This window comes from Chryseobacterium nakagawai (genome assembly GCF_900637665.1).
Taxonomy (GTDB): Bacteria; Bacteroidota; Bacteroidia; order Flavobacteriales; family Weeksellaceae; genus Chryseobacterium; species Chryseobacterium nakagawai.
This window is the reverse complement of the sequence record NZ_LR134386.1, coordinates 807069-864739: the sequence shown is the minus strand read 5'-3', so window position 1 is coordinate 864739 and position 57671 is coordinate 807069. Positions and strand designations below refer to the sequence as shown.

Sequence of the window (57671 nt, the reverse complement as noted above, 5' to 3'; positions counted from 1 at the left end):
TTTGGTTGAAATCTTTGCTTTGATATTGGACTGTCCAAAATGGGTCAGTTTTAAAACCAGCTCCTGATCGTCATTTTTAAATTCTTCTCCCAATGTGAAAGGAAGTTGAGAGGCATCTGCTGTTCTTACAATCTGCCCTTCTTTTTCACTCCTCATCACTCCCTTGCGTAAAACTTCTTTGGTAGCAGGAGCATTGTTAATAATTGAATCTTTCTTTACCAGGGCTATAGAATCTGCTTTATAGGCAGATTCCGGCATTTCAGTTACAATTGTTGAATCCTTTTGAGATACATCTGTCACAGCAGGATCTTTTTTACATGAAATAATAATCAATGGAATTAACAATAAGCTTTTTTTCATAATAATTAAATTTAAGGATGTGCATACAGAAGGATATTGTTAACGCTTACCTATCTTTTCATAAAGTCTTTAGCTCTATTTTCAACACAATCCTGGTTAATCAGTCCTTTTTAAATGCTAAAATTGTTCCAAATCTTTTTAACGAACTGTATTTTCAGGTCCCAAAAGCTTTTCATTATTGTTTCTAATCAGCTTAAAAGTGAAATACATAAAATTGAGCATAATTCCCATTAAAAGGGTTACGCCCCAGGTTTTTATATATTCGAGTGGATAGATCAACCGTACAACAATATCATTAAATAATCCAAAAGGATTGTTCAGAACATCCCAACTGTTCCATCTTAGGAATCTTCCCAGATATACTCCAAAACTGCTCATAAAAAGAAAGAGGACAACAATACCATTGATAATTCTTTGTTTACTATAGCTGGATAAGAGTTTTTCAATATCATTAAGACTTAAAAAACCACAGATCAGCCCCGTCCAGGCATAAGAAAGTATTACGATCAAATCATACCAGATCGGAATCGTATTTCTTGCTTTCAAATGAAACAAATCAGTTAGTATATAGGGTGAATTGGGAAAAAATAGAATCCAGACTATAATAATTACGGCAATGGATATTTTACTTTTAATATTAAATGTCAATATAAAAGTACTCAGAAACAAAGGGATCCATGCCAGGAACAGGTTCCAGTTCAGAAAGAAAAACACCTTCGTCTCACTAATATAATACCTGAAAAGAGAAAGACTGAAACAGAACAAGGCCATAAGTACCAACAGTGTATTCATTTTAAATCTCGGAGACTTTATTAAATTCTTCATCGTGTGCTTTTTATTATTTAATGGTTTGATAATAAATGATCTTGGAAAGAAATGATTTCGATTTTTCTATTTTAATTTTATTCTGAAGATCTTTTTTAAGCTTTAGATTATTTTTTTCATCTGCATATTTCATCAGACTTTCTTCATTAAAATTAACCGATGCGGAATGGTAATTTAAATCAAAGTTTTTACGGGTAATATTCTGAGAAGTAATAAAACCACCCCAATTGATGTAGCTGCACATCAGAATCGTTCCATAAAAGTACCAAGCCATTTTATTAAACAGGAATGCGTTTCTTTTTTGTTTTTGGATTTTAATAAAGGTTAAAGCCAATCCTACCAGAGATAAAAGAAGGAAAGCAAAAACACCTAATCTTTTATAGGTAAAAGCATAGTTGACAATATATTCGTAGTTTTTGACAGCAGCAGAGAGGATAAGTATTGCATTTAAAATAATCCAGACTTTTGCTAAAATTTTCAGCATTTTTGCTTTAGGATCAAAATTGAAACCAGATTTAAAGTAAAACATAATGACCAGAATAGCCATCACAATAGACATAATCACTGCATTGACACGCTCATGGGTTTCTTCCGAAAGCTGAACCGGTGTTTTTGAAACTTCATAAAACTGTTCATAATTATAGGTAATAATAAAGAATACCAACAAAATATTCAGACAAAAGAAGGATATTACGCCACTCGTTCTTTCTGCTGCCAGATCAAGAAACGAATAGGTTGATTTAGGAATCTGAGCACTTTTCTGAAAATCATTATCCAAAAAATGATGGTTTTTATAGATCAGTTTTTCAACTGCAAAATTCCAGAAGTTAAAGGCAATAAAAAAGCCTAAAACGGAAAGACAGAAAACCTGCCAAAGATTGAGATCCAGTTCATAATCTGTAAAAAGCGCTGCAAAATGATCACTTCCTGCGGCATAAATTCCAAAGAAAATGGAAATAAAAACTAACGGAATGAACACAAAGGCCATCATTTTCTGCCACATTCCCGGAACATTTCTTTGAGGCAGCCATTTATCGAGCATAAAGATTCTACAAATTGAGGTACAGCAGTTGATAATACAAACCGGAATCAGAAAAAGGATCTTCATCTTCCTGTTTCTTGATTTGTAAGCCAGCAAAAGGAGAGAACTTGCGACAGCCAGAAATGACGCAAAGTCTCCATACCACGCAAATGCAATCCCCGAAAGTATACTTGTTCCTGTAAGAATGTAAAATGTTCCGATTTTGTTTTTTTGAGGTGTTTTAAAGAAATTCAGAATGGCATAGAGAACACCAAGGATTCCAAAATTCAGACCCATGTCCTGATCATAAAATAGAATGACAAATAAGGCTGTTGTTAGAAATATATAGTGATGTGTTTTCATAAGATTAAAGATTTAAATTTGGATTGAGAAATCTGTAACTAGAAATAGAGCTGTATTAACAAAAATTGATGACTATCAGAAGATATATAAAAGCAATAGGAATATTAGCCATCAGGAGAAACATAGAGTTTCTGAAGGCGTTTTTTTCAGATACTTCCGTTAAGTAGTCAATAAGCTCCAACAGGAAAATTATTACATTTACAATGATAGCAGCAATCACATAAATAAACCCTAGCATCAAAAGAAAGTCCCATCTTGTTATCAGCATAAGGATAAGTAGGAAGGTCCCTGAAAGGAAAGAAATAATAAATGTATATTTTCCGGTATAGCTGAACTTTATATTTTTCATATCAATAGTTTTAATGTAAAACAAGGGGCTCTTTTTGTTGGATAAAGTCTTTCAGATGATCAAAATTCTGCCAGAGTAAACCTTCGAAGTCCCATTTGTGAAAAGCTTTCATTGTCTGTCCTTTCCTATAAGCTTTGACATATATTTTGATATATTCCGGAAGAATAAGCGTTCCCAGTACAATAGCCGCCAGCAAATGGGCATTGAGCTTTCCGTTTCCCAGTAAAAGGTATTGCATGGCAATTTCATCCTCGAAATTGGTTCCACAGCCAGTGATTAGATGATGGACATCATGGTTTTCCATTTTGGGAATCATTGAAAACCCATGTTTATGGTAGAACTCCCCTAATTTTCTTCCCAACGAATCTTCCTTGAATTCCAACAGTTGTCTTTCACTGAACTGCCATTGCCTTTTTTTCTTTTTAAAGTACTTTCTGTATAACTTTTGAGTTTTATCGTACACAAAAAGCAGAAATTGAACGCGTATTTTTTTCATAGTATATATATTTAAAAAAAGATTCTATCTTAATTGGGTATAAAAGCTACCAATGTCCATCAGAAAATAGATAAAGGCCAATAATACTATACAGAGCTGCAATTGGAATATTGATGGAAAGAATACCGATTGCTTTTACGTAAATTCTTAATCTGGACCTGTTGACAAGTCCACCAATCAAAAAAGTTATTACAAATAATAAATTGATTGGAGTAGCAAAAAGAAGCAGTAGGTAGCCTGCGACTGCAAATGATTCATTCTTGAATAATCCTCCTAAAAGGCAAATGCTTCCGATGGTAAGGCATATTCCAAATATTGATTTACTTAGATTGATAATTTCCCGATCTTTCATAATGTATAATAATTAGTTTATTTTAAAACAAAGAACTTTGAATTACAAAGTAAAAATTCAAAAAAATATAAGACTATCGTCCCAATAATTTTTCAAGAGCATCCAGATGATCTGTAAAGGCTTGCCTCCCACTTTGTGTAACACGGTAAGAGGTCTTGGGCTTCTTCCCCACAAATTCTTTTTTCACTTCAATATATCCCACTTTTTCAAGAGCATTACTGTGACTGGCAAGATTTCCGTCAGTAATCTCTAACAATCCTTTCATTTCAGAGAAATCAACCCAGTCGTTCACCATAAGAACAGACATAATACCCAATCTTACACGGCTTTCGAATTCTTTATTAAGTTGACTTATTTTGATCATAATCGATAATAGGTTGCAGATATAGGCCCCTTCGTATGAAGATATACAACCTAAAAAGCTGCAAAATTAATTTTTATTTATATTTCTTATGCATGATAAGTCCGTAAACTATATGCAGAATGCCGAAGCCAACAGACCAGAAAAATAACCCCCAGCCCAGAAAAAACAGGGAAAATAATCCGAGGATTACTTCACAATATCCCAGGTATTTTACATCGGGCAAAGTAAATCTTTCTGCACTTATCAGGCCCAACCCATAGAAAATCAAAGTAGTAGGAGCTACCCACACTACTAGATGATGATAAATAAGAGCGGCACAAAAGATTCCACCAGCTGCTAACGGGATTGCAAAGGTAGTTAAAAGTCGCTTAGTAGTGCCGTCCCAGATCTTTAATCCTTTCTTTTTACTTTTATTGGCGGTAAAAATATAACCACTAAGAACAGCAACGACCAGAACGACTAATCCAGTAATAACTAATTCCTGTACCAATGCCGGTGTAAAACTAAGTCTACTACCATTAATGTATTCCATCTTTTTACTTTCCATAGCAAAATAAGCATATCCGGCACCTAAAAGTGCTGCCACACCTGCCACTACTCCAGAGAGTCCACTTAATGAAATAAATCTGGAAGACCGCTCCATCATGGAACGGATATGAGACAAATCTTCGTGATAGTTTTTTGAATTCATAAAAAGAACTTTGAATTACAAAGTTATAAATTATTTTCAATCTTCAAAATATTTTTTTGAAAATAATGCCAGGAAAATTTGAAGCCGGAGAATAGAAATTGAAAGCTATGAAAATTATAATGGCTAACAGTTCCTCCTATTCTTACCTTTTGCTTATTGAGACATTCAATATTACTAAAAGGAACTTTCAATATTTTCCAACCAACAAAAAAACCGTTGAATTTATCAACGGCAGGTATTTTTTTAACAGATGAAAACTATTTTGCTCTCAATCTTTCTTTAATAGCTTCAATATTCTTCTTAGCAGAATCTTCTAAAATAAGGCTTGCACTCATATGAATTCTTGCTGGCATCAGTTCATTAAAATGATCTGTTCCTTCCCAGGAAACTTTTTTGATTAATGCTAAAGCATCACTACTCCTTGATGCTAATGTCTGTAAAAATTTTTCCAGTTTTTCATCCATTTCCTGAATATTGTTTGAAACAGAATGATATACATTATGTTGTTCTGCCCATTCTGCTGACCTGAAATCAGCATCAATAGCCATTGCTGAGAATTGTGATTTTCCGATTTTTCTTTCTACATAAGGACCAATTACAAAAGGACCAATTCCTAAATTGATCTCTGTAAGTGCCAGAGCTGAATCTTTTGTTGCAAAACAATAATCAGCACCACAGGCAATTCCTACTCCACCGCCCGTTGTTTTTCCCTGCACTCTTACTACAACAATCTTTCCACAGTTTCTCATCGCATTCAGTACTTTAGCAAAACCTCCGAAAAATTTCGTGGAAGTTTCAAGCTCTTCAATAGACAAAAGCTCATCAAAGCTTGCTCCTGCACAGAATGCTTTCTCACCTTCACTTTTTACTACAATAGCTTTTACTTCATCTTTAGCTCCTTCATCTAAGATGGTCTGGGCCAGTTTCTCTAAAATTGCTCCCGGAAGGGAATTACTTTTTGGGGTTCCGAAAGTAATTTCGGCAATATTATTCTTGATTTCTGATGCGACGAATTCGTTCATTTTAATTTTTATTGGATTCTTACAAAAATACTAAATACAGTGCTTTTGGGGAAACTTAAAACAAACAAATTCATCTTATTTTTTAAAGCAGAAACTAAAAAAAGGGAGCCGAAAGTTACTATTGAACAAATAATTATTGATTACTCTATCTTAAAATACTCAATTCTATTTTTAAGTACAAATAATATCCCTTTACGTAGAAATACGGAGTCTTCAATTTGGTATTTTCTACTCTAGTACTGCCTTTTTATTAGTTGTTCCTTTGGGTAATAAAATAAATCACTTAACGGCGGAATCTGAAAAGCCATCAACAGAGTAAGACAATTAAAGGCTAAAAAAATATACCATGGAAGAGTACATTGGAATCGTTAAATTATTTGCAGGAAATTTTGCACCAAGAGGTTGGATGTTTTGTGACGGAAGCATATTACCTATTTCAAGAAATTCAGCATTATTCTCTATTTTAGGAACCACGTATGGCGGAGACGGAATTACCACATTTGCCCTTCCCAACTTAAAGGGAAGAATGGCTTTAGGAGCCGGAAATGTAAATGCCAATGAATATTATCCACTGGGAGTAGTGGCAGGAACTACTCAAAACACATTATTGGCTTCAAACCTTCCAAGTGTTGGAACAGGCTTTCAATTTAAAGTAGCCAATAAAAATGCAAATACATCTACTCCAACAGCTACCACCTCTATTGCTATTACAGGAACACAGGTAGGAAGAGATTTCAATGCAGTTACAAGTTTTGTCAATAATGATCCTGATACTGCTATTAACAACAAAAGTATTGCTTTCGTTGGCCAAAATTTACCCATGAATAATATGCCGCCTTATCTGGGATTAAATTATATCATTTGTGTGGAAGGCATTTACCCTCCACGAAATTAATACATATCATAACCTAATACTTAAAACAAAGATCATGAAAAGCACTACTATTTTTACAATTTGTAGTCTGCTCATTTCAATTTTTTCATTCGGGCAGACCAGCACAGAACAATTTGAGACGGAGTCAAACGGAAGTACAAGCTTCACCGATAATGGGGTTATTTTTAATATCATCTCCCATGTAAGTGTTTTTGATATCCAAGCTAACTTTCCGGGGACAGGCTGGAGTGGAACAGCCAATGATAACCGTTACATTGATAATTCCAATAATCAAGAGTCTCCACCATCCTTCAGTATTAGAACGACTTCTAATTTATTTAAAGTAAACAGATTCTGGATGTATCTCTCGGCATTGAATCTTGATCTTAATGTAACAGGCTCCCTTACGATAACTGGAAAATTGAGTGGGGTAACAAAATTTACCCAAACAAAAACCAACGGATTTGCAACAAGTTTAGGAGCGACCAACGGTTATACCTTAATAGATATGACCAACTTAAATGGCCAGAATTACTCAAACATCGTTATTGACGAACTGCGTATCACAGCAAACGGAGGGTTTAGATATGTAGCTTTAGATGCCTTTACATGGGTAAAAGACAGCAATATTGTATTAGGAACCTCAGAAACTAAAAGCACTCAAAAAAACCTGACTCTTTACCCTAACCCAACCAATGGGCCACTTTCTATCAGTTCTGATAAAAATTCAGAGGCTAAAATCTATAGTATTGACGGTAAAGTGCTGAAAACGGTTCAGGTTCAAAAAGGTCCCAATGAAATCAGTATTTCAGAACTTCCAAAAGGAGTTTACTTTATCAAAACAGCTACTGAGTCTACTAAAGTTATTAAAAACTAATATTTAAAAAGTTTCATATCCGATCTTGTTCCCACAAAGATTCTAATTCATGAAAGACAAAATCCCTCGATTATATTGAGGGATTTGTTTTTTATCTCGTCCACTTGTGAAGGTGTTCTATTCTCCCATTTCTTTTTAAAAGGGCTTCAAATCTTAGTTTTAATAGGATTTTGCGTCCTTCAATGGTTCTTGTAAAAATCAACTCTGATGTTCCAACTGCTTTATTCCATGTTTTAGTAAAAAATTCTGCACTTTTTTTATTTTTTGCAAAAATTTCAGGTACCGGAAAATACTGTTCTTTCTTCAAAAGAAAGGATCTTTTTTTATGTCTCATGACATACCTCGGATTATCTATGGGAGAAACCATTTCCTGTAAAGTCTGGATAAACTGCGTATTCTCATATTGGCTACCTCCTTTTAGATAGCAGAATGCACCTTCCTTGCCATTAGATGAACTTATAATGCTCAACTGTTCCAAAGAGGTTCTTATCACTCTCTCATTAACCAGGCTATATAACACCACCTCCGCAATTGCTCCTAGTTGATTTCCTATATCTCTGTATCTCCAGTATTGTTTTGCGGATATATATAACTTTCTTCCATATACCACGAAACCTGCCAATCCAAATAAGGAAGCAAACAATGAAAAGGTTTTTACAGAATCAATCGCCTGAAAATTCCTAAAGATTCCCAATAGAAGATTCTGCCAGAATAATAATACAGAAGAAGCCATCACCTTAACCATATTACTGGACATTTCACCAATATAATTCATCTTCACATCCTTCATAGCAGTCATATTGATGGTAGGAACTTGTATTTCTTCTACTAAAATATTTCCAAGATTAAGAGCTTTTCTCCAACGGTTGATAAGGTTCTCTCTATCTTGAGCCAAAACAAAAAATGTCTGGTTAATTTCCCCAATTCCCTCATTATTCTCTATGGTCTTAGTGTTGAGCCTTTCAAAGTTATTTTCAATGGTAGGAATATCTTTATTGGAAATCCCAACAAAGGTTTTGAACCTTCGTTTCATAATATTCAGATCCTGGCCTCCGATTTCATCTTTGGAATCAAAACATACAAGATGCCATATATTCCCTGTTTTGTGAGGAATATCCTTATCTGTCCTTATGACTCTTCCTCTCATCTGATTTGAAAGTACAAAGGAACTTATAAAACTTGCCAGAATTAAAGTATTCATTTTAGGAGCATCCCAACCTTCTCCCAACAAAGATTTGGTTCCAATCAAAACATGAATTCCTCCATGTTGGAAAATTTCCGTAATAATGTGCACAATATCATGTTTTGCCTGTTCCGTAAGACTGACCATGAGATAATTTGGATCATAGCTTAATGGTGAAAGTCCTACTCCAAATAATACTTTTTTCATGCAGAGCTCCTCAAATACACTTTTTGTACTTGCCGGAATAATCACCAGACTTCCTGTAAGAATACCTATTTTTTTCTGTTGAAAGTTTTCCCTTCTCAGTTTTTCAAAAATAGGAACGGCTCCTATTTTATCAAGTTTGAGCATATTCTCAGTTCCATAACTTAGGTATTCTTTCTTGATAAAATCGGTAAGAATAACCATTCTCAGATTATCTTTAAGCACGGAAAATTCAAAATCGACGATATCTTTTATCCCCTGGAGTTTGCCTATACTTGAATTGAGAATCTGGTTTACATTTTTACTATTAAAAAAGCTTAAAGTCTTCTGATCTAAAAATCCGTGCCTTTTTAATCGGTTCTCTAAATCAGTACGATGATCTTGGTAATTTTTAAAATGAACCTCATCTATCAGTAAATAAAAATCGAGGAGTTCTTCCATCCAGAAGAAATCAAATTCGGGAATATATTTTTGTTGGTCACCAATGATTTCAAAATGGACGTCCGGAATTTCTTTTCCTCTAAAATGAAGGTAGACAAGACCAGAAGTATAAGAAGATATATTTTCATAGATCCAATCTAAATGTTCCAGTGGATTCTGATACACAGGATGCTGTTCAATAGCATTAAGAAATACTTCATCTTTTTTAATTTCTTCAAAAAATACTAAGGCCTGCTCATGGTAATATTCAATTTTCTTTTGTTCTTCCTGAGAAGGTAATACAAAGTGTACCAAATCCTGATGTGGACAAAGATCTCCTTCAATCATCAGTTCAGGAACGGATATTTCTACGTCTATAGGCCCGTTCAGCTGAATATACTTTTGCCATTCTGTACCGGAAACATCAAAGGGCGGTGTGGCGGTAAGAGAAACTACAGTGGGTTCAATTTTATCTTTCAGTTCCATGAGGCTCCTCCACCAGGCATTTTTCAAATGGTGGGCTTCATCCAGGATAAGGGTTCCTATTTTTTGTTTTTGAAGACGTTTTATAATTTCCGAAGCCGGTACTTTTGGGGACTTCCTTATTGTTACCTCCTCTTCTTCATTTGTTTCAGAAGCAGCATGAATTCCCTGATAAGTTGTTACAGTAATAATACCCGGTTTTCTAATATCTGAAGATATCCATTCAGGAACACTTTCTATATTGAGAAACAGTTCACAAAATCTTTGAATCCATTGATTTTTTATTGCTAAAGTAGGGGCAACAATAAGTGTTGGTTTGCCAAGCCTCAACATGACTTCTAAACCAAGCACTGTTTTCCCTGAGCCTGGAGGTGCAGAAACATGAAGGTGATTATCTATAAGATACTCATCAAGGTGATCCAGAAATTTTCTCTGATAAGTTCGCCAATTGTATTTAAAGGTTGTGTTTTTAGGAAAAACATTCATGCTCACAATTTAATAAAAACAGGAGCATCGAAGTTATTGATTTTTATCTTTTAATGCTAAAATATATTTATCTATAAACAGCTGTTTCTCCTTTGATTTATATTGTTGGATATACCGGGGATGTTCCAGAACAACCATGGTATCGAAAAGCTTAGCTTCTTTGTTAAGTTTTGAAATAAATTCAGCATTCTTTTTCCCAAGGACAAAGACTTCTGAGGTATCCAGATTCAAGCTGATGTGTTTTTTCAATGAATTGATCATGAAGTTTTTCACATCCTTGAAAAGTTCTTTATCATCGTAATAATTAGCATTGAGCCAGCCATTTTTTGTTTTTCGTACGATGGCCAACGGAAATGGAGAATTGATATAAATGTCTTTGTAAAACAAATCGGGTCCACCATAGTCTGCGATCATATCATACATAAATACGGAAGAGACTTCATGGGTATGGGCAGATTTCATTTTTATGTCACATACACTTTCCAGTCTTTTGGTATCAGTAAATGGAATGCCTGTTATTCCAGCTCCATGGCGGCTAGGATTAATCCCAATAATAAATTTCCTTTTGTTGGAATCATTATAATATTTGTAATAAAACTTTTGCATCACTTGCATCGTCTCCGGGTTATCCAGATACGGATTCAACACTTCAAAACCATCAGGAAGATTTCCCGAATAAGTTAGATTCTCATTGAATTCAATCACCTGATCTGCAAAAGTTTTATTCATTGAGTTTATTTTAGAAAGACAAAGTTATCCGGTTGAGCCGAATTGTCATCTTCATCCTCCTCATCTTCATCATATTCAGACAATTCTAATTCGATATCAATAAAGTGAATATATAATCCGCATAATTGATTTTGTTCATCATAAGCAAAGTAAACCGGATATACTCCATCTCCTACTCCACTTGCAAATATTGGGATCTGATATTCTGTATTAGGTACTTTCCAATTGATCCAGTCTCCAAGATCTCTTTGGTTTTTCGGGTTTTCTTTATAACTTTTTGCAAACAGTTCTGCAAAATAATCATCGTAAATATTCTCAACATCCAGTTCCTCAATAAACTTATCCACATAAGGTACCACTTCAGGATCGGTAATACATGCTAAACCGGCATCCACATTAAAACCAAAAAATTCATCTTCATTGGCATTTTCTATATTTTCAATTCCTATTAGTGCCTCTCTGTAAATAACCGGTCTTTCTTTGGTGAACTCTACTTTTACAGCAGCATAGCGATCTCCCCAATCTTCCAGTTTCACTACAGCAATAGTTACAGGAAAATTTCCTTTGGGAACCTCAATAAAAAAAGGTTTTTCTTTCTGATTCAGATAAACAAGAGGGTCTCTTACAATTACTTTTCCTGATGGCAGGGAAACATTCCCAATTTCCATCGTCTCCATCTTCTGTTCCATAATTTCACTTGAGGTAAAATAGGTGTCAATATCTACGGGTGATATCAATTTGTCTTTGATTTCTTCCCATTTTTGCATCCAGCTTTCGTTCATTATTGCTTATTTTATGATTGAAGTTTAAAGATAGTGCTTCGTGGATAAATTTTCAAAAAACATTTGTGAATAAATTGATAACGAATAGAAAAAGGAATTTGTTTTATCATTTTCAATTCATCAATATCATTTAATATTCCAAAGGATTATAATTCCTAAAGACTCTATAAAAATCATCACCTGAACCCAGAAATAGTTTCTTTTGAATAATTTTGAACTTTCCAATAGAATTTTTTACTTCTACCCTAATGGTATCTGAAACATCTACTCTTGCAAATTCATCCAAAGAATCTTTTTTAATTTTAAGAAATACTGTGGTAGTAGAGCCAGTTAACATCAAAGAATTTATGCAGTTTAATTTTGTATTATAACTTAAGTTCGGATATCTATCTGAGTTTTTAATGTGAATAAAGTCTTTACTTTTTGGGTCATATACAAATAAAGTCATTACGATATTTCCTCCTCTTCCTGCTATAGCGCTTTGATAGGTAACATCATTAAACCCATCATTGTTAAAGTCTTTAATCACTACATTAAGATCTGAAACTCCATCTTTATCAAACTTAAAACGATTCTTCAGCTCCCATGTGTTAAATTCTGAGTCTTTGGAACCCACCCAGATCTTTTTCAGGTCATAAAAATGAATGGAAGTATATACATCTCCATTTCCGGTATGCCTGAACTTTTCAAAGACTACTTTTGTTTTACCTTTTATTCCTGCATTCAGGCTGTCTACAAATTTCTCTTCAGAAAAATAACCTTCACTTCCAGTTTTGGGATGACTCCCTGAACAGGAAAAAAAAGTCAGTCCCCCAAAAGCCATAAAAATAATCCAATCTCTCATCTTAAAAGTTTTCCTGAATTTAGAGAATAAAAACAGAATAATAAACTCCCTTCCAACATTTAGCTGAAAGGGAGTTTGATGAGTATTTATTTTGAATTAAATCAATCCAAACTGTTGGAAATGATGAGTGAAGTGCTTTCTGTGCATCAGTTCCCACATTTCTTTATTCAGTTTTCCGAATACATAATTCATATGCTCTGCCTGTGGATTTTCTTTGTAGTAGATTACAAATTTCTTCAGGTTATCCATGAAAGAAGTTTTTGCAGCATCCAGATTCTTGTGTGTAGCTTCAGGAAGTGATCCATCTTTTGGTAAGAACGGAGCTGTAAACTCTTTCGGCATTGCTCTGTGGTTGTAAAGAGAATCCTGCCATTTTTCAAGATGTTCTTCAGGAGTGAAACACTGGTCTGCTTCAGGTTCTCCGAAACTTACTAATAATGCATTTTCCAAATGCTCAATCATTTGCTGTGAAGACATTTTCCCCCAAAGCGCAGGAGTACTTTCCGTTAATCCACCTAATATCTTCTGAACATTTTTCACATTCAGATCAATGAAAGGAGATTGTTTTGCCACTAAAGTTAAGATGGTTGCTACACAAACTACCTCATCTCTTTGGTTAATTACCTCAACCAGCCATTTCACTACTCCCGATGGAATATTTCTTCCTTTTACTCCTCTGTTGATTTTTTCTTTTGCCGTTAAATAAACGGTAATGGTATCTCCGGCGTAGACTGGTTTGAAGAAACTACAGTCTTCCAATCCGTAATTCGCGATAACAGGTCCTTTTTTACCGGAAACAAATAATCCTGCTGCAGCTGAAAGGATGAAGTATCCATGAGCTACTGTTTTATCAAAAATAGTCCCTGTTAAACTTGTGGCATCAGTATGAGCGTAGAAATGGTCCCATGAAACATTGGAAAAGTTTACGATATCTGCATCAGTAACGGTTCTTCCTGCTGTTTCTAAAGAATCTCCTACTTCAACTTCCTCAAAATATTTCTGGAAAGGATGCTTGTCTGAGAATTTCTTCTCTGCTCCTTGCTGATATATTTTAGTAATCGCCTTCAACACATCCGGTGATCCCTGAATTGCTGTTTTCTGTAAGAAGAAATGAAGACCGCTTAAACCTCCCATTTCTTCTCCTCCTCCTGCTCTACCTGGTCCTCCGTGCATTAATGTTGGAAGCGGTGAACCGTGACCTGTGCTTTCTTTCGCGTTATCTCTGTTCAGTACAAAGATTCTTCCATGCTGAGAAGCCATTTTCCATGATGTTTCTGCAATAAAGTTTTCATCATGAGACACGATAGATCCAACTAAACTTCCCTTTCCTCTTTTTGCCAGAGCAGCTGCTTCTTCAGCATCTTTATAAGGCATTAATGTAGATACCGGCCCGAAAGCTTCTACATCGTGAGAGATATTTTTTTCGAAAGGCTTATCATTCAGGAATAACTTGGGACTCATAAATGCTCCATTTTCATAACTGGCATCTACAAGCTCATGTTTCCCGTCGTAAACAAGTTCCGTTTCTGATTTTAAAATATTTACTTTTCTTAAAACTTCTTCGTATTGCTGTCTTCCCACCAAAGATCCCATTTTGGTTTCTCTGCTTAATGGGTTTCCGATCTTGGTTTGATCTAAAGCTTTGGATAGAGCGTTCTGAACATCACCAATCAAATGCTCAGGAACAATAATTCTTCTGATTGCCGTACATTTCTGACCTGCTTTTGTGGTCATCTCGTTTCGAACTTCTTTAACAAATAAATCAAATTCCGGAGTTCCTGGTTTTGCTTCCAATCCAAGGATAGAACAATTTAGAGAATCTGCTTCCATATTGAAACGAACAGCATTTCCTGCAACAGATGGAAGTGATTTCAGTTTTCTTCCCGTAGTGGCTGAACCTGTAAACAATACAGAATCTCCATCCTGAACATAATCAAGGATATTTCCAGGTTCTCCACATACCAATTGTACTGCTCCTTCAGGTAATACTCCACTTTCAATCATATCCTGGAATACGGCATTCGTAAGATAAGATCCGAAGGGTGATGGCTTAACAATAGATGGTACCCCTGCTAACAATGATGTGGATAATTTTTCCAACATTCCCCAAACAGGAAAGTTATAAGCGTTGATCTGTACAGAAACCCCTTCACTCGGTGTTAAAATATGAGTACCTAAAAAAGTTCCGTTAGCCGAAATTTTCTGAGTATCACCGTCAACCCAGAATGAAGTGTTAGGCAGCATTCTTTTTGCTAATCCTGAATAGGTAAAGAATGTTCCGAAACCTCCTTCAATATCCACCCATGAATCAATGTGAGTGGCTCCTGTTTTATAAGATAATTCGTAATATTTTTTCTTTCTTTCTAATAGATAAAGGGCTACTTTTTTCAACATTTCTCCACGGTCATAGAATGTCATGGAAGAAAGGTTTTTATACCCTATAGTTCTACCGTAATCAAGGGCTTGTTCGAAGTTAAGACCTTCTGTATCTGAAACAGCTACCTGCTCTCCTGTTACAGCATTGTATAAAGGAATTCCAGCTCCGGTTCCTTCTACCCATTCTCCGTAAATATAGTTTTTTAGTTTTTCCATATAGAATTTAATTTAACAATGTATCAATCTAATAGTTTACCAATAAATACTTACTGTATTCGGCATGAAAAGAATTGTTACATTTTTACATTGGTATATTGTTACACTTATAGTTTATTTTGGTTCCTGATACGGAAACAGTTTCACTAATCCTTCGTATAAGCTTCTGTGGAGAATAGTGGCATGATTATCTGTTTCCATCATTTTATATTCTACTGCCCAGTTTTTCTTTCCTGCTTTGTGCAAAACATCATAAAGAGCTTCAGCATCCTTTATCATCACAGGATGTTCTCCTTTTCCTACGGAAACATAAACAAATTTCTTAGTATCCCGAGATTTTGAAAGTAATTGAGGAGCTTGTTTTAAAAGACTTTCATCATCCCACCATAAACTCGGACTGATGATAAAGTAATTGTTAAACATTTCTGGCTTCTTCAATAGGATTTCTGTTGCCAACAGTCCTCCTAGAGATTGTCCGAACAGATATTTATCTGTTGTTTTAAATTGACTTTCAACATACGGTTTTAATTCCTTTTCAAAAAAAGTAATAAACTTATCAGAATGTCCTGTTGTAGGATAATCTTTCTGTAAATCTTTCAAATCCGTGTGGAAAGTAAAATCTCTTTTTCTATCTATATTCGCAATTCCGACAACAATAGTTTCCGGCATAGAATACATTTGATTGAAAAACTGTACCAATCCTGAAACATGGATAAAGTCTTCATTCATACTTCCATCTAAAAGATAAATAATTGGGTAGGCTTTTGATTTATCAAAATTTTGAGGAAGATAGATATTTAATGTTCTTTCTTCATTCAGTGTTTTAGACTTAATAGTCCTCACTTCTCCTATCGTAAGCGGTTTTGTAGTAACAGTCTGGGCTGAAACCGTATAATTAACCGCAAACATCATGCTGCATACAAGAGCAATTTTCTTAATCATATTTAATTTTTGTCTTCTAGTTTAGTTTTAGAAATTTTTATTCTTAATCCATACAATCATATTCTACATTAGAAACATGATATTTTATAAAGTCTTCTATTGTATCAAAATATTCCATCAATTGCATTCTCTCTAACTTACTAGGTTTAGATAAATTCATATAAGAACTATATGATGTATATTTCCATTCGTTAATATCATTTACAAAACCATGATTTACTGGATTGTTATGAATATAATGCAATACCTTTAATAAATATTTTTCATCCTTTACTTTTTTCCTCTTTATTGTATTAAGAAAAAGAGCACCTTTTCTGTTATAAACCTTATTGTAAGCTTTAGCATAAGCATTCAACAAATCACTGAAAGCCTTGATTAAAAATGAATGCTCCTTTTCATTATTAATATCATCAAAACTTTTAAATCTCAATAATATATGAAAGTGATTTGGTAGCAGGCAATAAGCATAGATATCTGCTACAGGAATAATATATTTATCAAGTTTTTCCAGAAAAAAATGATAATTTGAAGCCTCACGAAAAATAATTTCTTCCCCATTTACATGAGAAAAGATGTGATATATTCCTTCGAATTGAAAGCTTTCTGTATTAACCATTTTTTAATTTGATATCTACTCTGTTAAAACCTAACAGGTTTTAGAAACCTGTTAGGTTTAGATCACAATATATTTATTTCACATCATCCCAGATACTGTAATCTACAACTTTTGTAGGTATCTGTTGTACGTATTCAGTGAATGGCTCACAAGGAAGAATAGCATTTTTACCTTCTCTTGCCAATTCCTGATAGAGTTTTGTTCCTTCTGTTTTCCAATGGATCATTTCATCGGAAACATCACGGATGATTTTTGCAGGGCTTCCCACGATCAGTTTTCTGGGTTCACATCTGAAGTTGGCAGGAACAAAAGCTAAAGCTCCTACAATACTTTCATCACCAATATAAGCTTTATCCATCACCACGGAATTCATACCAATCAAACAATTTTTCCCTATATGTCCGGAATGAATAATTGCCCCATGTCCAATGTGAGCTGATTCTTCTAAAACGGTTTCTATATTCGGGAAAACATGAAGCGTACAGTTCTCCTGAACGTTAGCTCCGTCTTTAATAATAATTTTTCCCCAGTCGCCACGAATCACTGCATTCGGACCAATATAGACTTCTTCACCAATTTCCACATTCCCGATAATCACTGCCTGTGGATGAATATAGGCAGAAGGTTTTATAATGGGACGGATACCGTGATATGAGTAGATGTTCATATTTTTTAATTTGAGAATTTGAGAATGAGTTAATTTGAAAATTAATAATGCCACTAAACATTTTCAAATTCTCAAATTGTTTCATTTTCAAATTGATTTATACTTTTTCAATAACCATTGCATACCCTTGTCCTACACCGATGCAAAGGGTACACAAAGCATATTTTTTATTTTGTTTCTGAAGTTCCATAGCTGCAGAACCGATGATTCTCGCTCCGGAAACACCTAGTGGATGACCGATGGCAATAGCTCCTCCATTCGGGTTTATTCTTGCATCGTCATCTTGCAATCCTAAGCTTCTTGTTACGGCTAAGGCTTGTGCTGCAAAAGCTTCATTTAATTCAATGATGTCTATATCATTCAAAGATAAATTTAATCTCTTTAATAGTTTTTGAGTGGCTTCTACAGGCCCAATTCCCATAATCCTTGGCTCTACACCCGCTACAGAAGATCCTAAGATTCTAGCTTTTGGTTTTAATCCATATTTTTTAACTGCTTCTTCACTGGCTAAGATCAATGCTGCGGCTCCATCATTCATTCCTGAAGCATTTCCGGCCGTTACTGTTCCTTCTTTTCTGAAAGCTGGACGAAGTTTTCCTAATCCTTCCATAGAAGAGGTTGGTTTAATAAACTCATCTTTTTCAAAAACGATCGGATCTCCTTTTCTCTGTGGAATTTCAACTTTTACAATTTCTTCCGCCAGTCTTCCGCTTTCCTGTGCTTTTGTAGCTTTCTGCTGAGACCAAAGGGCAAATTTATCCTGATCTTCTCTGTTGATCTGGTGCATGTCTGCAAGATTTTCTGCAGTTTCGCCCATACCGTCAACCCCATACATTTCTTTCATTTTCGGATTGATAAATCTCCATCCGAAAGTGGTATCATACATCTGACTGTCTCTTCCGAAAGCGGCACTTGGTTTAGACATTACATAAGGAGAACGTGTCATATGCTCTACTCCTCCAGCAATGTAAATTTCTCCCTCTCCAGCTGCAATCGAGCGGAAAGCATTGGCTACCGCCGACATTCCTGAAGCACAAAGTCTGTTTACCGTCTCACCTCCTATTTTATAAGGAAGCCCAGCCAATAAAAGCCCCATTCTTGCTACATTTCTATTATCTTCACCTGCTTGATTAGCACATCCGAAGATCACATCTTCAATTTCCTCTACTGGAACTTCAGGGTTTCTCGCTACCACTTCTTTGATAACAATAGCTGCCAAATCATCTGCTCTTACTTCTGATAATCCTCCCTGTAATTTTGAAATAGGAGTTCTGACATAGTCTATGATGTATACGTTGTTCATAATTTTAATTTGAAAATGAAACTATTTGAGAATTTGAAAATGTCTGATAGTAAGATTTAAAGAATACAATAATTTTCAAATTACCCCATCTTCAAATTTTCAAATTCTTTATAATTCTGTTACTTTTTTCCCGATTTTATATACTGTTCCTACAAACTTAGCAATCAGCTCATTGTTCTGATTAGTGATCTTAATATCATAAACTGCTGTTTTTCTGGTATCATTCACCAAAATACTTTCTGCTCTGAAAATATCTCCTTCTTTTCCGGCTTTGGTAAAATTGATGATGCAGTTTAAAGCTACAGCTGCATCTCCTGTATTATTAGAAGAAAATGCCAGTGCAGAATCCGCAAAAGCAAACGTTACTCCTCCATGAACGGTTTTAAGTCCGTTAATCATATCTTTTTTGATAGGCATTTCTATCAAGCAATAGTTTTCTTTAACCTCAATCATTTTGATATTCATCCACTGGGAAAAATAATCCTGATTGAACATATAGTCTGCTAACTGTCTTGGATTCATTTCTACTATTCGTTTATTATTTCTTCGTACAATTCATCCGATAATTTATCGTAAACACTCATTGTTTTACCTAAAATGACCTGTTCATATGAAAGGTGGGTATCGGTGTTTTCAGAGGTGTTTTCTCCTTCATACATTGCGTTTAAATCAATTCCATTTTCATTAGCTAGTCTTTGAATTAACGTTCTGTATTTTTCATTAAACTTCCCCAGCAATTCAAGCCTGTCCTGACTATCCATGGAAGAAGCTTCCTCAGTTAAATACTGTTTTTCAATGAGAAGCCTTGTTTCCAATTCAGCTCTGAATTCTTCTATATTCATAATATTAATTTGAAAATTAAATAAATTTGAAAATTTGAAAATGAAAACCTGTTATAATCAATTTTCAAATTGGCACATTCTCAAATTATCTAATTCATTTTACGAAGCAAAGGACTTTGTCTGTACCTTTCTTCCTGATATTCGTCGTAAAGGTTCTGTAAGGTTTCAGAAATTTTTGAATACCCGATTTCCAGTCCCCAACCTAACAATCCTTTTGGATAATTAACTCCTTTTTGCATCGCCAGTTCAATGTCTTCATCATTGGCAACGCCTAATCTTTTTGCTTCTACAGCTTCATTGATTAACATTGAAATGATTCTTAAAAAGATCTGTTGATAAAGGGCATCATCTTTTTGTGCTTCTTGCTTTACAGCTCCTTCATTATAATCATAGAATCCTTTTCCTGTTTTTCTGCCATGAAGTTTAGCTTCAGACATTCTCTGTTGAAGTAAAGAGGGCTTATATTTAGGATCATAGAAATAATCTTTATAAACCGTTGTTGTTACGGCAAAGTTTACATCTACACCAATAAGATCCATTAATTCAAATGGTCCCATTTTGAAGTTTCCTAAAGTCTTCATTGCTTCATCTACCTGTTCCGGTGTTGCAATGTTCTCTTCTACAATTCTTAATGCTTCACCATAATATGGACGAGCAATTCTGTTGACAATAAACCCTGGAATATCTTTAGCAATTACGGGCATTTTCCCCCATTCTTTCATGAGGTTGTATATTTTTTCCGCTAAAGTTTTTTCTGTTAATAAGGATGGAATTACTTCCACTAAAGGCATCAACGGAGCCGGATTGAAAAAGTGTATTCCGATGAAACGCTCCGGTTTCTTTAGTTCTGCACCAAGAGAGGTGATAGAAATGGATGATGTATTGGAACCGATGATACAGTCTTCGGAAACATAGGCTTCCAATTCTGTAAAAACTTTAGTTTTGATTTCTTTGTTTTCAATAATTGCTTCAATAATCAGTTCACAATCTTTGAAGTCTTTCAATTCTGTAGCAATGGAAATATTTGCTAAAATTTCAATCATTTTTTCTGTTGAAATTTTCTGCTTATCAACCAATTTGGTTAATGTTTTTTCCAAACCTACGGTTGCCGTTTCTACTTGTTTCGGATTGGCATCGTAAACCCAAACCTTGCATCCGTTTGTTGCGGCTACTTGTGCAATGCCGATTCCCATTGTTCCGGCACCGATAATTCCTACATTCATAGTTTAAAAGTAATGTAACAACGTATCAGTTTACCAATGTAACAATTTTGTCAAAAAAATTGAATTGCCGAAGCATTTATATGTATTGGTAAACTGATACACTGGTAAATTGTTATATTAATATTATTTCCCTTTATAATTAGGTTTTCTTTTCTCTAAAAAGGCATTTACACCTTCTATGAAGTCTTCTGTTTCTGCAGCTTCCTGTTGCAGATCACCTTCAAGCTCTAATTGTTCTTTTAAAGTATTGTTGTATGAATTTGCAAAGGCTTTTTTTGTTAGCTTAATCGCTGCTGTTGGCATATTAGCCATTCTTTCAAGGATTTCCATAGATTTTGGTCCAAACTCATCTTCAGAGAAAACCTCAGCTACAAGCCCATGAGCTTTAGATTCTTCAGCAGATAATTTTTTGCCTGTGAATGCTAAATAATTCGCCAATTGTCTACCTAAAAGTTTCGGTAAAAAATAAGTACCTCCTGTATCAGGAATCAAACCGATATTTGAAAATGCCTGCGCAAAATAAGCTTTGTTATTGGCCAACACGAAATCACAGATTAATGCTAACATTGCTCCCGCTCCTACTGCAGGACCGTTTACTAAGGCAATAACCGGCTTTTTACAACGGGTAACTTCCATTACCAATGGGTTATAATAGTCTACCACAATTTTTCTAATAATATCCTGATCATGGTGTTCTTTACCTACAGCAAAAGCTTCTTCAAGGTTTTGACCTGAACAAAATGCCCTTCCTCTTCCGGAAATGGCAACGCATCTTACAGTTTCATCCTCACTGCATTCTTTAATGAAATCTTTCAGATCTCCTAAAGCCGGCTTAGTAAGAGCGTTCATTGTTTCAGGCTGATTAAGAAACGCGATTTTAAGCTTTCCGTCAAAGTGCGATTCAATATCGAGTTGTGTATACATAGTTTTGTATTTTATTTTTAATAGTGTACTAATTTAATAATATAAATCAATGTAACCGTCTATCAATTTAACAATCTAGTCTTATCATCGTTATGTTTTGCATAGTCCGTAAACTTTAGAGTTAAAATTATACTTTGACTTATTGTTATCTTATCTGTTAGTGACATTTAAAATAATCAAAAGGTTCCAGACAGTCTAAGCACTGATAAGAAGCCTTACACAAGGTAGACCCAAATCTGCTGATCTGTTTGGTGTGCTCAGAGCCACAACGTGGACATTTTTTCGGTTTCCCGATGTGATGTTCATCGGCTCCTTTTTCGGGGGGTGTAATTCCGAAAGCACGGAGCTTTTCTCTCGCTTCATCTGTCAGCCAATCTGTTGTCCATATCGGAAACATCTTGGTGACTACTTTTGCTTCCCATCCGTTTTCCTTCATGATCTTCATGATATCTTCTTCAATGGTAAACATTGCCGGGCAGGCTGAATAGGTAGGAGTGATTATCACCTCACAGGAGTTTTCTCCTGTGATTTGTGCCTCTCTTACAATTCCTAACTCCACAATGTTAATTACAGGAATTTCCGGATCGGGAACTAGTTCTAATATTTCTAAAGGATTTTTCAATCTCTTATTATTTTTCTTCTAAACATTAATAAAACAACAATTAAAACAAGATCTGCAACAATCAATATTTTATTCTGTCTTATATCCTGACATAAATCTCTTTTGGTTATTTGTGAAATACAGTCCCCGGCATTATTGGTTTCATACTTTAAACTAACTTGTGTGTTAATGATTCCAAAGTAAAATATGGGGATTAAAATAACCAAAATGATTATCAATATTTTAAAATATTTTTCCTTCAAACCACACTTTTTACCAATTACAACCTGGATATGCTCTCTGCATATACTGAAGTTCACAAAGGATAAATCCAAAGTATTCTGTATGATATCCGGTTCTTGATTTTGGCTGCATAAACGGATTGGTTGGATATTCTAATCCGAAAGTCTGGAAGTCTTTTTCTGTAATGGCAACAAACTCTTTGTACAAGTCATCAACATTAGGAACGATATTCAACACAGCAAGATCATCTTCTCCTTCTGATTTAGCAAACAGACCTTTGGTATATTCCCAGATGTTTTCGATGGCTTTTTCCAAACGTTGGCGGCTTTCTTCGGTTCCCTGAGCAAAAATCTTCATCCAGGATGCCGTATGAGTATAGTGATATCTTACTTCTTTTAATGATTTTTGAGCAATCGCCGAAAGCTCTTCATCTGCAGAGTTTGATAATGCTTCGTACATCAATTTCTGATATATAGAGAAAACATATACTTTAAGGATTGTCTGTGCATAATCTTCATTAGGAAGCTCTGTCCAGTGTGCGTTTAGATACTCGTGCTCATATCTTAAGAACGCAATATCATCCTCGTTTTTGCCATTGTCAATCACTCTTGAAGCATACACATAAAAGTTATTAGCCTGGCCCAGTTCATCCAACGCAATATTCGTTAATGCAATATCCTCCTCTAAGTAAGGTCCCTCACCGCACCATGCAGACAAACGCTGTCCCATAATGAAACTGTCATCTGCTAGTTTTAATAAATAATTATATAATGGGTTCATTGTTAAATAGATTTGAAGACCAATAGATAATAGACGGATAGATAATAGATAGGTAAACTTTAATGTCTTTTATCTATTCGTCTATTATCTCCAAGTCTTATTCTTAATTACATATTTTTTACGTCGTTTGGAATATCGTAGAAAGTCGGATGACGGTATAGTTTGTCATCTGCAGGATCAAAGAAAGCTTCTTTATCTATTCCTTCTGAAGTTACGATATATTTACTTGGAACTACCCAAACAGAAGTCCCTTCTTTTCTTCTGGTATAAACGTCTCTTGCGTTCTGCAAAGCCATTTCTGCCGTTGGTGCCTGTACAATTCCAACGTGTTTGTGAGATAATCCCGGTTTAGTCTGAATAAACACTTCCCACATATCTAAATTTGCCATAGTCAAATTAATTTAACAATGTATCAATGTACCATTTTACCAATGAGATTCTTCATGAACTACGTTTGTAAACCTTTAGTTTATGTTAAGAATGACAATTGATTGTTACATTGTTACATCGGTATATTGTTACATTATTATATTACTTCGTTTTGTTGTTTCTCTCCAAAAGCTATTGCAGCTTCTTTTACCCAAGAATTCTCTCTTTGCGCTTTTCTCTTGGTTTCGATACGCTTCTTATTACAAGGGCCGTTTCCTTTTAAGATTTCCATGAATTCATCCCAAGGAAGTTCTCCAAAATCATAATGTTGTCTTTCCTCATTCCATTTCAGGTCTTTATCCGGAACAGTTAATCCTAAGAACTCAGCCTGAGAAACGGTAACGTCAATAAATCTCTGACGAAGACTGTCGTTACTTTCTCTTTTTACTCTGTAGTTCATAGAGATTTTAGAGTTTGGAGAACTGTCATCGTTTGGTCCAAACATCATCAATGCCGGCCACCAGAAACGGTTTAATGAAGCTTGAGCCATTTCTTTTTGTTGCTTCGTACCACGGCAAAGAGCCATCAGGATTTCATATCCTTGTCTTTGGTGAAAAGATTCTTCTTTACAGATCTTTACCATCGCTCTGGAATAAGGACCATAAGAGTTCCCCATCAACATTACCTGGTTCATAATCGCTGCACCATCAACCAACCAACCAATCGCACCAATATCTGCCCAGCTTAGTGTCGGATAATTGAAAATACTTGAATATTTTGCTTTTCCTTCCAGCATATCATCATAAGTAGCATCTCTGTCTGCTCTGATACTTCCGTCTCCTAAAGTTTCTGTTGCAGAATAAAGGTATAAACCGTGTCCTGCCTCATCCTGAACCTTAGCAAGAAGAGCCATTTTTCTTCTCAATGAAGGCGCTCTGGAAATCCAATTGGCTTCCGGTAGCATTCCTACAATTTCAGAATGCGCGTGCTGTGAAATCTGACGAACCAATAGCTTTCTGTAATCATCAGGCATTACATCTTTTGGTTCTACTTTATTTTCTTCGTGAACGTATTGAACAAATTTTTCTAAGTCCATAATTTTTTCAATTTAGCAATGTATCAGTCTAGCAATGTACCAATGATTGTTACACTGGTAAATTGTTATATTGTTACATTAATGTTTAAACATCATAATTAAGCATCACCACATTCGTTGTCGGGTGACATTGACAGGTAAGAACGTAACCTCTGGCTACTTCGTCTTCGGTAAGTGCGTAGTTCTTCTCCATGAAAACTTCTCCTTCTAAAACTTCCGCTTTACACGTACAACACACTCCTCCTTTGCATGCAAAAGGCACAGGAAGGTTATCTTTCAATGCTTTATCTAAGATACTCTCTTTTTTAGAATTAAGGTGGAATGAATATTCATCATCATCAATAATTACCGTTACCATACTTTCTATGTTGGCAATCGCTTTGAATTCGTCACTCATTTCCTCCGTATTTTCTTCATCAGGAGCCGTGAAGTATTCAAACAAAACCTGGATAGCAGGTACTTTTTTATCTTTCTTTAAATAATCCGCAATACCTTTAATCATTTCTGAAGGGCCACAAATGAAATAGGTTGCTTCTTTTACATCAATCTCGGTATATCTTTCAAAGAGCTGATCTAATTTTTCAGGAGAAATTCTTCCTTCAAAAACAGGATCTTCGTGTTTTTGACGACTTACTAAATAAATCACTTTAAGTCTCCCGTTGAACTGTTCTACCAATTTTTCTATTTCAGCTTTTCTCAAAACATGATCCATACTTCTGTTACTGTAAAACAGATAAGCATTACTGCTAGGTTCCTGATAAAGACTTTCTTTAATATTGGATAAAACCGGAGTAATTCCACTTCCAGCCGCCAATCCTATGTATGTTTTTACGTTTGTTGGGTGATAAGAAGTATTGAAACCACCCATTGGAGGCATTACTTCCAGCATTTCATCCATGTGAAGATGCTCATTGAAATATCCGGATACTTTTCCTCCCTCAAGCAACTTTACTAAAACTTCCAGTGTATTGCTTTTTTCACTTGGAGCATTGCAGATAGAATAAGAACGTCTCTCTTCATTTCCGTTGATTGTCATTCGGAAATTAAGGTATTGTCCTTGTTTGAACCTGAACTTGTCTTTCAGTTCTTCAGGAATCTCCACTGCTACACTTACAGCATCTGAAGTATCCTTCTGAACCTTTACAGTTTTAAGTTTATAAAATGAATTCATTATTTTTTTAGTATTCTATTAATTTTTCCACCTTCGCACTTCGGCAAGCTGTCCTGAGCATGAACTTTCACTTTTGTAGTGATCCCTACTCTCTTTTTTATTTCATTTTCAATATTCTTTCCGAAGCTTCCGACAAAATTAAAATAATCATCGGTATTGGCTTGTATTTTTTGTGTATTTACCAGTTCATCATCAATTTCAACATCAATATCCAAAGCGACACACATATGTTCTTTTTCAATGGGAGTTAAATAATAGTTGGGAACCACCCCTTTTACATGGGAAAATGCCTCTTCAATCTGACTTGGGTATACATTTACTCCCCTTACAATCAGCATATCATCTGCTCTGCCAACAATCGGCTTCATTTTCACCATGGTTCTTTTGGCATTTTCATCGTAATAGAGACTTGTAATATCATTCGTCCAATAACGCAGAAGCGGCATCGCTTTTTTTGTTAAGGTTGTTATGACCAATACTCCCTCTTCTCCGAACGGGACAGGCTGTTTAGTAACAGGGTCCAGAATTTCAGGATAAAAATGGTCTTCCCAGATATAAGCTCCTCCTTTCTCTTCAAAATCTTCCATAGAAACTCCAGGACCAATGATTTCGCTCAAACCATAAATATTGGTGGCATGAACGCCTAATCTTTCTTCAATGTGGCCTCTGATAATTTCTGTCCACGGTTCTGATCCCAATACAGCATACTTAAGACTGATTTCATCAGCAGAAATTCCTCTTTTAGCAAACTCATCGGCAATGGTAAGAGCATAGGATGGTGAACAGCAGATCACTTCAGGTTTAAAATCTACAATAAGATCTACCTGTCTCGCTGTCATCCCTCCCGAAATAGGAAGAACACTCATTCCTAACATTTCTGCACCGTAATGAAGCCCTAAACCTCCGGTAAAAATCCCATAACCATACGCATTATGTAACTGCATTCCCGGTCTTGCTCCTGCTGCATTTAAGGATCTAGCTACCACTTCACTGAAAAGTTCTACATCTTCTTTAGTGTACCCTACCACTGTAGGTTTTCCTGTAGTTCCGCTTGAACAGTGAATTCTCTGAAGTCCAGATTTAGGAACCGTAAATAATCCGAATGGGTAATGGTCTCTTAAATCCTGTTTGTAAGTAATTGGAAGTTTCGTGATATCTGCAATTGACCTTATATCCTGTGGAGATATCTGCAATTCATCAAACTTTCTTCTATAAAATTCCGATTTCTCGTTCAGATAACCCATGAGATTTACTAAGCGGTCGGATTGAAGCCGTCTCAACTGACCCAGCTCCAGATATTCAACTGAAAAATCCATAAAACTAACTAACATTTGTTAGGTGTAAATTTAAAAAGATTTTGGAAGCTGACAAAATTTTTATGATTTTCGTCATATTTTGAATGATTCTAAATAATAAAATAAATAATTGTAGGAATTAAGTTATTGATGATGTGTAAAAAAAGTGAATATAAAAAGCCATATTTCAATCTCGCAAAACTATATAGCAGTGCAGAAATAAAAATTGGCATTATGATCCATATATATGTCAACAAAAAATCCGACTGTATTACATAATTTCCAATATGCATCATAGCAAATACTAAACTATAAGTATATATGATAAGAAAGGGATTTCTTTTATAAAAAATCTTTAGAGCATTAGCATATCTTTTACTCACAAACCAAATTATACAACCAATTATTACCGCGATCAGAACTCTTAGAAAGAAATAATTTCCAGTATCATATTGATTCTCGACAGGAAAAAACGTATTAATGGCATAAAAAGATAAAATACATGTTGAAAAAGAGAGATTAATTGGTGAAAAAATGAGTGGTAATCTAAATGCAATTTCCTCGATAATAGGAATCAATGAACAGGATAGTAAAAGAATCTTAAGATCTGGCTGGGCAATGCTTTTCTTTAAAGTTGTTACAATAAAAAACTCATCAGCAAAAATGAACAGTACCCTTAAGACGAAAACGAAAAAAAATAAAAATAATAACCTACTGATGGCTCTTCCAAAAGAACCATCAAGCATTTCGTAATTGGGTCTATAGATAAATTTAAGAAAATCTGTAACTCCAAAAAAAGAACTATCTCTTTTCATTTCCTAACAAACCATAAAGGATCTTATCCCTTATTTCCTCAGTGATCTCATCAGTAGAATCACTACTTCTTTTGAACCAGAAGTAAGAATTATTTAGGGTATGAAGAATAAATCTGGTTGTAAATGATGGAGATTTCAATTCCCAGTTTTCCGCTTGATAAATTTCTGAAATAAGCGCTTCAACTTCCTGTTGGTAGTTTTTCCTCAACTCTATAAATTCAGGAAGTCTTTCTTCCAAATGCCTCCATTCTATGGAATAAATGTGAGTAACATCACGGTTTTTAAGAACAACGGAGAGGTGCTTATCCAAAAACAAATTCAGTTTTTCCTTTGGGGCAATATCTGTATTTTTCACTTCCTGAAGCTCATCGAAAAACTCCTGTGCAATACCAAAACAAACCCACTCCAGAATTTCTTCCTTTGAACGGATATGTGCATACAGCGATGCCGCCTTGATATTAAGTTTCGTAGCCAGATCTCTTACCGAGCTCCCCATATAGCCTTTCTCTTTGAAAAGTTCTACAGCTACATCTAATATTTTCCTTTGTTTTTCTTTAAGTTCCATCTGTAAAAATGCAAAAGTAATTATTCTGAAATAAATTGAATACTGGAATCCAGCAAATTCAATGAATTTAAAATTTAATTTCACTCCTATTTTTCTTTAAGCTGACTATTTGTTCATTAATTTCAGAGGAAATTTTATAGAATCGGAAATCTTGTCAAGTTAAATTATCGTTAAAAATACATAATCCGGAAATTTTGTCCTTTTTTTTTGTAAATTTAATAATTGAACAGTTTTTGCGATACAGTCATCGATTAAATGATTAAATAATTGATTGGCATTAAGAAACTGAGCCTGAAAATTTAGTTTCTTGATGTTTTTTAAAACTAAACTTTAAACAAATCCTTACCAAAAATATAGAAAATATGAACTTAAACCAATATACTGTAAAATCACAGGAAGCTATCCAGGCAGCACAACAAGTTGCTATGGAATTAGGTAACCAAAGTATTGAACCTCAACATCTCCTTGAAGGAATCTTCCAGGTGGATGAAAATATATCGCCTTTCATATTAAAGAAATCTGAAGCTGATGCCAATTTAGTAAGAGAGCGAAATCGTGAAAGTTTAGAAAAGCTCCCAAAAGTACAGGGAGGGAATATCTATCTTTCACAATCTGCAAATAAAGTATTGCTGGATGCACCCAATATCGCTAAAAAAATGGGCGATGAATATGTAACAATTGAACATTTATGGTTATCTCTTATCGAAACCAGCTCCGAGGTCTCTCAAATGTTGAAAGACATGGGAGTAACCAAGAAGCTATTAGAAGGTGCTATTAAAGAATTAAGAAAAGGAAGTAAAGCTACTTCTGCAAGTTCAGAAGAAACTTATCAGTCCTTAAATAAATATGCTAAAAACTTTAACGAGTTAGCAGCTGAAGGAAAGCTGGATCCGGTAATCGGACGTGATGAAGAGATCAGAAGAGTATTGCAGATCCTTTCCAGAAGAACAAAAAACAACCCTATTTTGATTGGAGAGCCCGGTGTGGGTAAAACAGCTATCGCTGAAGGAATTGCCCATAGAATTATCAATGGAGATGTTCCGGAAAACCTGATGGATAAAACATTATATTCATTAGATATGGGAGCTTTGATCGCCGGTGCAAAATACAAAGGTGAATTTGAAGAGCGTCTGAAATCTGTTGTGAATGAAGTAATCAAATCTGATGGACAGATTATTCTTTTCATTGATGAGATCCACACTTTAGTAGGAGCCGGAGGTGGTGAAGGTGCTATGGATGCCGCCAACATTTTGAAACCTGCCCTTGCAAGAGGCGAATTAAGAGCTATCGGAGCAACTACTTTGAATGAATACCAAAAGTATTTTGAAAAAGATAAGGCATTAGAAAGACGTTTCCAAAAAGTAATGGTAGAAGAACCGGATACTGAATCTGCGATTTCTATTCTTCGCGGAATTAAAGATAAATATGAAGCTCACCATAAGGTAAGAATCAAAGATGAAGCGATTATTGCTGCGGTAGAAATGTCTCAAAGATATATCTCAGACCGATTTTTACCAGACAAAGCGATTGACCTTATCGATGAGGCTTCTGCTAAATTAAGAATGGAAATCAATTCAAAGCCAGAAGAATTGGATGTTTTAGACAGAAGACTAATGCAATTGGAGATTGAATTGGCTGCGATTTCAAGAGAGGGCAATCAAACTAAAATCGATCATTTAAAAGAAGATATCTCTAAGATTTCTGAACAGAGAAACGAGATTAATGCAAAATGGTTGAAAGAAAAACAGAAAAGTGAGGATCTAACCCAGATCAAAAAAGATATTGAATCTCTGAAACTAGAGGCAGAAAGAGCTTCCAGAGCCGGAGATTATGCCAAAGTAGCGGAAATCCAATATGGAAAACTTCGTGAAAAAGAAGATGAGCTTTCCAAAGTAGAATTGGAAATGCAAAACCATCAGAATGAACTTATCAAAGAGGAAGTAACTTCTGAAAACATTTCTGAAGTCATAGCTAAATGGACGGGTATTCCTGTAACCAAGTTATTACAGTCTGAAAGAGATAAATTATTGCATCTTGAAGCAGAACTTCACCACAGAGTTGTGGGACAGGATGAAGCCATAGAAGCCGTAGCTGATGCAATCAGAAGAAATAGAGCTGGATTAAGTGATGATAAAAAACCAATCGGATCATTCTTATTCTTAGGAACAACCGGTGTTGGTAAGACTGAGCTTGCAAAGGCATTAGCTGAGTTCTTATTTGATGATGAAAACAATATGACCAGAATTGATATGAGTGAATATCAGGAACGTCACAGTGTTTCCAGATTGGTAGGTGCCCCTCCGGGATATGTAGGATATGATGAAGGAGGTCAATTAACTGAAGCGGTAAGAAGAAGACCTTATTCCGTAGTGCTTTTGGACGAGATCGAGAAAGCACATCCGGATGTTTTCAACACATTACTTCAGGTTTTAGACGATGGTCGTTTAACAGATAATAAAGGCCGTGTAGTAAATTTTAAAAATTCAATTATCATCATGACCTCGAATTTAGGTTCACATCTTATTCAGGAGAATTTTGAAAACTTAACTGAAGAGAACCAGGATGAGATTGTAAATAAAACTAAAGTTGAAGTTTTTGATTTGCTAAAACAAACCTTACGTCCGGAGTTCCTGAACAGAATTGATGAGATTGTACTGTTCCAGCCTTTAAGAAAGAAAGAAATCGGAAAAATCGTTCAGTATCAGTTGAGAGGGTTTAATGAGATGTTAGCAAAACGTAACATTATCATGACGTTCACTCAGGATGCAGTGGATTATCTAATGGAAAAAGGATATGATCCGGCATTCGGGGCAAGACCTTTAAAAAGAGTCATCCAACAAGAAGTATTGAATAAGCTGTCTAAAGAAATCCTTGCAGGAAATGTAAATGACGGTGACAGAATTACCCTGGATTACTTTGTAGAAACAGGGCTGGTATTCAGACCTACTGAACAATAAAAGAATAAAGTAGTTTTTTTCATATACATTAATTTTTGTAGATAAGTGCTGTAGAGAAATCTGCGGCACTTATTTTTTTAATTTAAAAGCACATTTCTTATTAATTTATATCTTTATATTGTGAAATATAATTAAATTTACTTTTCAAACAAATTAATAACTTAAACAAAATCAGCATGAAAAAGTTAAAAAGACAAGAATTAAAGAAAATTTCCGGCGGTATGCTTGCTCCAATAATTGAATGTGATGAAAACTGGAACTGCCCCAACGGTCTTTGTTGTTCATCAGGTATGATTTGCAGGGATCCGAGAAAATATCCTTGTATTTAGAAAAAAACGGAGAATTTTACTCCGTTTTTTTATGCATAATAACCATGATTTTATCTTTATCTTTTTTCTATTAGTACACAACCCGTAAAAATACGGTAAAAATAATAGTGTAATTCCCTATTCCCTACTCTATTTTCTAATACATTTTTTTACGAAATTTGCAGAAATACGGATATTCCATTATAAAACTAAGTTATGAAAACAGAATCTACTAATGATCGACAGTCTCCTGATGCAGGAGGAATGTCTAATGATCTGATAAAGGCTCTTATTGAGAACTATCGTCAGAACCAAATGAATGCTATTAATGAAACTTTGGGAATAACAGATGCCCATTGCATATGGTTTGATCTTCCTAAGCTGAAAAATTTCATTAGCCAATTAGAGCATGAGGCTAATAAAATAAATCCCGAATGTACCCAGGAAGATTTGGGAATCAGATTTTACTATGCGGCCTACCCAAAAATCGAAAATTGGGATATGATGGAAAGCCATCCCGTTCCGCAGGAGTATTCTGAAAGACATACCCTTATAATGGTCCCTACATTGAAAAAAGAAAATGAAGATGGAGAAATTATACATTTTGACTTCAACTCATTACCGAATAACCTGAAAAACCTTTCACTCAATGCGCGTGGCCCAAAACCTGAAGGTATAGGAGAAAATCAAGGAACCTTATCACCTCCGGCAAGCTCAATAGGAATGCTTTAGTATTAATTAAAAAAGAACTTATTATAAACTATGACTGAATTCCAAAGGTTTTTCTCACAATTTATGTATACCGGAGAGGCTATCGCTGCTTTAGTATCCATTATTTATTTTAACCGTGAAAAAAAGCTACATTGGAAACTTTTTGCTTTGTATCTTATTGCTATATTCCTATGTGAATCATCTGTGAAATGGGCAGAGGAGGAGCTTCGTATTGATAGGATTATTTTTTACAATTATTTTGTAATGCCATTGCAGTTTATTTTCTTTTATTGGTTATATGCGATAAAATCTCTGAAGAAGCCCAAGCTATTCTATATCTTTTCTTTGCTATATTTTGCAGCGTTTATTCCACAACTTTCACTCTTTGTAGAAAGAAAAGTTGTGTATGCTCCCAATTACACTTTAGGGTGTATATTTTTGATGGTTCTGGTCGTTATGGAATATTATAAGCAGGTTAATTCAACAGAAATCCTAAAATTCAGTACCAACAGGATGTTTTATATTAATCTGGGTAATACTCTTTTTTATATAGGAACACTCCCGTTTATGACCTTCATGTCTCTTCTTTGGGAATATAGAGATCTATGGGATCTATATTTTGCTTATTTTCAGGTTTCGGGAACTATCATGTATCTTTTATTTGCAAGTTCATTCATATGGGGAAAGCAGAATTAATAATTACGATCATCCTTTTCAATACATTCTTTGTAATGTTTGCCGTTGCTGTGGCCATCTATATCAGAAATTACAGACAGCGTAAAAAAGAATATCTTAATGAAATAGAGATGAAAAATGAAATTCACCAAAGAGAACTCCTTTCTACTCAGCTCGAGATCCAGCAAGCTACCATGCAGCAGATTGGAAGGGAGTTGCATGATAATATTGGGCAAAAGTTAACTTTAGTGAGTTTATATGTTCAGCAAATGCTTTATGAGAACAAAGTTCCTGAAGCCAATGAGAGAATTGACCAGGTTTCCCAGATCATCAATCAGTCATTGCAGGATCTGCGTAGCCTTTCAAAAACATTGACTGATGACAATATCAGTCAAAAAGAAATTGTAACTTTAATTCAGGAAGAAGTTGATAATACCAATTCTTTGAAGAAATGCCTGATCAGTTTTGAACATAATTTTGACTACCTGGATCTTGGCTTTGTTCATAAAAATCTATTGCTAAGAATCACTCAGGAATTTATCCAAAATAGTATAAAACACTCTCACTGCAAAAATATTTTCATCAGCTTAAATACTTCTGAAAACATACTTTGGGAACTTACCATTCGTGATGACGGAATCGGATTTGACCCAACCCGGACTCAATCTAATGGAATTGGTCTCACTAATATGAAAAACAGAGCTGAAATTATTGGTGCAGATTTCCGTCTAGAGAGCGAAAAGAATGTAGGAACCCAACTTAATATTATCTTAAAGAAACAGCCATGAAAAAAACAATTGTAATTGTTGACGATCATATACTTATTGCTAAGGCCCTGGAAGGGATTATTGGTAACTTCAGTGAGTTTGAAGTTATCTATGTCTGTGAAAGCGGCAAAGACCTGATTCAAAAATTCGAAGAAGGAAATACAATTCCAGATATTATTCTTATGGATGTCAGCATGCCAATTATGGATGGTTTTGAAACTGCAGCCTGGGTCACCAAAAATTATCCCGGCATTAAAATAATGGCACTCAGCATGCAAGGCGATGACAACAGTGTCATTAAAATGATTAAAAATGGGGCAAAAGGATATCTTTTAAAAAATACCCACCCAAAAGATCTGGAAATAGCACTTACAAGACTAAATACAGATGGTTTCTTTTATCCCGAATGGGCCTCAAAAATTATCTTCTCAAATCTCAATAAAAATGATATTGAAACTTCTGTAAAGATCTCTGAGCGGGAGAAAGAATTTTTAAAATACACTGTAACAGAATTAAGCTATAAAGAAATTGCAGACAGAATGTGTTGTAGCCCAAGAACAGTAGAAAGCTATCGTGATCAGTTATGTGACAAACTGGATTTAAAAACCCGTGTTGGTCTTGCTGTCTTTGCTATTAAAAATGGCTTTGCAAACTAAAACGATATAATTTCTTTCTTTTAAAAAAACTTACTCTGATAACTATTTGTATCGCAGAGTACAGAAATCTGTAGGGTCAACGATGCTCAGAATTGTGAATTCATTACAATCTGTTTACAATATTTAAAATCTATCTCAAATTGAGATAGATTTCTTTTATCACCTCTATGCTCATCTTCAATTTCGGGCGCACAACAATAAAGCTATCATTAAAATCAAAAATACTATTGTATTTACCCATCATTATTCAAGCCAAAAGACACTAACAATATTCCATTTTACATGATTAACATGTTTTCATTCAGAAGCTTTAAAGCGAAAAATAGAAAAAACTTACAGCCTCATTCATTCTTTTGAGAAAGTTTTATGGATTGGTTTTATTATAAAAAATATTCTATGAATAATGAAAAAACATAAAATTATTTTCATTTCAAAACACACTTAAGCGTGAAATATAAAATAATTAATTTAAAATGATTAAAATTCAATATAAAATCAAATTCATTATCATATAAACACATTAAACAACATTTAAATAAACATTTACTAAATAATTCATCAAATTATTTGCACATCAATTTTAAATAATATAATTTCACGCTCTCAACCACATTATATTATAACGATATGAAAAAACTCTTTTTTGGAGCTCTAGTTCTGAGCTTTATGTCAGCCTGTAATAATGACAGCGTTACCAATCAAAATGAAACACCCGTGAATTCAGAAGCTTCTCCTACAGCTTGGACTGCCACACAAAGAAAATGTACTTCAGAGGAAATAAGAGAAACAATGCTTTTGAAACACCCTGAACTTAAACAAAAAGTAGCCGATATTGAATTCGGTACTGAAAAATTTGCAGAAAATCTTAAAATTGGAAAAGTACTTGCAGATGGAAGCGTTGAAATCCCTGTTGTATTTAATGTAATTTATAATACTTCTGCTCAGAATGTTTCCGACGCAAGAATTGCAGAACAAATTGCTGTGCTCAATGCTGATTATGGAGCAACCAATTCTGACATTACTAAAATTCCTTCTGCATTTCAACCTTCAGCAGCTGGTGATGTAAAAATCCGTTTTAAATTAGTAGCGACTAACCGTAAACAGAGCACAAAAACAGGCTGGAGATCTGATCTCGAACAGATGAAAAAAGCGAGCACCGGAGGCATTGATGCAACTGATGTGAATAAGAATATGAACATATGGGTCGTTAATTCAATACTTGATGAAAATAATCAACCCGGAACCCTAGGATATGCTTATTATCCGGAAAATGCAGGACAGTGGTACGATGGTCTTGTAATAGGATATCAGTATATAGGAAAAACTGGCGCTTCTGCTCCATTCAACTTAGGTAGAACAGTAACCCATGAAGTAGGACATTATCTAAATCTTCCACACCTTTGGGGCTCATCTAATGCTGGCTGCCAAACAGATTACTCTAATGACACTCCAACTTCTCCAGGCCCTAACTATGGAAATCCGACGTATCCTCTAAACAGAGTTTGTGGAGGGGTAAGCCGTTCTCAGATGTTTATGAACTATATGGATTATGTGGATGACAAGTCAATGTATATGTTTTCTGCGAATCAAAAAACAAGAATGCAGGCTGTAGTATCCGCATCCGGACCAAGATCTGGATTAAGATAATTGACAAAATCAGTTGAAATATTATAAAATTATTAAAATAGTCTATCTCAATTTTTGGGATAGATTTTTTTTATATTTTTACACGATTTAAAATTTCATATTCACAAGGATGAAAAAAATAGCCCTAGCGTCAGGGATTTTACTGCATTTATATAGTTATAAAGCACAGGATACAATCCAATCCCGAAACCTCCAGCAGGATATTGCTTTAATCAACACCAACTCACCTATAAAAGAACCGACTCCACTTTTCAAGAAAGAATGGGTAAAAAAGTCTGTAGCTCCAGCTATTCTTTTTACGGCAGCAGCGGCTACATGGGGAGAAAAAGAGAATATCCGGGAGGTAAGAAACCGATATCTACCTAACTTCAAAGTAAAATATGATGATTACCTTCAATATGCACCAGCTGTAGCCGTTTACGGTTTAAAACTAGCCGGGGTAAAAGGAAGAAACAATATTGGAAGAGCAACATTATCTTACGGTACTAGTTTAGCCATAATGGCTATTTTAGTCAATTCGATTAAGTATACTACAAAGGTTGAACGCCCTGATGGATCTAAAAACAATTCTTTCCCATCAGGACATGCTGCCATGGCGTTTACTAATGCCAGCTTTCTGCATAAGGAATATGGAATGGTAAACCCAGCTTATAGTATTGCAGGGTATGGCTCTGCTACCATTACAGGACTTGGGAGAAACTTGAACAACAGACACTGGGTTCCGGATATCCTTGCCGGTGCTGGAATTGGGATTATATCGACAGAGCTTGGATATTTTTTTATCGATAAGATTTATAAAAATAAGGGAGATAATTTAAGTCTCTTATCCAGAATAGAAGGAAACGATTATCCTTCATTCCTTTCTCTAAAGATGGGTACAGCTTTAGGGACTACCAACTTCCTAAAAGAATCAGAACTGGATGATAAAAAACAAACCGGTTTTGAAGGTGGATTGGAAGGCGCTTATTTCTTTTCAAAAAAATGGGGTGTGGGAGCAGATATTACTTTCAGTAGCTTTCCTATTAAGTCTCAAAGAATAAACTTTGATGATGGACAGGATTTTGGTGACCATGAAATTAAAACACAATCTATGGGCTTTCTGGCAGCAGGGATTGGTCCTTATTTTTCTCATGAGTTCTCAGAAAGATGGCAGCTTATGTTAAAACTAACAGGTGGATATTCTGCTACTGCCAGTGGAAAAGTATTTGTAAAAGGAAACGAAATAGATACTCCTAATCACGAACTTCAAATAGCCCGATACAAGCCAAAGCCAGCTTTTCGCTGGAATACAGGGGCTTCTATAACCTACAAATTCAACCCGGGATTAGGTCTTACTTTCTATACAGATTACAATCAGATCAACTCTACAATCCGATATCATTTCAGTGATGAAATCAAAGAAAGTGATGAACTAAATCAGGAACTGAACAACTTGATTGCCAAAGAAAAAATAAATTATGTTACCCTAGGCTTACGATTAACCGCCTATTTTTAAATAAAGAAGCCTTCAGATTTTGAAGGCTTTTATTTTATTATAAGGTTCTAGTGTTATCTCCCGGTGTATAATCCATGAAAATATCTCCATCCAATTGTACGGATTTTACTTTTTTCTTAATAGGAATTACCAGGTCTGCTAATTTTTGATCTTTTTCCCAGACAGAAGGTGAAAAATGCAGCTTTTCAGTAGTCCCATCATCGTAAGATAATATAGCATCAAAAGGAATGGCAAATCCACCTACATTTACTATATTCACTGTAAGCAAATCATTCATTTGCGACGCTCCTGCTACATTTAAATCAATATAATTATTCGTATAAAACCAATTCTGGAAAAACCAATTCAGATTTTTTCCGGAACCTGTATTCATAGAATTGAAATAATCCCATGGAACCGGGTGCTTTCCGTTCCAGTTATCCATGTAATGATGCAGTGCTTTCTTAAACAGTTCATCTCCTAGATAATCCTTTAGGGCAAGATAAGACAGCGATGATTTCACATATGAATTGTTACCGTATCCAGAACCGCTTACCTGTGTACTCATTGTAATGATCGGCTGGTCTTGTTCTGCTGAAGGATCATTGATCCATCTTTTTACACGGAAATTTTTATAAAATTCTTTTGCTTTGGCTTCTCCATTCTCATCAATTCCAATTAAATACTCTAAGGTAGTTGCCCATCCTTCGTCCATAAAGGCATATCTTGTTTCGTTAATCCCCATATAGAAAGGAAAATAAGTATGTGCAATTTCATGATCTGCAGTAAGCCTCGCATCCTGAAGATCGTCCGGAATACTGGTATCATTAATCATCATCGGATATTCCATATCTGCATATCCCTGAATAGCTGTCATTACGTTATAAGGATATTCTACTCCCGGCCAGTTTTTGGAAAACCAATCCAAGTTGTAACGCATCCAGTCTACATAATGTTCAAAATCTTTTGCTCCTGCTTTATACCCGGCCTGAACACTTGCTCTTTTAGTTTTAAGCTGAACACTTGCAGCATCCCATACATAGTGGTTACTCAAGGCAAAACAGAAATCTGTAATGTGAGTAGCTTTAAACTTCCAGACATTCCACTTATTTTGCCGGGTAACTTTTCCTGACTTCATTTCCTGCTCTGTAGCAATATGCATTAACTTATCACTTTTCAATGAAGCTTTATATCTTTTCAAATATTCTGGCTGAAGAACAGATTCGGGGTTCAGGAAATCTCCGGTCGCCCACACCACATAATTCTTTGGAGCGGTAATGGCAAAACTATAATCATTAAAATCATTATAGAACTCTTGTCTATCGGAATGAGGAAGCATATCCCATCCGTTATAATCATCATATACAGAAATTCTAGGGAAAGAATACGCTACATAGAAGGTTTCAGGATCAATCTGCCCTTCTCTTCCACTTTGCACAGAAAGCGGATATTCCCATTCAATTTTAACCTCAGCTTTTGATTTTGATTTTAAAACTGATTTTAATTTTACTTTTTCAACCGTCCCCCAATCCTCACTATCGATGTCATATTTTTCCCCATTTACAATGAATGATTTGATCTTAAGTCCGGTGGACAAGAAATCTTTAGCCACCGATCCTGATCTTGGAGACTCTGGTTTGTGTAAATTATTTACAAATCTTATCGCCAATTCATTAAGATTATCCGGACTGTTATTGGTATAAACAATTGTTTCTTTTCCGGAAACTGTTTTTGTATTAGCATCCACTTTTACATCAACATTGTAAATTCCTTTATTCTGCCAGTAGTTTTTGCCAGGTGCACCAGAAATATCGCGGGTTCCTTTTTCATAAGCTTTTTTAATATTTCTCGGCATATACAATTCCTGAGCAGAGAGTTGCAGCAATGAAACAACAACCAACATTCCGGAAAAAATTCTCTTCATAATAATCTCTTTTTTAGATAAGTATCAAAAATAGCGAAAATGTAACACCCAGTGAGAATTTCTTTCATAATAATGTTTTATGGCAATTAATTTTCTATTTAAAATATTCTAAAGTCTATCCTGTTCAGATGTTTTTTTAATTGCTTTGGCATTTTTCACAGATTGATTTCCAAAGTTGTACTTCAGCGACAGGGTGAAGCCCTGCGTATCTGAATAATCCAGGAAATAGTTATCCTGATTGGCATATTTGGTAGCGACTTTCTCTCGCGTAGTTTTAAAAATATCATTCACAACAAATGATGCTTCTAGCTTTTTATTGAAAAATTTTCTATTCATCACAAAGTATGCAGACCAACTGCTGGAAATCCTGAAAGGGCCCTGTATTCCCGGAGAGAAATACCGATGTCCCATTTCCATTTTCCAGTCCCTGTTTTTATCCAGAGTAAAGCTGGTAGAAATATTAGATACCCAATTCCAGACTTTATTCTGATGCAATATTCCATCCACTCCGTTGAAATAGTTTTCATTGTGCTCCAGGTTTTCAGATAGTACAACATTCCACCAAGGCTTTATCTGGAAATTTTTATATAAACTCAGCCCAAATGCTTGCCCTTTTTCAATATTGGTAAAATGATATACCACATTGTTAGTTTCCGGCACCTGGTATGAAATTTCCATAGATGGATACAGCTCTTTGCGATAGTAAAAATCCAAATTCCAATTCTTCCAGGAATAAGTAAGATTTAGGTTATGGATAATTGTAGCTTTTAACTGAGGGTCACCTTGAAAATAGGAAAACAGGTTGTAATAAGATTTCGCTGGATTCAACCATGAGTAAGAAGGTCTGCTGATCCTTTTCCCATAAGAAAATCCAAATTCATGCTTATTTTCTGTGGTATACTGAGCATAGAAAGTTGGAAAAAAATTCCAATAATTATTTTTATTACGATTATAAGGTTCTGAAACAATACCCTCAAGATCGGTCATTTCTGCGCGAAGTCCTCCCTTAATATTCCATTTCCCTATATTGTAAGATAATGAGGAATACAGGGCAAAATTATATTCTTTATAATCAAAATTACTGCTTTTTTCGGGTCTGAATTCCATCCATCCATTTTCATTATCCGAGAAATCAAGCTTACTGTTTGTTTTTACAAAGCTGTACTTTGCACCAGACTCTAACTCCAGCTTATCTCCTTTCCATTGATAATCCAATTGAGTGGAATACAGCTGAACATCAGCCTTATTCTGAGTCAGAAAATGTTCTTCTCTTGGAGCTTGACCCGCAAAATCCAGATGGGTTGTTACATCCTGATATTTATCCCCTTTATTTCCTGTAAAATAATTGATCCACGAAAGACTGCTTTTTTTATTTAGTTTTCTATCAATCTGAAAGCTAACCGAACTATTATTGGAGCTTGATTCGTGATCATTCAATGTTCTGTATTGTGATTCTACAATATCCTGGCTGTTATATATTAATGTAGGCACATCATAAATTCCGTAGGACTTTGGAGAAAAATACCCTGAATAGTTGAGACTTAAATTGGTCAAACTATCCAACTCATATTCCACATTAAAATTCAGGGTATTCTGGTTAGTGTTTTTATCCTTCCTATTCATCGTGCTAATCCACCTGGTTTGGCTCTCGGGATAATAGACATAGTCTGATCCTTCCCGGAGATAAGTTCCCATTCCTTTATAGTAACTTGCCATAAGGGACAGCTTATCTTTCTTATAATATTGAGACAGACCAAAAACGGCCTTTGCATATTGGGTTTGAATATATTTTGAAGACAAAATTCCGCGATAGCCTTCAATTTTATTTTTTTTCATCACAATATTTAATACTGCGCTTCCTGAAGCTTCATATTTTGCCGGGGGATTCGTAATTACTTCTATAGATTTCACCTCATCTCCCTGTGTATTTTCCAAGAGATTTTTAAGTTCATCACCAGTCAACATTACTTTTTTATCATTAATAGTAACCAGAATCCCTGTACTACCTTTTACGGTAAGCACATTATTATTGACGGTAACACTGGGTGTATTCTTTAAGATTTCCCATGCATTGAGTGATGAAATATTACTATTTTCTACATTAAACTCCAGGCGATCCACTTTTCTTTTTACTAATGGTTTTCGTTGAGTCATCACAACACCTTCTATCTCCTTAGATTCTCTTTTTAGAATAATTTGTAAAGCTTCTGGATTTTCCAGATCCAGATTCTTTTCAAATACAGAATACCCTTTATTATTCACCACCAACTTTACATTTTGCTCATTAATACCTTCCAGCGTGAAGCCTCCACTGCTATCTGTTTTCAGCTCTTTGATCAATTCATTTTTGGAATTATACAGAATTATTTGTACCGCCGAAAGTTTTTCATTTTCGGGATTCATCACCATTCCTGCAATTTTTTGTTTTTGAGCCAGCATCATTATGGGAAGACACAGAAAAAGAAGCGCTTTGTTCATGATTATATTTTTAAGAATAAAAGAAAGACTAAACTTTGTTTTTACAGGGCAAAATTCCAAATTGGGCCGGAGAATTTCGGTTAACGAAAAGTTAATGATGGGTTAACGCCTTTTTTGCTTTAAAAATGAAAAAGCCTGAATTAAAAAATTCAGGCTTTTAAAATTAATCGGAGATATTTTTATGGATAAGGAATTGCTTTATCCAGCTCTATAGGATTATAGTATTTTTTAATATTAGCTTGTGTTTGTTTAGTTAATCCGGCAAACTCTTCTTTACTTTTAATCTGCTGCCCTTCAATTTTCACATTCCAATCCGGTTGAAATTCTGTTCTCATTCTGGCGTAAGGGTCGCTATAAAACTCAAGGTTTAGTTTTATCCATTTCCTAAAATCAATAGTAATGGGATCCAATGAATAATGTCTTTCTAGAAAACTTTTTGTATCATATGTTTTGGGGAGGTTAATATTTCGGGATAAAGAATAAATAAAATCTTTCTTATCATCTTCCACATACAGAACAAGTCCCGGCAATCCTCTAAATTTATAAGGTCCTTCAGGAATGTTAATATCCGGTGTAAACCATGCAGTCCAATTTCTCCCGCCGAATCTTGCTGTTGCTTTCTGCAAATTATAATTATTCACTTTCTTAGTTTCAGCCTCTATTTTCCATTGGATATTATCCTCTGTTTCAAAAACATAATAATAAGGCATCATTCTGATCTGAAAATAGTTTTTATTTTTATTGGAGTTCCTTTTACGAATAAGGGTTTGTTCAGAATGGCTGGTATGCTGAGATGATATTCCACCATGAAGAATATTAAGAGAATCATTCACTAGAAATTCAAGTTCAAAGAATTTTACTTCTTCTGGATTAATATCCAATACCATTTCTTCTTTATCATAGCTTGTATCATTAGCATTCGGTCTATACTGAAGTTCATAGATGAACCGATGAGTCTGAGCACTCATTAAAATCCCAATCAATACCAAAAAAAGGATAATCTGCTTTTTCATGAAATAGTTTATTAGTCCTTTAAAAATAAGAAAAATCACACAAATCATAAGGTTAATGTAAGGTTAATAATAAAAATTCGATTTCGGTGAAATACGAAAGCTTTATCTTTGTTTTAATGATATTCAAGAGTAAAATTCTTATTTCTGCTTTTGCTGCCCTGTTCCTACTTTTACTGGGAATACAGGTCTACTTTATGTACAAAACCTACCAGGTCAAAGAAAGGGACATCTACAGATCTGTGAATGATGGTCTCACCAATTATTCTGATAATCTGGAAGATATTCACGAGATTAAAGAATCAAAAGATGATGCCCTTCAGGAAATTATAATCAACTATCATAATAAAGAGATCAGTAAAAAAGATTTTTTAAGGTATTTCATAGAAAACAGAAAAGTAGCTAAGGAAAGACTGATCCACTATATTGATAGCAGGTTTGAGAAAGATGGTTATAAAATTTCTGCAAGAATCCGTTATCTCTCCATTGTCCATCTTCCAGACAGCGCTAAAGTAATCACTGAACCTATTGTCATTTTTGAAACAAAAGATAAGATTAAGAAATCCCACATAGCCAGCAACGGAAGTTGGGAAACATCCACCACTAAAAGAAATGATTCAGATAAAGGATCAGTTAAAAGAAGTAATACTTTCCTGGTTAAAACCCAAACTGACTTTGAAATCAAAAATATAAAAAGCGTTGTCTTCAAAGAACTTGCTCTATTGATTATTTGCTGCATTGCTCTTCTTTCAGGTGTTCTTCTATTATATATTTTCACTATCAAAAACCTCATCAAACAACAAAAACAGGTAAAAGTTCTCCACACTGTTGTGGATAACATTTCGCATGAGTTTAAGACTCCGATTGCTACCTTAAAAATAGCATCTAAAACATTAAAAAAAGGATGGAATCCTGATACACTTCCATTGATTGACCGGCAAATTTCAAGGCTTGAAAGCTTGATGCTTCAGCTCCATAAAGATGAAACGCTAGAAGATGTAATCGCTATAGAACCAGAAGACTGGACATTTTTCATTCAGGATCTTTCTTTCACTTATCCACAAATAGATTTTAAATTAGAAAACAAAGTTTTCAGACAGCTTCCTTTCGATAAAAATCTCATGGAAACAATGGTAAAGAATCTCTGTGAGAACAGTATAAAATATGGAGCTTCTGCTGTGACCATCAATGCCAACAACGCCGCTCAGAATCTGAAGATTGAGGTTTCAGATAATGGTCAGGGTATGGAACGTAAAGAACTAAAGAATATATTTGAAAAATTCTACAGAATACAGGTCAATAATATCCATAACAGTAAAGGACTTGGGCTTGGGCTTTATTTTGTAAAAGAAATCATTACCTCCTATCACGGAAAAGTTGATGTATTCAGTCAACCAGGTGTTGGAAGTACTTTTAAAATAACCATTCCTTATGAAAACTAAAATCCTGCTGGCAGAAGACGATTCCGATTTCGGAACAATCCTTAAACAATATCTTGAACTGGAAGATTTTGATATCAGCTGGTATCAGAACCCTGAAGACATTATCCCCTTAATTTCTGCTGATTTTCCTTTTCAAATGGGAATTCTAGATGTGATGATGCCTAATATTGACGGTTTTTCCCTTGCAAAAATGATATTAAAAGAGAAAAATGACTTCCCTCTTTTATTTTTAACCGCAAAGAACCAAAAAATTGATCGCTTAACCGGATTAAAAATAGGCGCTGATGACTACATATCCAAACCATGCGATCCTGAAGAACTGGTATTGAGAATAAAGAACATTCTGAAAAGATCATTATCACCAATTATAGAGCCTCAGCTGAAAATTGGTGACTACTCTCTGGATACTCAGAAGCTTCTCTTATCCCACCCTAGCGGAAATGTTCGGATGACAGTTCGTGAACAGGAATTGCTTTTGTACCTCTTGAAGCATAACCATACCACAATCACCAGAAATAATATTCTGGATAACTTATGGGAAACTAATGATTATTTTACTGGCAGAAGCCTTGATGTATTTATCAGCAGACTGCGCAAATATTTCTGTAATGACCCGAACGTAAAAATCCAATCCCTCAGAGGAATTGGATTTGAAATTGATTTTCCAACCCACTAATTTTTAAAAAGAAAGTTTTACAATAACCGGGAAATGATCTGATGGATAAAGAAGATTCTCTCTTCTGTCATTGATGTGCCGGTGAGATCTTATCTTAAAGTCTTTTGTAAAAATATAATCGATTCTGTCTTTAGGTACTTCATTTACATTAAAGGCAGTAAAGGTTCCTGAAGGTCCATAATGTTTCGTTTCAGAATGATAAAAAGTATCCTCCATATTTTGGGAAAGAATTTTAACCGGTTCCGTATCATCTGTAAGATTAAAATCTCCACTCACTGTTACTGGCAAATTCTTTGGATTAAGCTCCTTGATCTTTTTCAAAATCAATTCTGAAGACTTTACTCTGGCTACATTTCCAATATGATCGAAGTGAAGATTCATCGCAAGGAATTCTTTTTTCGATTTTTTATCCTTAAAAACAGCATAGGTACAAATTCTGTTCAATGCAGCATCCCAGCCTTTTGAAGGTTTCTCAGGAGTTTCAGACAACCAGAACGTCCCTGATTTTATCACATCCAGTCTTTGGGTATCATAAAAAATAGCAGAAAACTCTCCTTTTTCTTTACCATCATCTCTTCCTACTCCAATATAATCGTAATTCTTCAACCCATTTTTAATATCTTTCATCTGTTCAGGAAGCGCTTCCTGAACACCGAAATAATCCGGATGATAATAGGTTAAAAGATCAGCTACATCCTGTTTTCTTTCCGGCCATGCATTTTCTTTGTCTGAAGCTACATTTAATCTGATATTAAAACTCATTACGGTAAGGTCCTGTGAAAATCCCAGTGCAAAAAGCATCAAGAGTATCATTGAAAATCTGAAATTCATAATTATTTTATCAATTTGAGACAAAAATAAGACTTCTCTATGACAGAGAAGTCCAATTTATATGATAATAATGTTAAATTAATTCTTTTAAAACCGCCCGTATTATAATGCGAGACTATTATTATTCAAATTAATATCAGGCATCTGAGAATCAGGATCCAGCTTAACCTCATTTATTTCTTTGTTAGAATCTACCTTAAAAGTCCATTCGGTATTTCTCTTCCAGACTTCGATAGGTATTTTGACATTTTTTGTTGTTCTGTCTTTAAATACCAATTGAACCGTAGTAGGAACTGGTAATTGTCCAATATTTTCAATTGTCACCTGAACCCCTTTTTTAAAATCTCCGTCAACATATTTAGCACTCTTCACTCCCTGATCAATTTTCCACTTATTGAAAAACCACCCTCTCCAGAACCAGGTTAATTCTTCTCCTGAAACATTCTCCATCGTATGAAAGAAATCCCAAGGAGTAGGATGTTTGAATGCCCAGCGATCTATATAAGTTCTGAAAGCTTTATCAAATTTTTCAGGTCCCAGAATTGATGTTCTTAAAATAGATAAACCAGCTCCAGGCTTATAATAGGCCAAAGCAGCAATACTTCTTTCTTTCATATTATCTGGTCCCACCATAATAGGTTCAAGGTTATCATTCATAAAAAAGCTTCCTGCTTGTCCTAAATTCTTTTTCCTGTAATACTCCCCTTTATTAAAAGCTTCTGTGGAAATTTCGTTAATAAAGGTATTAAACCCTTCATCCATCCATGCAAATAATCTTTCATTAGAACCTACGATCATCGGAAACCAGTTGTGTCCAAACTCATGATCCGTAACCCCCCAAAGTTCTTCTCCTTTAGAATCCATATGACAAAAAACGATTCCCGGATACTCCATTCCTCCTTCATTTCCGGCTACGTTGGTTGCTGCAGGATAGGTATACCCATACCATTTCTTTGAGTAATGTTCTATAGCTGCTTTTGTATATTCTGTAGATCTTCCCCATGCTTTTTCCCCTGCGCTCTCCACAGGATAAGCAGAAATAGCCAATGATTTTTTACCATTCGGAAGATTGATTCTCGCTGCATCCAAAATGAAGCCGGCAGATGATGCCCAAGCAAAATCACGGGCCTGTGTAATTTTAAACTTCCAGGTTTTTGTTCCTGAAGATTTGTTTTTACCAATTTCGGATTCCGGACGTATCATTACCGTTTTATCACTGTTTCTTGCCTGGTTCCACCTGTTGGTTTCTTCCTTACTGTAAACTTCGTTTTCATTCAAAAGTTCTCCAGATGCTACAACATAATGATTGGCTGGTACCGTAATATTTGCGGTAATATCTCCATATTCAAGATAAAATTCGGAAGCTCCTACGTAAGGAAGCGTATTCCATCCCATAACATCATCATATACACACATTCTCGGATACCATTGTGCCATGGTAAATATTTTACCATTTTTGGTATCCTGTATTCCCATTCTGTCTGAACCATATTCCGGGGAAATAAAGGAATACTCGATAGCAATTTTTGCCACGCCACCCCTTGCTTTTAATTCTCCAGAAAGATCAATCTGCATCCTGGTATCCGTAATGGTATATTTTACCTCTTTACCATCAATTTTTACTGATTTAATGGTATAACCACCCTCAAAAGCCTCTCCATGAGCTCCGTTTCTGCTTCCGGATAAGGGAACAACCGCATTTCCACGGGAATCTTTTGCAAAGAGGTTCTGATCAAGCTGCAGCCAAAGGAAACTAAGTTTATCAGGACTATTATTGGTATATTTAATTTCAGCGGTACCTGTAATCTCTTTTTTACTTTCATTCAAGCTGACATTCAAATGATAATCCGCTGAGTTCTGCCAATAGGCATGTCCCGGTTGTCCGCTTGCAGAACGGGTTTCCGTACCTGTCTGAGGATAGAAGAATGGTTTAAATGCTTCTACATAATCATATTTTGGGGTTTCCTGTGCTACTACAGATCCTGAGAAAAAAAAGACCGTAATAGCTGAAACAAGGGTTGGAAGTTTTAAATTCATTTGAAAAATTATTACTAATGTAATGCATAGGTAAAAAAAATGCCCGGAATTGTTACAAATCCGGGCTACTTTTTTAAATAAATTAAGTTAGTTTGATTTTTTTGCTTTAATCATAGCTTCCAATGCATCCCACATTTCGCCTGGGATTGCTTCAAGCATATTAAACTCTCCTGCTCCCTGAAGCCATTCTCCCCCATCAATAGTCACTACCTCACCATTCATATAAGCAGAATAATCTGATACAAGATATGCAGCAAGATTAGCTAACTCCTGATGTTCTCCTACTCTTCTTAACGGAACTTTTTTCTTCATATCAAATTTTTCCTGCAAATCTCCGGGAAGAAGTCTGTCCCATGCTCCTTTTGTAGGGAAAGGTCCCGGAGCAATCGCATTGAAACGAATTCCATATTTTGCCCACTCTACCGCCAGTGATCTTGTCATGGCCAAAACACCTGCTTTTGCGCACGCAGATGGCACAACATAGGCTGAACCTGTCCATGCATACGTTGTAACAATATTCAGAACAGTTCCAGGAGTCTTAGAATCTATCCAATGTTTACCTACAGAAAGAGTACAGTTTTTTGTTCCTTTTAAAACAATATCTAAAATAGAGTCAAAAGCGGAATGAGTCAGTTTTTCTGTTGGAGAAATAAAGTTTCCGGCAGCGTTGTTCAAAAGAATATCAATTTTACCGAATTCTTTTAAAGTTGCTTCCTTCATCGCTTCCACCTCATCCCAATTTCTCACATCACACGCTACACAAAGAACTTTACCTCCTGTTTGTTCTTCCAGTTCCTTTGCCGTAGTTTGTAATTTCTCCAGATTTCTGGAGGTAATGACCACATTAGCTCCCAGTTCAAGAAAATATTTGGTCATGGCTTTTCCAAGGCCGCTTCCGCCTCCTGTTACAATCGCTACTTTATCTTTCAGTGCACCTTCGCGCAACATCGGCTGTGTATATAGACTCATAAAATATTTTTTCTTAAAAATAATAAATATTGAAATGCAATCCTTTAAAATAGGTTGATAAATAATGCTACAAATAATTATTCCTTATAATATTATTAAAAAAAACATCAAATACTCCAAAAGAAAATAGCCTGGTAACAATTACCAGGCTATTTTTATTGTTTCAAGATGATCTATTAAGAAGCAACGACTCCTTTGAATGAAAGTGTTTTAGGCGTTTTACTCTCACTTGTAGTAACATTTACAGTTTTCATAAATGGACCTGCTGCCGCGGCGTTATAACTAGCTTCTACAAAACCTTTTTTTCCTGGTTGGATAGGAGTTTTTGTATAATCAGCTGTAGTACATCCGCATGAAGGGGCTACATTTTGTATAATGATCGGTTTTGAACTTGTATTGGTGAATTCAAATCTGATTAATTTTGGCTTTCCCTGAGGAATATTTCCTACATCTATAGATTCTGATTTCCATTTAATAGCATCTGCAACCATTTTTACAATGGATGGAGCGTCTGCAGTAAGCATTTTAGCATAGAAAGAAGAGAATGCTAACACAGCCAAAAGAGCGGTAATTTTTAGTTTTTTCATGAGTATAAATTTTATTATTTAAAAACAGTTTATTTTTTTTCGATGTAACAAATGTAAAGCAGACTATGATTACAACTTGTTAACTGCTCTCTAACATTTGTTAACAAGTTGTTAATGGTAAAAGATAAATAGATATTTTTGGATAATATTGTTTCAGGAAATGAAAATAAAAAAACTCAATATCATCATAACGCTGGGGTTCATCGCTATTATCGGAATTTTAATAGCTCAACTGATGTGGACGCGCCAGGCTTATAATCTTGAGGATAAAAAGTTTAATCAAAAGGTAAATATTGCCTTAATGGAAGTTGCGGAGAAATTATCCGGCGGAAAAACTTCCTATACGGAAAACCCTGTTCAGAATATCGCCAATGACTATTATGTAGTTAATATTAATAATGAATTTCATCCCATAGTTCTTGAATATTATCTGAAAACAGAATTCACCCGCTTCCAGGTCAATACAGATTATGTATATGCATTATATAACTGCCATAGTGATAAAATGGTGTACGGAAAGTTTATGACTTCTCATCAGGAAAGCCCAAGTAACAAAGTGATTAATTTCCCCAAGCACAAAAACCTTACCTATTACTTTTCAATCCGTTTTCCTGATAAAACAACTTATCTTATCAGCTCATTAAGATTCTGGTATCTGCTCACGTTTGCTCTTATTATTATTCTTTTGGTGTATGTTTATTCTATCTATACCATTATTCAACAAAAGAAATTTTCGGAACTGCAGCGGGATTTCATCAACAATATGACGCATGAGTTCAAAACACCTTTATCTTCCATACTTTTAGCATCCGAAGCTCTCAATAAGCAGGATCTGGTGCAGGAAAACGCTAAACTACAGACCTACACATCCATTATTATCAATCAAAGCCATAAGCTTAATAGTCATATTGAAAAAATACTGAATATTGCAAAGAACGATGCTTCCGGCTTGTCATTAAAGCCTCAAAAAATTATCATGCTTCCTTTTATTCAGGAAATTGCAGATACCATACAGCATAAAAACGCAGACCTCAGCATCGAGATAGATATTGAAAACAGCACGTCAATAATGGCTGATGAATTTCACTTTACCAATATCATTTATAATATTTTAGACAACTCCATTAAGTATTGTGAAACAAAACCGGTTATTAACATTTCATCCTATAAAGATTCAAAAGGTTTATATTTAAAGTTTAAAGACAACGGATTGGGTATTCCTGCTAAAAATATTCCTCATATTTTTGAAAAATTTTATAGGGTACCTACCAAAAGAAGTGAGGAGGTAAACGGTTTTGGGCTGGGACTATTTTATGTGAAGAAAGTAGTGCAGCAGCATCTCTGGAAAATTTCTGTAGAGAATAATGAAGACAAAGGAATTACCACCACTCTCATTTTTCCGTTTTCAATTTAATCATGTGTAAGTATGGAGAAATCTAAAATTTTATATGCCGAAGACGACAAAACAATAGCATTTCTGGTTGAAGACAGCTTAGAAAGTTATTATGATATCAGCTGTTATTCGGATGGAGAATCTGCATTGGAAGCATTTAACAGTAAGGATTATGATATTTGTCTGCTGGATATTATGATGCCTGGCATGAACGGATTTGAAGTAGCCCAGCAGATTCGCAGTAAAAACTCTGAGATCCCGATTATTTTTATTTCTGCAAAAGCTTTAAAGGAAGACAGAATCAAAGGGTTAAAAATAGGAGCCGATGATTATCTGGTAAAACCATTCAGTATTGAAGAACTGATGCTGAAAATAGAAGTTTTCCTGAAACGTACAAAGAAAACCAATCCCACTCCTGTAAAATACAAAGTCGGGAAATATGATTTTGATCCTCAAAACTATACTCTGCAAGGCATAGAAAACAACATCACTCTTACTCAAAGAGAGTCTGAACTTCTTCATTATTTTCTCAATCACAAAAATACCGTTGTGAAAAGACAGGATATCCTAAAGGCCATCTGGGGAGATGATGATTATTTCATGGGGAGAAGCCTGGATGTATTTATTTCCAGGTTGCGAAAAGTACTGGCTGAGGAACAGGATATTTTAATTGAAAACCTACACGGAATAGGGTTCCGTTTTTCCGAAAAAAATAAATATTGAACGAATTCTTATAAAGTAAAACAGCAAATGATGATTTTAATTAATTTTAACCTTTGAAAATTTGTTATTAATGAAAAATCACACACCCATTGTTTTTCTGTTTCTATTATTTTTAAGTCTTTACGTTAAAGCTCAAAAATTTGAAAGATTATATCAATATGTAAATCCACTCATCGGAACTGAAAAAATGGGGCATACCTATCCCGGAGCTACTGTTCCTTTTGGAGCCATACAATTAAGTCCGGAAACTGACAGCATTTCCTATGAACTTAACGGAAAATACAATGGTGAAGTTTATAAATATTGCGCAGGCTATCGTTATGAAGACAAAACCATTACAGGCTTCAGCTCTACTCATTTCAGTGGCACGGGGCATTCTGACCTTGGAGATTTTTTGATAATGCCTACTGTTGGGAAGCTTCAGCTTAATCCGGGAACGGCTACACATCCTGAAAACGGATACAGAAGCAGATTTTCACATCAGAACGAAAAGGCCGCTGCAGGATATTATCAGGTTAAGCTTGATGATTATAATATCCTTGCAGAATTAACCGCTACTCCAAGGGTGGGAGTCCATCGTTATACTTTTCCCAAATCTGATCAGGCTCATATTATTTTAGATCTGATGGCAGGCATCTATAACTATGACGGAAAAAATGTCTGGACCTATGTCCGCAAAGAAGATGGTAACACCATTACAGGATATAGGCAAACCAATGGCTGGGCAAGAACAAGAACGGTTTATTTTGCGATGACATTTTCAAAACCTTTCAAATCCTACGGTCAGAAAAATTATGATGAAAAGCAGATTTACAAAGGATTTTGGAGAAAGTTCGATCAAACAAAAAACTTCCCGGAAATCGCTGGAAAAAATTTAAAAATGTATTTTGATTTTGACACGAATGAAGGCGAATCTATTGAGATCAAACTTGCAATTTCTCCTGTAAGCCAAGCTAATGCTTTGGAAAATCTTGAGAAAGAAGCAGGAAATTTAACGTTCGATCAGGTTAAGGCAAATGCCCAAAGAGATTGGGACAAGGAATTAAATAAAATTGTTATTGAAGGTTCTGAAACCCAAAAGACCAATTTTTATACTGCGATGTATCATACATTCATTAACCCCACAGTTTATATGGATGTAAACGGAGAATACAAAGGATTGGATCAAAATATTCACAAAGCAGAAAATTTCATCAACTATACTACCTTCTCTTTATGGGATACGTATCGGGCTCTTCATCCTTTCTTTAATATTATTCAACCTAAACGTAATAATGATATGGTGAGATCAATGATGGCTCATTATAATCAGTTTTCAATGAAAATGTTACCCATATGGTCACATTATGCCAATGATAACTGGTGTATGAGCGGTTATCACAGCGTAAGTGTTGTTGCCGATGCTATTATCAAAGGAAATTATAATGGTGATGCTAAAGAAGCCCTGAAAGCATGTGTAGAAACAGCCAACAAAAGAGACTATGAAGGGATTGGTCAATATATTGATCTAGGATATATTCCTGCTGAAAAAAACGGAACTTCAGTTTCAAATACTCTGGAATATGCTTATGATGACTGGGCCATTGCTCAGCTGGCTAAATATTTAGGAGAGACAGAAATCTATAATCAATTCATCAAACGTTCTCAAAATTGGAAGAATAATTTTGACAAAACCATCGGATTTATGCGTCCGCGCCTTGCTGATGGAAGTTTTAAAAAAGATTTTGATGTATTAAGTACCCACGGACAGGGATTCATTGAAGGAAACTCATGGAACTATAGTTTCTTTGTTCCGCAAAGCCCAGATGAGCTGATCACAATGATGGGTGGAAAAAAGAAATTTGCATCAAAGCTGGATGAACTGTTTTCAATGCACCTACCCGATGAATTTTTCGCAGATACTGAAGATATTACCAGAGAAGGAATTATCGGTGGATATGTTCACGGAAACGAACCGGCACATCATGTTGCTTATCTCTATAACTGGGCGGGGCAGCCTTGGAAAACCCAATCACAGATCCGTCACATTCTTGAAATGCAATATAAAGCAACCCCGGACGGATTAGGAGGAAATGATGATACAGGACAAATGAGTGCGTGGTATATTCTAAGTTCATTAGGATTTTATCCTGTAGCTCCCGGTTCAGAAAACTATTCAATAGGAAGTCCGGCCATTGACAATGCTGTTTTAAATTTAGAAAACGGAAAAATTTTTGAAATTAAAGCCATCAATCAAAGCCCACAAAATGTATACGTACAAAAGCTTCTTTTAAACGGAAAAGAGGTTAAAAATTTTACATTAAAGCATTCTGACATTATGAATGGAGGAAAACTTACTTTTTATATGGGTAATAAAGCTAAAAAATAGGTTTTGGCTAAAGCCAATGGAATTTTTGAAATTAAAAAGCGGGCTAAAGCCCGCTTCTATTGAATTGTTATAATAACTTTTATTATTCTTTCACCTCGAAAAGTAGTCTCTCCCCAAATTTCTCTTCAGCAATTTTTCCATTATCATATACCAGGTTTCCATTGACAAAAGTGTGGGTAACTTTAGAGTGAAAGTTCATTCCTTCAAGAGGACTCCAACCGCATTTGTATAATAAGTTATCTTTGGATACCGTCCAGTCTTCATTTAAATCTACCAAAACAAGATCCGCTTTATATCCTTCTTTTACAAAACCTCTCTTTTCCACTCTGAAAAGAATTGCAGGGTTGTGGCTCATTTTTTCAACAATTTTCTCTAGGGAGATTTTACCGTTTTTATAGTTTTCCAGCATCACAACTAATGAATGCTGAACCAATGGTGCTCCCGACGGGCATTTTGTATACACATTATCCTTTTCTTCTGCGGTATGAGGTGCATGGTCCGTTGCAATCACATCAATTCTGCCATCCAGCAATGCTTCCCAAAGAGCATCTTTATCCTTTTGTGTTTTTACTGCCGGATTCCACTTGATGAGACCTCCTTTTGTTTCATAGTCCTCATTCGTAAAGGTAAGGTGGTGAACACATACCTCAGCAGTAATCTTTTTATCTTTTAGTGGAATATCATTTCTGAATAATTCCATTTCTTTAGCTGTAGAAAGGTGAAAAACGTGAAGTCTTGCTCCTGTTTTCTGCGCCAGTTCAATTGCTTTTGAAGAAGATTTATAGCAAGCCTCTTCACTTCTGATCAAGTGATGGAACTTCACCGGAATATCCTCTCCATATTCATCCATATATTGTTGAGTATTAGCTCTGATGGTAGCCTCATCTTCACAGTGAACAGCGATCAGCATGGTTGTATTACTGAAAATATTTTCCAATGTTTCTGGATTATCAACCAGCATGTTTCCTGTAGATGACCCTAAAAATAATTTGATACCCGGAACATTTCTTGGATTTGTTTTTAAAACTTCCTCAAGGTTATCATTTGTTCCTCCCATCATAAAACCATAATTGGCATAGGCCTTCTGAGAAGCTATTTCATATTTATCCGCTAATAATTCCTGAGTAACAGCATTGGGAACCGTATTTGGCTGGTCAATAAAACTGGTCACTCCGCCAGCAATTGCGGCTCTTGATTCCGTTTCAATATCTCCTTTGTGAGTTAGGCCAGGGTCACGGAAATGTACCTGATCATCAATCACACCTGGAAGAAGATATTTTCCTGATCCATCAATAACATGATCTGCCTCGTCAGAAATACCGAAAGCTATTTTAGAAATTAAGTCATTTTCTATTAAGATATCACTTTCAAAGGTTTTACCTTCGTTTACGATATTTACATTTTTGATTAGGGTCTTCATTTTACTTTTTAGAAATTAGATTAGAAATAGAGGTTAAAATGGAAGAGTTAACAATTAAGTATGATGAATAAGCACAATCCTTAGATTGATAACATCTTGCTTTTAACTTCTCTAAAAAGCAAAATTAAGGTTTATGAATGAATTTTTATATCACTCGTAATAAATCAATTTCTAAATATTTACATTTGCATAAAATTTTTCGAATTGTATAAGAAATTATTAGGGCAGACAATTATTTATGGAGTGGGGGCCATCGCGCCAAGAATTATTTTATTCATCCTTAATCCACTGTTGATCTATAAAATTCCCAATGAAGGTTTTGCAATTTTCACACAGCTTTATGCGTGGATTTCATTTGTAAACATTATTCTTTCATTTGGTTTTGAAACAGCCTATTTTCGATTCTCTGCGGAAGATGATAATGAGAAAAAAACCTTCAATACTTCATTCTGGTTTTTATTTTCAACCTCTACCCTATTCCTGGCATTATGCTATTTATTCAATCAACCTATTGCCGATTATTTAGGATATCATGATAATCCTCAATATATTAAATGGTTTGCATTAATTGCTTTTTTTGACAATCTATTGGTGATTCCTTTTGCATGGCTGCGTTTCCACAATAAGCCTATCAAATATTCAGCAGTAAGAATCTTTCAGTCCATATTTCAGGCAGTTTTTACAGCAGCTCTATTCTTTTGGATTCCGGAAAGTGTATCAAAAGGTTTTGGTCTAAATCAAAATGTAGATTATCCTTTCTTCAGTAATCTGGCAGGAAGTGCTTTAGGTTTCCTCTTGTTACTTCCTATTATATTAAAAGTAAGATTCCAATTCATCACCTCTTTATTTAAGCGTATGATTAAGTATTCATTTCCATTGATGCTGGCAGGTCTTGCTTTTATGGTGAATGAAAACTTTGATAAATCTATACAGAGAAATCATATTTCGGATGAGGAAGCCGGTGCTTACGGAGGCTGTTATAAACTGGCCGTCCTGATGACTTTATTTGTTACGGCTTACCGAATGGGTATTGAGCCATTCTTTTTTAAGCAAATGGATAAAGGGGATGCTAAAAAGACCTATGCTAAAGTAGCAGAATACTTTGCTTTTTTTGCCTGTGCTGTAGCTCTGGGAATCATCGCCAATATTTCATGGTTAAAGAGTGTTTTTATTCCTAATAAATCTTATTGGATTGCGATAGACATTATCCCAGTTATTGTAGTAGCTAACCTTTGCTTCGGAATATATTATAACTTTTCCACCTGGTATAAAGTAACAGACAGAACGAGTGTTGGAACCATAATCTCATGGATTGGAGCAGGTATTAATATTGTTTTAAACTACTTAGCTTTATCCTATTATCACAGTATGATTGGTTCTGCTTGGGCAACATTCGGGGCATACGCAATCATGATGATTGTGTCATACCTGTTAGGACAAAAGTATTATCCAATTCCTTATAGAATGAAGAAGATGAGTTTCTTCTTACTCCTACTTGGAGTTTTCAGTTTTATCATTGTAAAATATCTTAACTATAATATTGTAACAAGTAATTTATTATTCTTAATCTTCTTAGGAATTTTGCTCTATTCTGAGAAAAATATGATTTTATCAAGAATCAGGAAGAATTAAACTTTGGTCTCTCTTTTGATGACTATTAAGCTTTAAAAAACTAAACAGAGTGGCTGAACATGATAAGTATTACATTTCTAAAATGTTTTAATTATCTTATGTTAGCTTAAAATACACTACATTTAAACAAAAAACATCGTTATATCATCTATGAAAATTATTGTTCCAATGGCTGGACGTGGTTCCAGATTACGTCCGCATACACTAACAGTTCCAA

General features: G+C 35.0%; 55 protein-coding genes (2 of these 55 cut by a window edge). 18 read left to right on the top strand and 37 right to left on the bottom strand.

Features of this window, described 5'->3' with window-relative positions; genetic code table 11:
- The 9 genes from EL260_RS03945 to EL260_RS03905 all read right to left on the bottom strand — a co-directional run.
- On the bottom strand, nucleotides 1-360 hold the 5' portion of the coding sequence (locus tag EL260_RS03945; protein ID WP_123858943.1) for a hypothetical protein. It extends 180 nt beyond the left edge of the window; the window shows 360 of its 540 coding nt (coding positions 1-360); the start codon lies at nucleotides 358-360; its stop codon lies off the left edge, out of view.
- A gap of 138 nt (nucleotides 361-498) precedes the next feature.
- Entirely contained in the window at nucleotides 499-1185 is a 687-nt protein-coding gene (locus tag EL260_RS03940; protein ID WP_123858942.1) for a DUF1361 domain-containing protein, read from the bottom strand.
- Nucleotides 1186-1198: 13 nt separating this feature from the next.
- Nucleotides 1199-2569: a DUF4153 domain-containing protein gene (locus tag EL260_RS03935; protein ID WP_123858941.1), complete on the bottom strand. Its 1371-nt coding sequence runs from the start codon at nucleotides 2567-2569 to the stop codon at nucleotides 1199-1201.
- A 55-nt stretch (nucleotides 2570-2624) separates the two neighbouring features.
- Nucleotides 2625-2918 carry a hypothetical protein gene (locus tag EL260_RS03930; protein ID WP_123858940.1) on the bottom strand — a complete coding sequence of 98 codons (294 nt, stop codon included), beginning with the start codon at nucleotides 2916-2918 and terminating at the stop codon, nucleotides 2625-2627.
- A 10-nt stretch (nucleotides 2919-2928) separates the two neighbouring features.
- Nucleotides 2929-3414 carry a Coq4 family protein gene (locus EL260_RS03925; RefSeq protein WP_123858939.1) on the bottom strand — a complete coding sequence of 162 codons (486 nt, stop codon included), beginning with the start codon at nucleotides 3412-3414 and terminating at the stop codon, nucleotides 2929-2931.
- Nucleotides 3415-3460: 46 nt separating this feature from the next.
- Nucleotides 3461-3766 carry a hypothetical protein gene (locus EL260_RS03920; RefSeq protein WP_123858938.1) on the bottom strand — a complete coding sequence of 102 codons (306 nt, stop codon included), beginning with the start codon at nucleotides 3764-3766 and terminating at the stop codon, nucleotides 3461-3463.
- 73 nt (nucleotides 3767-3839) lie between these two features.
- Nucleotides 3840-4130 carry a winged helix-turn-helix domain-containing protein gene (locus EL260_RS03915; protein ID WP_045492574.1) on the bottom strand — a complete coding sequence of 97 codons (291 nt, stop codon included), beginning with the start codon at nucleotides 4128-4130 and terminating at the stop codon, nucleotides 3840-3842.
- A gap of 73 nt (nucleotides 4131-4203) precedes the next feature.
- Nucleotides 4204-4821: a hypothetical protein gene (locus tag EL260_RS03910; RefSeq protein ID WP_123858937.1), complete on the bottom strand. Its 618-nt coding sequence runs from the start codon at nucleotides 4819-4821 to the stop codon at nucleotides 4204-4206.
- Nucleotides 4822-5078: 257 nt separating this feature from the next.
- The gene (locus EL260_RS03905; protein WP_123858936.1) at nucleotides 5079-5843 is read right to left on the bottom strand and encodes an enoyl-CoA hydratase/isomerase family protein; all 765 of its coding nucleotides are present in this window, start codon (nucleotides 5841-5843) and stop codon (nucleotides 5079-5081) included.
- Between the two features lie 346 nt (nucleotides 5844-6189).
- Between EL260_RS03905 and EL260_RS03900 the strand changes: the two genes are divergently transcribed.
- Both EL260_RS03900 and EL260_RS03895 read left to right on the top strand, forming a co-directional pair.
- The gene (locus EL260_RS03900) at nucleotides 6190-6738 is read left to right on the top strand and encodes a phage tail protein (protein WP_123858935.1); all 549 of its coding nucleotides are present in this window, start codon (nucleotides 6190-6192) and stop codon (nucleotides 6736-6738) included.
- A 34-nt stretch (nucleotides 6739-6772) separates the two neighbouring features.
- A complete protein-coding gene (locus tag EL260_RS03895) occupies nucleotides 6773-7594 on the top strand; it encodes a T9SS type A sorting domain-containing protein (protein WP_123858934.1) in 822 nt (273 codons plus the stop codon).
- A 91-nt stretch (nucleotides 7595-7685) separates the two neighbouring features.
- Here the strand turns inward: EL260_RS03895 and EL260_RS03890 are convergent, their stop codons facing one another.
- From EL260_RS03890 to EL260_RS03800, 19 genes are all read right to left on the bottom strand, one after another.
- Complete coding sequence (locus tag EL260_RS03890; RefSeq protein ID WP_123858933.1) at nucleotides 7686-10370, bottom strand: DEAD/DEAH box helicase family protein; 2685 nt, start codon at nucleotides 10368-10370, stop codon at nucleotides 7686-7688.
- 33 nt (nucleotides 10371-10403) lie between these two features.
- Nucleotides 10404-11099, bottom strand: coding sequence for an SMUG2 DNA glycosylase family protein (locus tag EL260_RS03885; protein WP_123858932.1), 696 nt, complete (start codon nucleotides 11097-11099; stop codon nucleotides 10404-10406).
- 5 nt (nucleotides 11100-11104) lie between these two features.
- Nucleotides 11105-11881 (bottom strand): DUF4241 domain-containing protein, encoded by a 777-nt coding sequence (locus EL260_RS03880; RefSeq protein ID WP_123858931.1) that lies wholly within the window; start codon nucleotides 11879-11881, stop codon nucleotides 11105-11107.
- A gap of 130 nt (nucleotides 11882-12011) precedes the next feature.
- Nucleotides 12012-12725 carry an XAC2610-related protein gene (locus tag EL260_RS03875; RefSeq protein ID WP_123858930.1) on the bottom strand — a complete coding sequence of 238 codons (714 nt, stop codon included), beginning with the start codon at nucleotides 12723-12725 and terminating at the stop codon, nucleotides 12012-12014.
- A gap of 96 nt (nucleotides 12726-12821) precedes the next feature.
- Nucleotides 12822-15317, bottom strand: a complete 2496-nt coding sequence (gene paaZ / locus EL260_RS03870; RefSeq protein ID WP_123858929.1) for a phenylacetic acid degradation bifunctional protein PaaZ — start codon at nucleotides 15315-15317, stop codon at nucleotides 12822-12824.
- Nucleotides 15318-15431: 114 nt separating this feature from the next.
- Nucleotides 15432-16259, bottom strand: coding sequence for an alpha/beta hydrolase (locus tag EL260_RS03865; RefSeq protein WP_123858928.1), 828 nt, complete (start codon nucleotides 16257-16259; stop codon nucleotides 15432-15434).
- 43 nt (nucleotides 16260-16302) lie between these two features.
- Entirely contained in the window at nucleotides 16303-16875 is a 573-nt protein-coding gene (locus EL260_RS03860) for a transposase (protein ID WP_123858927.1), read from the bottom strand.
- A 73-nt stretch (nucleotides 16876-16948) separates the two neighbouring features.
- The gene (locus tag EL260_RS03855) at nucleotides 16949-17542 is read right to left on the bottom strand and encodes an acyltransferase (RefSeq protein WP_123858926.1); all 594 of its coding nucleotides are present in this window, start codon (nucleotides 17540-17542) and stop codon (nucleotides 16949-16951) included.
- A gap of 97 nt (nucleotides 17543-17639) precedes the next feature.
- Nucleotides 17640-18845 carry a 3-oxoadipyl-CoA thiolase gene (pcaF, locus tag EL260_RS03850; protein WP_123858925.1) on the bottom strand — a complete coding sequence of 402 codons (1206 nt, stop codon included), beginning with the start codon at nucleotides 18843-18845 and terminating at the stop codon, nucleotides 17640-17642.
- A gap of 108 nt (nucleotides 18846-18953) precedes the next feature.
- Nucleotides 18954-19367 (bottom strand): PaaI family thioesterase, encoded by a 414-nt coding sequence (locus EL260_RS03845; RefSeq protein ID WP_123858924.1) that lies wholly within the window; start codon nucleotides 19365-19367, stop codon nucleotides 18954-18956.
- A 5-nt stretch (nucleotides 19368-19372) separates the two neighbouring features.
- Nucleotides 19373-19687: a hypothetical protein gene (locus tag EL260_RS03840; protein WP_123858923.1), complete on the bottom strand. Its 315-nt coding sequence runs from the start codon at nucleotides 19685-19687 to the stop codon at nucleotides 19373-19375.
- 89 nt (nucleotides 19688-19776) lie between these two features.
- Nucleotides 19777-20910, bottom strand: coding sequence for a 3-hydroxyacyl-CoA dehydrogenase NAD-binding domain-containing protein (locus EL260_RS03835; protein ID WP_123858922.1), 1134 nt, complete (start codon nucleotides 20908-20910; stop codon nucleotides 19777-19779).
- 123 nt (nucleotides 20911-21033) lie between these two features.
- Nucleotides 21034-21834: an enoyl-CoA hydratase/isomerase family protein gene (locus EL260_RS03830; protein WP_123858921.1), complete on the bottom strand. Its 801-nt coding sequence runs from the start codon at nucleotides 21832-21834 to the stop codon at nucleotides 21034-21036.
- A 157-nt stretch (nucleotides 21835-21991) separates the two neighbouring features.
- A complete protein-coding gene (gene paaD / locus EL260_RS03825) occupies nucleotides 21992-22456 on the bottom strand; it encodes a 1,2-phenylacetyl-CoA epoxidase subunit PaaD (RefSeq protein ID WP_123858920.1) in 465 nt (154 codons plus the stop codon).
- 252 nt (nucleotides 22457-22708) lie between these two features.
- Entirely contained in the window at nucleotides 22709-23458 is a 750-nt protein-coding gene (paaC, locus tag EL260_RS03820; RefSeq protein WP_123858919.1) for a 1,2-phenylacetyl-CoA epoxidase subunit PaaC, read from the bottom strand.
- A 107-nt stretch (nucleotides 23459-23565) separates the two neighbouring features.
- On the bottom strand, nucleotides 23566-23847 hold the full coding sequence (paaB, locus tag EL260_RS03815; protein WP_034679196.1) for a 1,2-phenylacetyl-CoA epoxidase subunit PaaB: 282 nt from the start codon (nucleotides 23845-23847) through the stop codon (nucleotides 23566-23568).
- Nucleotides 23848-23984: 137 nt separating this feature from the next.
- Complete coding sequence (paaA, locus tag EL260_RS03810) at nucleotides 23985-24923, bottom strand: 1,2-phenylacetyl-CoA epoxidase subunit PaaA (protein WP_123858918.1); 939 nt, start codon at nucleotides 24921-24923, stop codon at nucleotides 23985-23987.
- A gap of 85 nt (nucleotides 24924-25008) precedes the next feature.
- Nucleotides 25009-26094, bottom strand: a complete 1086-nt coding sequence (locus EL260_RS03805; RefSeq protein WP_123858917.1) for a 2Fe-2S iron-sulfur cluster-binding protein — start codon at nucleotides 26092-26094, stop codon at nucleotides 25009-25011.
- Entirely contained in the window at nucleotides 26094-27410 is a 1317-nt protein-coding gene (locus EL260_RS03800; protein ID WP_123858916.1) for a phenylacetate--CoA ligase family protein, read from the bottom strand. Before EL260_RS03800 ends, EL260_RS03805 begins: the two co-directional genes overlap by 1 nt.
- A 513-nt stretch (nucleotides 27411-27923) precedes the next feature.
- Here EL260_RS03800 and EL260_RS03795 point away from each other — a divergent pair.
- Entirely contained in the window at nucleotides 27924-28142 is a 219-nt protein-coding gene (locus tag EL260_RS03795) for a hypothetical protein (RefSeq protein ID WP_123858915.1), read from the top strand.
- A gap of 48 nt (nucleotides 28143-28190) precedes the next feature.
- Here EL260_RS03795 and EL260_RS03790 read toward each other — a convergent pair whose 3' ends face one another.
- Entirely contained in the window at nucleotides 28191-28853 is a 663-nt protein-coding gene (locus tag EL260_RS03790; RefSeq protein WP_228445297.1) for a TetR/AcrR family transcriptional regulator, read from the bottom strand.
- Between the two features lie 278 nt (nucleotides 28854-29131).
- Here EL260_RS03790 and clpB point away from each other — a divergent pair, with 278 nt between their 5' ends.
- The 8 genes from clpB (at nucleotide 29132) to EL260_RS03755 (ending at nucleotide 37985) form a co-directional block, all read left to right on the top strand.
- On the top strand, nucleotides 29132-31726 hold the full coding sequence (gene clpB / locus EL260_RS03785) for an ATP-dependent chaperone ClpB (protein ID WP_123858914.1): 2595 nt from the start codon (nucleotides 29132-29134) through the stop codon (nucleotides 31724-31726).
- A 176-nt stretch (nucleotides 31727-31902) separates the two neighbouring features.
- Nucleotides 31903-32055, top strand: coding sequence for a hypothetical protein (locus EL260_RS25455; protein ID WP_164466597.1), 153 nt, complete (start codon nucleotides 31903-31905; stop codon nucleotides 32053-32055).
- 195 nt (nucleotides 32056-32250) lie between these two features.
- Nucleotides 32251-32766: a hypothetical protein gene (locus EL260_RS03780; RefSeq protein ID WP_123858913.1), complete on the top strand. Its 516-nt coding sequence runs from the start codon at nucleotides 32251-32253 to the stop codon at nucleotides 32764-32766.
- 30 nt (nucleotides 32767-32796) lie between these two features.
- The gene (locus EL260_RS03775; RefSeq protein ID WP_123858912.1) at nucleotides 32797-33441 is read left to right on the top strand and encodes a hypothetical protein; all 645 of its coding nucleotides are present in this window, start codon (nucleotides 32797-32799) and stop codon (nucleotides 33439-33441) included.
- Complete coding sequence (locus EL260_RS03770; protein WP_123858911.1) at nucleotides 33423-34208, top strand: sensor histidine kinase; 786 nt, start codon at nucleotides 33423-33425, stop codon at nucleotides 34206-34208. The genes EL260_RS03775 and EL260_RS03770 overlap by 19 nt, the downstream gene beginning before the upstream one ends.
- Nucleotides 34205-34843, top strand: coding sequence for a response regulator transcription factor (locus EL260_RS03765; protein WP_123858910.1), 639 nt, complete (start codon nucleotides 34205-34207; stop codon nucleotides 34841-34843). Before EL260_RS03770 ends, EL260_RS03765 begins: the two co-directional genes overlap by 4 nt.
- A gap of 627 nt (nucleotides 34844-35470) precedes the next feature.
- Nucleotides 35471-36490 (top strand): zinc metalloprotease, encoded by a 1020-nt coding sequence (locus EL260_RS03760; protein ID WP_123858909.1) that lies wholly within the window; start codon nucleotides 35471-35473, stop codon nucleotides 36488-36490.
- 109 nt (nucleotides 36491-36599) lie between these two features.
- The gene (locus EL260_RS03755) at nucleotides 36600-37985 is read left to right on the top strand and encodes a phosphatase PAP2 family protein (RefSeq protein ID WP_123858908.1); all 1386 of its coding nucleotides are present in this window, start codon (nucleotides 36600-36602) and stop codon (nucleotides 37983-37985) included.
- 37 nt (nucleotides 37986-38022) lie between these two features.
- Here EL260_RS03755 and EL260_RS03750 read toward each other — a convergent pair whose 3' ends face one another.
- The 3 genes from EL260_RS03750 to EL260_RS03740 all read right to left on the bottom strand — a co-directional run bounded on the left by EL260_RS03750 (nucleotide 38023) and on the right by EL260_RS03740 (nucleotide 43379).
- Nucleotides 38023-39888 (bottom strand): M1 family metallopeptidase, encoded by a 1866-nt coding sequence (locus tag EL260_RS03750; RefSeq protein ID WP_123858907.1) that lies wholly within the window; start codon nucleotides 39886-39888, stop codon nucleotides 38023-38025.
- 108 nt (nucleotides 39889-39996) lie between these two features.
- The gene (locus tag EL260_RS03745) at nucleotides 39997-42366 is read right to left on the bottom strand and encodes an outer membrane beta-barrel family protein (protein WP_123858906.1); all 2370 of its coding nucleotides are present in this window, start codon (nucleotides 42364-42366) and stop codon (nucleotides 39997-39999) included.
- 179 nt (nucleotides 42367-42545) lie between these two features.
- On the bottom strand, nucleotides 42546-43379 hold the full coding sequence (locus EL260_RS03740; RefSeq protein WP_164466596.1) for a GLPGLI family protein: 834 nt from the start codon (nucleotides 43377-43379) through the stop codon (nucleotides 42546-42548).
- Nucleotides 43380-43495: 116 nt separating this feature from the next.
- Here EL260_RS03740 and EL260_RS03735 point away from each other — a divergent pair, with 116 nt between their 5' ends.
- Nucleotides 43496-44818, top strand: a complete 1323-nt coding sequence (locus EL260_RS03735) for a sensor histidine kinase (protein WP_123858904.1) — start codon at nucleotides 43496-43498, stop codon at nucleotides 44816-44818.
- Nucleotides 44808-45494: a response regulator transcription factor gene (locus tag EL260_RS03730; RefSeq protein WP_123858903.1), complete on the top strand. Its 687-nt coding sequence runs from the start codon at nucleotides 44808-44810 to the stop codon at nucleotides 45492-45494. Before EL260_RS03735 ends, EL260_RS03730 begins: the two co-directional genes overlap by 11 nt.
- A 3-nt stretch (nucleotides 45495-45497) precedes the next feature.
- Here EL260_RS03730 and EL260_RS03725 read toward each other — a convergent pair whose 3' ends face one another.
- From EL260_RS03725 to EL260_RS03710, 4 genes are all read right to left on the bottom strand, one after another.
- Entirely contained in the window at nucleotides 45498-46325 is an 828-nt protein-coding gene (locus tag EL260_RS03725) for an endonuclease/exonuclease/phosphatase family protein (RefSeq protein ID WP_164466595.1), read from the bottom strand.
- A gap of 102 nt (nucleotides 46326-46427) precedes the next feature.
- Nucleotides 46428-48362 (bottom strand): M1 family metallopeptidase, encoded by a 1935-nt coding sequence (locus EL260_RS03720; RefSeq protein WP_123858902.1) that lies wholly within the window; start codon nucleotides 48360-48362, stop codon nucleotides 46428-46430.
- A gap of 87 nt (nucleotides 48363-48449) precedes the next feature.
- Nucleotides 48450-49331, bottom strand: coding sequence for an SDR family oxidoreductase (locus EL260_RS03715; protein WP_123858901.1), 882 nt, complete (start codon nucleotides 49329-49331; stop codon nucleotides 48450-48452).
- Nucleotides 49332-49507: 176 nt separating this feature from the next.
- Complete coding sequence (locus EL260_RS03710) at nucleotides 49508-49918, bottom strand: DUF1573 domain-containing protein (protein WP_123858900.1); 411 nt, start codon at nucleotides 49916-49918, stop codon at nucleotides 49508-49510.
- A 160-nt stretch (nucleotides 49919-50078) separates the two neighbouring features.
- Here EL260_RS03710 and EL260_RS03705 point away from each other — a divergent pair, with 160 nt between their 5' ends.
- The 3 genes from EL260_RS03705 to EL260_RS03695 all read left to right on the top strand — a co-directional run bounded on the left by EL260_RS03705 (nucleotide 50079) and on the right by EL260_RS03695 (nucleotide 54402).
- A complete protein-coding gene (locus EL260_RS03705; protein ID WP_123858899.1) occupies nucleotides 50079-51332 on the top strand; it encodes a sensor histidine kinase in 1254 nt (417 codons plus the stop codon).
- A gap of 12 nt (nucleotides 51333-51344) precedes the next feature.
- Nucleotides 51345-52034 carry a response regulator transcription factor gene (locus EL260_RS03700; protein ID WP_123858898.1) on the top strand — a complete coding sequence of 230 codons (690 nt, stop codon included), beginning with the start codon at nucleotides 51345-51347 and terminating at the stop codon, nucleotides 52032-52034.
- 70 nt (nucleotides 52035-52104) lie between these two features.
- On the top strand, nucleotides 52105-54402 hold the full coding sequence (locus EL260_RS03695; protein ID WP_123858897.1) for a GH92 family glycosyl hydrolase: 2298 nt from the start codon (nucleotides 52105-52107) through the stop codon (nucleotides 54400-54402).
- Nucleotides 54403-54484: 82 nt separating this feature from the next.
- Here the strand turns inward: EL260_RS03695 and EL260_RS03690 are convergent, their stop codons facing one another.
- The gene (locus EL260_RS03690) at nucleotides 54485-55822 is read right to left on the bottom strand and encodes a dihydroorotase (RefSeq protein ID WP_123858896.1); all 1338 of its coding nucleotides are present in this window, start codon (nucleotides 55820-55822) and stop codon (nucleotides 54485-54487) included.
- A 204-nt stretch (nucleotides 55823-56026) separates the two neighbouring features.
- On the opposite strand from EL260_RS03690, the gene EL260_RS03685 reads away from it, so the two are divergent.
- Both EL260_RS03685 and EL260_RS03680 read left to right on the top strand, forming a co-directional pair.
- Complete coding sequence (locus tag EL260_RS03685) at nucleotides 56027-57454, top strand: lipopolysaccharide biosynthesis protein (RefSeq protein WP_123858895.1); 1428 nt, start codon at nucleotides 56027-56029, stop codon at nucleotides 57452-57454.
- A 150-nt stretch (nucleotides 57455-57604) separates the two neighbouring features.
- Nucleotides 57605-57671: the 5' end (the start) of a sugar phosphate nucleotidyltransferase gene (locus EL260_RS03680; protein ID WP_123858894.1), read on the top strand. 950 nt of this gene lie beyond the right edge of the window; only the first 67 of its 1017 coding nucleotides appear in the window; it begins with the start codon at nucleotides 57605-57607; the stop codon falls past the right edge of the window.

Bases quoted from the DNA above. Each gene is read 5' to 3' on its own strand.
- paaC (WP_123858919.1), bottom strand. From the start codon at position 23,458: ATGAACCCATTATATAATTATTTATTAAAACTAGCAGATGACAGTTTC.
- EL260_RS03750 (WP_123858907.1), bottom strand. From the start codon at position 39,888: ATGAAGAGAATTTTTTCCGGAATGTTGGTTGTTGTTTCATTGCTGCAA.
- EL260_RS03920 (WP_123858938.1), bottom strand. From the start codon at position 3,766: ATGAAAGATCGGGAAATTATCAATCTAAGTAAATCAATATTTGGAATA.
- EL260_RS03875 (WP_123858930.1), bottom strand. From the start codon at position 12,725: ATGAGAGATTGGATTATTTTTATGGCTTTTGGGGGACTGACTTTTTTT.
- EL260_RS03690 (WP_123858896.1), bottom strand. From the start codon at position 55,822: ATGAAGACCCTAATCAAAAATGTAAATATCGTAAACGAAGGTAAAACC.
- EL260_RS03865 (WP_123858928.1), bottom strand. From the start codon at position 16,259: ATGATTAAGAAAATTGCTCTTGTATGCAGCATGATGTTTGCGGTTAAT.
- EL260_RS03720 (WP_123858902.1), bottom strand. From the start codon at position 48,362: ATGAATTTAAAACTTCCAACCCTTGTTTCAGCTATTACGGTCTTTTTT.
- EL260_RS03775 (WP_123858912.1), top strand. From the start codon at position 32,797: ATGACTGAATTCCAAAGGTTTTTCTCACAATTTATGTATACCGGAGAG.
- EL260_RS03735 (WP_123858904.1), top strand. From the start codon at position 43,496: ATGATATTCAAGAGTAAAATTCTTATTTCTGCTTTTGCTGCCCTGTTC.
- EL260_RS03710 (WP_123858900.1), bottom strand. From the start codon at position 49,918: ATGAAAAAACTAAAAATTACCGCTCTTTTGGCTGTGTTAGCATTCTCT.
- EL260_RS03855 (WP_123858926.1), bottom strand. From the start codon at position 17,542: ATGAACATCTACTCATATCACGGTATCCGTCCCATTATAAAACCTTCT.
- paaB (WP_034679196.1), bottom strand. From the start codon at position 23,847: ATGGCAAATTTAGATATGTGGGAAGTGTTTATTCAGACTAAACCGGGA.
- EL260_RS03740 (WP_164466596.1), bottom strand. From the start codon at position 43,379: ATGAAAAAGCAGATTATCCTTTTTTTGGTATTGATTGGGATTTTAATG.
- EL260_RS03725 (WP_164466595.1), bottom strand. From the start codon at position 46,325: ATGAATTTCAGATTTTCAATGATACTCTTGATGCTTTTTGCACTGGGA.
- EL260_RS03730 (WP_123858903.1), top strand. From the start codon at position 44,808: ATGAAAACTAAAATCCTGCTGGCAGAAGACGATTCCGATTTCGGAACA.
- clpB (WP_123858914.1), top strand. From the start codon at position 29,132: ATGAACTTAAACCAATATACTGTAAAATCACAGGAAGCTATCCAGGCA.
- EL260_RS03700 (WP_123858898.1), top strand. From the start codon at position 51,345: ATGGAGAAATCTAAAATTTTATATGCCGAAGACGACAAAACAATAGCA.
- EL260_RS03770 (WP_123858911.1), top strand. From the start codon at position 33,423: ATGGGGAAAGCAGAATTAATAATTACGATCATCCTTTTCAATACATTC.
- EL260_RS03845 (WP_123858924.1), bottom strand. From the start codon at position 19,367: ATGAATCCAAGACAGTTAGCAGACTATATGTTCAATCAGGATTATTTT.
- EL260_RS03940 (WP_123858942.1), bottom strand. From the start codon at position 1,185: ATGAAGAATTTAATAAAGTCTCCGAGATTTAAAATGAATACACTGTTG.
- EL260_RS25455 (WP_164466597.1), top strand. From the start codon at position 31,903: ATGAAAAAGTTAAAAAGACAAGAATTAAAGAAAATTTCCGGCGGTATG.
- paaZ (WP_123858929.1), bottom strand. From the start codon at position 15,317: ATGGAAAAACTAAAAAACTATATTTACGGAGAATGGGTAGAAGGAACC.
- EL260_RS03805 (WP_123858917.1), bottom strand. From the start codon at position 26,094: ATGAATTCATTTTATAAACTTAAAACTGTAAAGGTTCAGAAGGATACT.
- EL260_RS03840 (WP_123858923.1), bottom strand. From the start codon at position 19,687: ATGAATATAGAAGAATTCAGAGCTGAATTGGAAACAAGGCTTCTCATT.
- EL260_RS03915 (WP_045492574.1), bottom strand. From the start codon at position 4,130: ATGATCAAAATAAGTCAACTTAATAAAGAATTCGAAAGCCGTGTAAGA.
- EL260_RS03755 (WP_123858908.1), top strand. From the start codon at position 36,600: ATGAAAAAAATAGCCCTAGCGTCAGGGATTTTACTGCATTTATATAGT.
- EL260_RS03705 (WP_123858899.1), top strand. From the start codon at position 50,079: ATGAAAATAAAAAAACTCAATATCATCATAACGCTGGGGTTCATCGCT.
- EL260_RS03885 (WP_123858932.1), bottom strand. From the start codon at position 11,099: ATGAATAAAACTTTTGCAGATCAGGTGATTGAATTCAATGAGAATCTA.
- EL260_RS03795 (WP_123858915.1), top strand. From the start codon at position 27,924: ATGAGTGGTAATCTAAATGCAATTTCCTCGATAATAGGAATCAATGAA.
- EL260_RS03895 (WP_123858934.1), top strand. From the start codon at position 6,773: ATGAAAAGCACTACTATTTTTACAATTTGTAGTCTGCTCATTTCAATT.
- EL260_RS03765 (WP_123858910.1), top strand. From the start codon at position 34,205: ATGAAAAAAACAATTGTAATTGTTGACGATCATATACTTATTGCTAAG.
- EL260_RS03935 (WP_123858941.1), bottom strand. From the start codon at position 2,569: ATGAAAACACATCACTATATATTTCTAACAACAGCCTTATTTGTCATT.
- EL260_RS03900 (WP_123858935.1), top strand. From the start codon at position 6,190: ATGGAAGAGTACATTGGAATCGTTAAATTATTTGCAGGAAATTTTGCA.
- EL260_RS03880 (WP_123858931.1), bottom strand. From the start codon at position 11,881: ATGAACGAAAGCTGGATGCAAAAATGGGAAGAAATCAAAGACAAATTG.
- EL260_RS03780 (WP_123858913.1), top strand. From the start codon at position 32,251: ATGAAAACAGAATCTACTAATGATCGACAGTCTCCTGATGCAGGAGGA.
- EL260_RS03715 (WP_123858901.1), bottom strand. From the start codon at position 49,331: ATGAGTCTATATACACAGCCGATGTTGCGCGAAGGTGCACTGAAAGAT.
- EL260_RS03760 (WP_123858909.1), top strand. From the start codon at position 35,471: ATGAAAAAACTCTTTTTTGGAGCTCTAGTTCTGAGCTTTATGTCAGCC.
- EL260_RS03890 (WP_123858933.1), bottom strand. From the start codon at position 10,370: ATGAATGTTTTTCCTAAAAACACAACCTTTAAATACAATTGGCGAACT.
- EL260_RS03925 (WP_123858939.1), bottom strand. From the start codon at position 3,414: ATGAAAAAAATACGCGTTCAATTTCTGCTTTTTGTGTACGATAAAACT.
- EL260_RS03860 (WP_123858927.1), bottom strand. From the start codon at position 16,875: ATGGTTAATACAGAAAGCTTTCAATTCGAAGGAATATATCACATCTTT.
- EL260_RS03835 (WP_123858922.1), bottom strand. From the start codon at position 20,910: ATGAATGTAGGAATTATCGGTGCCGGAACAATGGGAATCGGCATTGCA.
- EL260_RS03745 (WP_123858906.1), bottom strand. From the start codon at position 42,366: ATGAACAAAGCGCTTCTTTTTCTGTGTCTTCCCATAATGATGCTGGCT.
- EL260_RS03905 (WP_123858936.1), bottom strand. From the start codon at position 5,843: ATGAACGAATTCGTCGCATCAGAAATCAAGAATAATATTGCCGAAATT.
- EL260_RS03695 (WP_123858897.1), top strand. From the start codon at position 52,105: ATGAAAAATCACACACCCATTGTTTTTCTGTTTCTATTATTTTTAAGT.
- paaA (WP_123858918.1), bottom strand. From the start codon at position 24,923: ATGGACTTAGAAAAATTTGTTCAATACGTTCACGAAGAAAATAAAGTA.
- EL260_RS03830 (WP_123858921.1), bottom strand. From the start codon at position 21,834: ATGTATACACAACTCGATATTGAATCGCACTTTGACGGAAAGCTTAAA.
- EL260_RS03800 (WP_123858916.1), bottom strand. From the start codon at position 27,410: ATGGATTTTTCAGTTGAATATCTGGAGCTGGGTCAGTTGAGACGGCTT.
- EL260_RS03910 (WP_123858937.1), bottom strand. From the start codon at position 4,821: ATGAATTCAAAAAACTATCACGAAGATTTGTCTCATATCCGTTCCATG.
- EL260_RS03930 (WP_123858940.1), bottom strand. From the start codon at position 2,918: ATGAAAAATATAAAGTTCAGCTATACCGGAAAATATACATTTATTATT.
- pcaF (WP_123858925.1), bottom strand. From the start codon at position 18,845: ATGAACAACGTATACATCATAGACTATGTCAGAACTCCTATTTCAAAA.